Genomic DNA, 57671 nt, shown 5'->3' with positions numbered 1-57671 from the left:
CGTTTGCCTGGCCGCTGTGTTTTTCACTGCGCTGTCGGTATTGCCAATCTCGTAACGGAGGGAGCGAATGCCCCCGCTCCCTCCGGTCAGGGCTTACTGCGCCTGGTTGGACGCTTCGGCGGCCTTGATCAGGTCAGCACCAATTTCGTTCTCGAACTTCTTCCAGACCGGCTTCATGGCTTCGCGCCACTTGGCACGCTCTTCCGGCGTCAGAACCAGGATTTCGGTGGTGCCAGCGGCCAGGATGTCAGCCTTGGCTTTCTGGTTCAGCGCGTCAGCCTGCTTGTTCACTTCGACAGTGACTTCGTCCAGGATGGTTTCCAGTTCGCCACGGACGTCATCCGGCAGACCGTTCCAGAACTTGGTATTGGTGATCAGCATGTAGTCGAGCAAACCATGGTCGGACTCGGTGATGTGCTTCTGCACTTCATGCATCTTCTGCGAGTAGATGTTCGAATACGGGTTCTCGGCACCGTTGACCACGCCGGTCTGCAGACCTTGGTAGACCTCGGCGAAGCTCATCTTGCGCGGGTTGGCGCGCAGGGCCTTGAACTGCTCGTCCAGCACCGCCGACGCCTGTACGCGGAACTTCAGGCCACGGGCGTCTTTTGGCTCGCGCAGTTCCTTGTTGGCGGACAGCTGCTTCATGCCGTTGTGCCAGTAGCCCAGGCCGGTGATGTTTTTGTCTTCCATGGAACTCAGCAGGCTCTGGCCGGCTTCGCTCTGCTGGAAGCGGTCGACCGCCTGGATGTTGTCGAACAGGAACGGCAGGTCGAATACCTGAACGCCCTTGGAGTAGTGCTCGAACTTGGCCAGCGAAGGTGCGATCAGCTGCACGTCGCCCAGCAGCAGCGCTTCCATTTCCTTGCCATCACCGAACAGCGACGAGTTCGGGTAGACCTGAACCTCGACCTTGCCGGGCAGGCGCTCTTCCACCAGCTTCTTGAACAGGTTGGCGCCCTGGCCTTTTGGCGTGTTGTCGGCAACCACGTGGGAGAACTTGATCAGAATTGGATCGGCAGCCTGGGCCAGGCCTGCGATTCCCAGGGACAGGGCGCAGGCAAGCGCGGTGGCGGTCAGTTTGAACATTGTTGTTTTCCTCTTGTTGTGAATTGAGCTACCGCTTGGGAGCGAAAAGCTCGGCTGTAACCAGCAAGACAAGTCTAGAAGCCATCGGGAACATGCGCCCCTAATCGGCTCGGCTTGCCGGTTCATCGTGTTAGCGAGAGCAAGCCCTATGCCAAATGCGCAGGGCGATGCGACTCGTAACGCGGGAGTTTACTCGCATGATGGCAAAATACTGACGAATAATTCTCAGCCGGCCCGTCTGGCTCGCAGGTTTGGCGTATTGTCAGCGGCTCATGGCCATAAGCCGCAAGCGGCGAAATGCTGTGCTGGCGATCGGCTCCGTTCATCTTTCGAGTGATGCACGTTTCGGATGACTCTACTCGGCGCCCTTGGCCGCTGGAAATTCATCATTGAACAAGCCGGGCTTCGCCTTTCGCGAATGCGGGGGCCTGGGAGTGCCGGTTCTCGGGAGGAGGATTCGCGATTGATGAGCGGGTTGGCACTGCGGCTCAGCTGTCAGAGGCGCGATGGCGGCGCTTCGTCTTCTGAGATCCTTGCTCAATGCGTGGCGGAAATCCGCCAGCTAGTCGCCATCATCCGGCGAGGTTCCGCCAGCATCGTTGAAGACCAGGCCATGCTTGCGCAACTTGTCATGAAGGGTCTTGCGTGGCAGGCCAAGAGCTTCGGCCACACTGCGCAACGAGCTGTGGGGACGGGCCAGCTCGGCGGCGATCAGCGCGCGTTCGAAGCCATCGACTTGCTCGTTGAGCGTGCTGGCGGTCGCTGCGGCGATACCGTCTGGGACATGTGCGGGCTCTTCAAGGCCCAGCTCGAGGCCGAGGGCAAAGCGCTCCGCGGTGTTTTGCAGCTCGCGGACGTTACCTGGCCAGGTATGCCTGAGCAGTTGCGCGCGCTGCTCAGGCCGTAGCTCACGGATCGGCAAGTCGTGGCGGCTGGAAGCGGTCTCGGCAAAATGCTGGAACAGGAACAACAGGTCCTCGCTACGCTCGCGCAGCGGTGGGATGCGCAGCGGCGCGACGTTTAGCCGATAGTAAAGGTCGGCCCGGAAACGGCCTTGATCGGCGGCTTGGCGCAGGTCTTCCTTGGTGGCGGCAATGACCCGGATGTCCAGCGCGATCGACTGATTGCCACCAAGGCGCTCGACCACCCGCTCCTGCAGCATGCGAAGCAGCTTGACCTGCACGTCCAGGCTCATGCTCTCGATCTCGTCGAGAAACAGGGTGCCGCCATTAGCGAATTCGAACTTGCCGATGCGGCGCTTCTGCGCACCGGTGAAGGCGCCGGCCTCGTGGCCGAAGAGTTCGCTCTCGACCACCGATTCGGCCAGCGCTCCGGCGTTGATGGCGACGAATGGGCCACTGCGGCGGCTGGACAGATCATGCAGCGCGCGCGCCACCACTTCCTTGCCGGCGCCGGTTTCGCCGAGGATCAGCACATCGGCCTGGGTTCCGGCGAGCGCGCCAATCTGTTCGCGCAGGCGCTGCATGGCCGGCGACTGTCCGAGCAGGCGGGCCGAGAGTTGCTGACGATCGGCCAACGCCAGGCGCAGGCTGCGGTTGTCTAGAACCAGCTGGCGCAAGGCCAACGCACGGCGTACGCCGTCGAGCAGCGCTTCGCTGGGAAAGGGTTTTTCGAGAAAATCGTAGGCACCGGCGCGCATCGCCTGCACCGCCAGCTGAATATCCCCGTGGCCGGTAATCAGCAGCACCGGAAGTTCGCTGTCCAGTGCGTGCAACTGCTGCTGCAGTTCGAGGCCGTCCAGGCCGGGCATGCGGATGTCGCTGACCACCACGCCGGGCCAGTCCACCGGCAACATCGCCGGCAGACCGCGCGCGTCGCCCAGGCTGAGCACCTTGAGCCCGGCGAGATCGAGTGTCTGGCTCAACGCCTTACGCAGGTGCGGATCGTCATCGACCAGGACTACCTGAAACTGCGGGTCGATCTGGCTGGTCATGCTAGTCCTCGCTGGGGAAGGTGACGCCGGGATCGGCGGATCGCAGATAGAGGCTGAGCTGGGCGCCGCCCTCGGGATGATTGGTCATCGTCAGCTCGCCGTCCAGGGCACGCGTCAGGGTATCGCAGATGGCCAAACCGAGCCCCAACCCCTGAGCGCTGGTCTTGGTGGTGAAGAAGGGCTCGCGGGCGCGCTGCAACGCTGCGTCGGAAAACCCGGGGCCATTGTCGCGCAGCGTGAGTAACACCCCATCGTCCTTGCGTTCGGCGCGCAGCCAGATGCGCCGTACCGGCGGCCGCTCATTGAGCGCATCGAGCGCATTGGCCAGCAGGTTGGAGATAATCTGACGCAGACGGGTTTCGCCCGCCTGGACCCACAGCGTCGCGTCCGGAAGATCTCGAATCAGCTCGACGCCCATGGCCTGGCGGCGCTTGGCCAACAGCGCCAGCGCATCATCGAGTGCCGGTTGCAGCGCCACCCGCTCCGGCGCATGCCGATCACGCCGCGCGAACGCGCGCAGATGGGCGATGATCGACGCCATGCGCGCGGTCAGCTCGCTGATCAGCCGGAGGTTGTCGCGGGCTTCCTCATTGCGCTGTTGGTCGAGCAGCACGCCAGCGTTATCGGCATAGCTGCGAATCGCTCCCAGCGGTTGATTGAGTTCGTGGCTGATGCTGGCCGACATGGTGCCCAACGCCGACAGCTTGCCGGCCTGCAGCAGTTCGTCCTGGGCGCGGACCAGTTCCTGCTGGGCCTGCTCGCGTTCCAGCACCTCTTCCTTGAGACGGCTGTTCAACGCTTCGAGGTCCTGCGTGCGTTCCTGTACGCGGCGCTCGAGTTGCTGTCGCGCCTTCGCATCCAGCGCAATGCGCTCCAGATAATGGCGGCGCCGCTGCATCAGCAAACCGAGCAGCAGCAACAGAGCGGCGAGGGTGGCGGCGCCGATGGCCACCACCGTCTGCACCGGCCGCTCGACCAGGCTGATCGGCGCCAGAATACGCACCGTCCAACCGGTTTCCTTGAGCTCGCGGCTTTGGATCAGCCAGGCATCGATGTCGAGCGTCAGCGCCTGAGGGTCGAGCGTCGGATAGGGCCGCTCGGAAGCGATCTGCTCACGCTCGTCGGCATCCAATGCGCGACTGGCGCGAAAACGCCATTCGGGTTTGGAGGTCAGGATCACCACGCCGAAGTAGTCGGTGACCATCAGCTGTTCAGGCGTGCTGCCCCACAGGGTCTCGGTGTGGTCCAGATCCACCTTGACTACCAGTACGCCGAGTGTCTTGTCACCATCGCGTACGGCCGCGCCAAAGTAGTAGCCGCGCTTGCCCGAGGTGGTGCCGAGGCCGAAGAAGCGGCCCAGCTTGCCGGCCATGGCTTCGCGGAAATAGGGCCGAAAGGCGAAGTTGCGGCCGACGAAGCTGTCTTCCTCGTTCCAGTTGGAGGCGGCGAGCGTTTCGCCGTCCGGTGCCATCAGATAAATGACGTCGGCTCCGGTTTCCTTGCGCAGCTGGTCGAGCAGGCGATTGGCCTGATCCTTGACGGCCGGACTGCTTGGCTGGCGCAGCGCAGTGCGCAGCGCCGGTAGGTCGCCGAGAATGCGTGGCAGCACTTCGTAGCGGCGTAGCGAACCGAGCAGGTTGGCCACGTAGAGATCGAGCGTCTGGCGATTCTGCTCGATCAGTTCGTTGCTGTAGTAGCGCTCGGCCAGTTGTTGCAGCGGCCACAGCAGCGGCGCCAGCAGCAAAGCGACCAGGGCCAGATTGCGCCAGCGTGGGCGACGAGGAGATTCGGATGGTGTCATGCGGATGCGCCTGTGAGTCGGGCGACATTATGCACGTTCAGCCCATCGCCGGTGCTCCGGTGCTGGAACCTTGCCGGCTGAGCCGGTCGGGCAAATTCAAACGCTCTGTATGGTCTGGACGCTATGCTCTGCCAGCACCTCGGTGGTACTGCCGAGACACTGATGCAGTGCAGCTTCCCAATCCGGCAGCTCGATATTCCAGTCACGCTGCAGCCGTGCGCAGCTAAGGCGTGAGTTGAGGGGGCGCTGAGCGGCGGTGGGGTAATCCGTGGACAGAATGGGGGCGATGTTGGCGCGCAGCAGGCCCCGCTGCTCCAGGTGTCGGGCGATGCTGCAGGCGAAGCCGTACCAAGACGTCTCGCCAGTGGCGGTCAGATGGTACAAACCGCTGGGCCCGCCGGTTCCGTTTCGCCACTTGCGAATCATCTCCGTCGTGACAGAGGCGATGGTGCCGGCCCAGGTCGGTGCTCCGATCTCATCGTCAACCACTGACAGCGATTCGCGTTCCTGCAGCAGCCGCTGCATGGTCAGCAGGAAGTTGCGCCCTTGCAACGAGTAGACCCAGCTGGTGCGCAGGATCAGATGCTCGCCGCCGACTGCCTGAATCGCCTGTTCGCCGGCCAGCTTGCTGGCCCCGTATACGCTCAAAGGGGCCGGTTGATCCTCCTCGCAATAAGGCTCGGTCTTGTGCCCGTCGAAGACGTAATCGGTGGAGTAGTGAATCAGCGGTACACCCAGCGCTGCGGCTTCTTCGGCCAACACGCCAGGGCCGGTGGCATTCACCGCGAAGGCCTGATCGCGATCGCCCTGCGCCGGGTCGACGGCGGTATAAGCGGCGGCGTTGATGATCAGGTCGGGGCGTAGCAGGCGAACCTGGTGACGAATCTGTGTCGGTTCGGCCAAATCCAGCACCTTGTGACCCAGTGCGAGGACCTTTCCTTCACCGGCGAGTGCCAGCTGCAGCGCCTGAGACAATTGCCCCTTGCTACCGGTGATGAGGATCTTCATGCAAACAGCTCCGCCTCGCTGAGGATCTTGCCCGCGGCGTCCTTCTGTGACAGCTGCGGCAACTCCTGGAACGGCCATTCGATGCCGATCTGTGGGTCGTTCCAGAGCAATGAGCGCTCATGGTCCGGCGCATAGTAATCGGTGGTCTTGTAAAGGAATTCGGCGCTTTCGCTGAGCACCACGAAGCCGTGAGCAAAGCCTTCGGGAATCCACAGCTGGCGCTGGTTCTGCGCGCTCAGACTGACGCCGACCCAACGCCCGAAGGTCGCCGAGCTGCGGCGAAGGTCAACGGCCACGTCGAACACTTCACCGGCCACCACCCGTACCAGCTTTCCCTGCGGCTGCTGGATCTGGTAGTGGAGCCCGCGCAGCACGCCGCGCTGGGACTTCGAATGGTTGTCCTGCACGAAGCTGCGCTTGACCCCTGTCGCGGCCTCGAAAGCCGCGGCGTTGAAGCTCTCGTAGAAGAACCCGCGCTCATCGCCAAATACCTTGGGCTCGATGATCAACACATCGGGGATATCGGTGGCGATGACCTTCATGCGTCTTCACCGGCCAGCTTGAACAGGTACTGGCCATAGCCGGTCTTGCCCAGGGCATCGGCGCGACGCAGCAACTGCTCGCGGTCGATCCATTTGTGCTGATAGGCGATCTCTTCCAGGCAGGCGACTTTCAGGCCTTGGCGATGCTCGATGGTCTGCACGTACTGCGAGGCTTCCAGCAGGCTGTCGTGGGTGCCGGTGTCGAGCCAGGCGAAACCGCGGCCGAAGCGCTCGACGTTGAGGTCGCCGCGCTTGAGATAGGCATTGTTGACGTCGGTGATCTCCAGCTCGCCGCGTGGCGATGGCTTGATCGACTTGGCGATCTCGACCACGTCGTTGTCGTAGAAATACAGACCGGTGACGGCATAGCTGGATTTCGGCTTCGCCGGCTTTTCTTCGATCGACAGCGCCTTGCCGGTCTCGTCGAAATCGATCACGCCGAAGCGTTCCGGGTCCTTGACCCAATAGCCGAACACCGTGGCGCCTTTCTGCTGCGCCGAGGCACGCTGCAGCTTCTCGGTGAAATGCTGACCGTGGAAGATGTTGTCGCCGAGGATCAGGCACACCGAGTCATCACCGATGAATTCCTCACCGATCAGAAAGGCCTGGGCCAGGCCGTCCGGTGACGGCTGTTCGGCGTAGCTGAAGCTCACCCCGAACTGGCTGCCGTCGCCCAGCAAATTTTTGTACTGCGGCAGGTCCTGTGGCGTGGAGATCAGCAGGATGTCGCGGATTCCGGCGAGCATCAGCACCGAGATCGGGTAGTAGGCCATCGGCTTGTCGTAGATCGGCAGCAGCTGCTTGGATACGCCCAGGGTGATGGGGTGCAGCCGGGTACCGGAGCCTCCGGCGAGGATGATTCCTTTCATGCGTTCTCCAGCGCGCCGAGGCGCTCACGTTGATAGCTGCCGTCCTGGACGCGACGACACCATTCGAGATTGTTCAGGTACCACTGCACGGTCTTGCGCAGGCCGGTCTGGAAGGTTTCCTGCGGCACCCAGCCCAGCTCGCGCTCGATCTTGCTGGCGTCGATGGCATAGCGCAGGTCGTGACCGGGGCGATCCTTGACGAAGGTGATCAAGTCTTCAAATCGCTCAATGCCGGCCGGCTTCTGCGGTGCCAGTTCTTCCAGCAGGGCGCAGATGCCGCGTACCACGTCGATGTTCTTCTGCTCGTTGTGGCCGCCGATGTTGTAGGTCTCGCCAACCTTACCTTCGCTGACGACCTTGAACAGGGCGCGCGCGTGGTCCTCGACGAACAGCCAGTCACGAACCTGGGTGCCGTTGCCATACACCGGCAGCGGCTTGCCATCGAGCGCGTTGAGAATCACAAGCGGAATCAGCTTCTCGGGGAAGTGATAAGGCCCATAGTTATTCGAGCAGTTGGTGATCAGCACCGGCAGGCCGTAGGTGCGTTGCCAGGCGCGAACCAGATGGTCCGACGAGGCCTTGCTGGCCGAATAGGGCGAGCTGGGTGCGTAGGGCGTGGTCTCGGTGAACAGATCGTCGACACCGTGCAGGTCGCCATATACCTCATCGGTGGAAATATGGTGGAAGCGGAAGGCTTCACGGCGCTCGGTCGGCAGGGTCTGCCAGTAGGCGCGTGCCGCTTCGAGCAGCTGGTAGGTGCCGACGATGTTGGTCTGGATGAATTCGGCCGGGCCATCGATGGAGCGATCGACATGGGATTCGGCGGCCAGATGCATGATGGCGTCCGGCTGGAATTCCAACAGGGCTTCGCTCACCCGCTCGCGGTCGGCGATATCGGCCTGGAGAAACTGATAGCGGTCACTGTTTTCCACGTCCGCCAGCGACTCGAGATTGCCAGCATAGGTCAGCTTGTCCAGGTTGAGGACGCTGTGCTCGGTGTCTTGGATGAGATGACGGATCAGTGCTGAACCGATGAACCCGGCTCCGCCGGTTACGAGAATGCGCATGATTGATAGGCTTCCTTGGCGCGCTACAGAGCAGCAAGCTCTTCGCATGTCGGCAGGATAGACATGCTGAAAATGTAAAAATTCCCAGCCGTAGCGTAGGAGATGGTAAGGCGGTTGAAAGTTTGAGGCAGCTTCGCTCGGCAGACAATGAAATTGACCGCATGGCGCGGATGGCACTTGTGACATGCGGCGCGGCAAGCGCCTGGAAGTACCTGGTCCCAGTACACAAAAATGGCGTTACGGCGAAAGCGTACGTGGCGCGGCGGGCGCAATTGAGTACTATCGCGTCGACATTCATGACCGGTGCAAAGGAATGCATATCCGTAACGAACAGCTCGCCGAGCTGCTGAGTCTCACCGCACACAATCTGTCGCAGCTGTCCGAGGCGCTGACAACGTTCTCCTTGGAGTTGATGGCCAGCGAGGACCCGGCCGTGCGCATCGCCAGTCGCCGAATGGTGTCTCGTGTCTCGGCGATTCAGGCGGTCTTCGATCAGAAGTCGAGCGTGCTTCTCGCGACGCCATCCGGTCCGTTGGCGTCGCATGCGATCGCCGATTCGGCGCCAAATGACGGTGCTGAAAGCACCGCTGAGCAGCCCCCGCCCCCGGAGCGCTAACGCAACGACTGCCGCAGCCGCGACAACGCACCGAGGAAAAACACCGCGCCAATCCCCAGCAGCGCCAGCAGTTGTGGCCAGATCACCGAGACGCCGGCGCCACGAAACAAAATCGCCTGCGCCAGTTCGACGAAATGGGTGGTCGGCGCCGCCAGCATGATGTGCTGGATCAGTGCGGGCATGCTTTCGCGCGGGGTCACACCGCCGGAGAGGATCTGCAACGGGATCAACGTGAGAATCACCAGCAGACCCAGTTGCGGCATGGAGCGCGCCACCGTGCCGAAGAAAATGCCCATGGACGTGGCGGCGAACAGATGCAGCGCGGCGCCGCCAACGAACAGCAGCAGCGAGCCTTGAATCGGGATATCGAGCCACCCCTCGACCACGAAGCGCAGCGCGAACGCCGCGGCCGCCAACACCACCAATCCCATCGCCCAGACCTTGCCGACCATGATTTCGAACGGCGTCACCGGCATCACCAGCAGGTGCTCGATGGTGCCGTGCTCACGTTCGCGGATCAGGGCGGCGCCGGTGAGGATGATCGCCAGCATGGTGATCTGGTTGATCACCTCGTTCACGGCGCCGAACCAGGCCCGATTCAGGTTGGGGTTGAAGGCCGTGCGCACGACGGCTTCGACCGGCAGCGCATCAACACTGCGGTAGCGCCGGACGAAGTCGGCGGTCTCGCTGGCGATGATCTGCTGGATCTGTCCGGCCCCGGTGAACGCCTGGCTGACCTGGGTGGCGTCGACATTGAGCTGGATCGTCGGCTGGCGACCGGCCAGTAAATCTGCCTGGAAGTTCGGCGGAATGTTCAGGGTGAAGGTATAGAGGCCAGCATCCATGCCGCTGTCCATCTGCTGCAGGGTGATGGCCTTGGGCTCGATGAAGTAGGGCAGCTGGAAGGTGTTGACGATACGCAGCGAGGCCTGCGAGCGATCCTCGTCGACGACGGCGATGCTGGCGCGGTGCGGCGCCTCGGGCACGGCAGTGGCGCCTTCGTAGATGGCCAGGGTGAATGAATAGATGATCAGCACCAACATTGCCGGGTCGCGGTAGAGGCTGCGCAGCTCTTTGAGGCCGAGCTGGATGATATTGCTGAGCTTGCGCCGGACATTGGCCATGTTATTTCTCCTGCTTGCGCAGGCCTGCGACGCTGAGCAGAGTCAGTAGCGGAATCGCCAGGAGCATCGGGATGAAATAGGGGTACAGGTCGGCCAGGCCCAGCGCCTTGGAAAACACCCCGCGGCTGATGATCAGAAAATGGCTGGTGGGATAGAGTTTGCCGATAAAGGCGCCAAACCCTTCCATCGCCGAGGTCGGGTGGATCAGCCCGGAAAACTGGATCGCCGGCAGCAAGGTGACGATGGTGGTGCCGAAAATGGCGGCGATCTGGCTGTTGAGGATCGACGACATCAACAGGCCCAGCCCGGTGGCGCAGGCGACATAGAGCAGGGCGCCGAGGCAGAGGGTCAGAATGCTGCCCTTGATCGGGATGCCGAAGACGAACACCGCCAGCAGTGCCAGGGTGGCGAAGTTGAACATGCCCAGGGCGATGTAGGGCAGCTGCTTGCCGAGTAGGAACTCCAGGCGGGTGGTCGGGGTGACGTAGAAGTTGGTGATCGAGCCCAACTCCTTCTCTCGCACGACACCGAGGGCGGTGAGCATCGCCGGAATCATCATCAAGAGCAGCGGAATCATCGCTGGCGCCATGGCCGGCAGGCTCTGCACGTCGGGGTTGTAGCGATAGCGGATGGTGACGTCCGCCGGTGCCAGTTGCCCGTCAACGCCGGCTTCGCGGGCCAGTTGCTGCAGGTAGGTCAGATGGATGCCCTGTACGTAGCCTTTGATGGTGTCGGCCCGCATCGGCATGGCGCCATCGATCCAGAACGCGACCTGAGGCACGGCCCCGCGTTTGAGGTCGCGGCCGAAACCGGGCGGGATTTCCACCGCCAGGCTGATGTCGCCGCTGCGCAGGCGTGCGTCCAGTTCGGCATGGCTGGCCAGCGCCGGCTTTTCCAAGAAGTAGCGCGAGCCGGCGATGTTCTGCAGGTAATGCTGGCTGGTGGTGGTCCGGTCACCGTCGAGCACGGCATAGGCCAGGTTTTCCACGTCGAAACTGACGCCGTAGCCCATGATGAACATCAGCAGCACGCTGCCGAGCATCGCCAGCGTTGCGCGGATGGGGTCGCGGCGCAGTTCCATCGCCTCGCGGCGGGTATAGCTGAGCAGCCGACGCAGGCTGAAGCGGGGCTGGCGGCCACTGTTGCTTGTCGCTTCGATCGAATCGTGCGTAGCGGTTGAGGCGGCTGCTGGCTGTTCGACGGCGTGCGCCGCGGCGGCTTCCTTCAGATAGGCGATGAAAGTCGCTTCAAGGGTCGGCAGCCCGCGCTTGGCCATCAAGGCTTGCGGCGTGTCGCTGTCCAACACCCGACCGGCGTGCATCAAGGAGATTCGGTCGCAGCGTAGCGCCTCGTTCATAAAGTGGGTCGAGATGAAAATCGTGACGCCGTCTTCTCGTGACAGTTGCACCAGCAGTTCCCAGAAGCCGTCGCGGGCCACCGGATCGACGCCGGATGTGGGCTCGTCGAGAATCAGAATTTCCGGGTTGTGGATCACGGCCACCGCCAACGACAGGCGCTGGCGCACGCCCAACGGCAAGCGACTGGGCAGGCTGCCGGCGTCGTCGCTGAGATCGAAGCGCGTGAGCATCTCCTGCACGCGTGAACCACGCCGTTCGGCCGGTAGGTGGAAGAGCCGGGCGTGCAGGTCGAGGTTCTGCCTTACGGTCAGCTCGCTGTATAGCGAGAAAGCCTGGGACATATAGCCGACCCGCTGGCGGGTCTGCATGTCGTGCGGATCCACCGGCTTGCCGAACAGCAGCGCTTCCCCCTCGCTGGCCGGCAGCAGGCCGGTGAGCATTTTCATGGTGGTGGTCTTGCCGCAGCCGTTGGAGCCGAGAAAGCCGAAGATCTCGCCGCGGGCGATGCGGAAATTGACCTGATCCACCGCGACGAAATCGCCGAAGCGCATGGTCAGCCCATGAGCCTCGATCGCAACACTGTCGCTGGGCGGCTGCGGCGGGATGACCAGCTCGCGGTGCTGGCTGCGTTTGGCTTCCGGTAGCAGGCGGATGAAGGCCTGCTCCAACGAGTCGCTGCCGGTGCGCTCAAGCAGCTCGGCGGGCGTGCCGGTGGCGAGCACCTGGCCGGCATCCATCGCCACCAGATGGTCGAAGCGCTGTGCCTCATCCATGTATGCAGTGGCCACCAGCACGCTCATCTGCGGCCGCTCTCTGCGGATGCGCTCGATCAGCTCCCAGAACTGCGCACGTGACAGCGGATCGACGCCGGTAGTGGGCTCGTCGAGAATCAGCAGGTCGGGGTCATGGATCAGCGCGCAACAGAGGCCGAGTTTCTGTTTCATGCCGCCGGACAGTTTGCCCGCCGGCCGCTCGAGAAAGGACGCGAGACCCGTGCTGCGGGTCAGTTCGGCAATGCGCCAGCGGCGCTCCTCGGCCGCCTGGCCGAACAGGCGGCCGAAGAATTCGAGGTTTTCGAAAACAGTGAGCGTTGGATAGAGGTTCTTGCCCAGCCCTTGGGGCATGTAGGCGATGCGCGGGCAGACCCTGCGCCGGTGGCCGGCTTCCGCGATGTCGCCGCCGAGTACGCGTAGCGTGCCCTGCTGCAGCTTGCGCGCCCCGGAGATCAACGCCAGCAGGCTGGACTTGCCCACTCCATCGGGGCCGATCAGGCCGACCATGCATCGCACGGGCAAGGTTAGCGTCAGCTCGTCCAGCGCACGCGTCTTGCCGTATTGCAGGCTGACCCCGGCAACCTGCACCACCGGATCGAGCGGCTCGCTCATGGCGTCACATTGATCTGCAGATGGGTGGGCCACTCGCCGTCAGCGTCGAGCTTCAGATAGGCCATGCCCGGCAGGCCGGTCTTGACCTGCTCCATGTGGCGCTTGAGCAGTTCGGGATCGATGCGCGCCTTGACCCGAAACATTAGCTTTTCGCGCTCGCTTTCGGTTTCCACGGTCTTCGGTGTGAATTGCGCCACGCTGGCCACATAGCTGACTTTGGCCGGAATTACGTACTGCGGGGCGGCGTCGATCACCAACCGCACCTCGGCGCCGATCGCCACGCGTCCGGCCTGACGTTCGGGCAGAAAGAAGGTCATGTAGACGTCGGCCAGATCGACCAGATTGAGCAGCTTGCCGCCCGCGCCGAGGACTTCGCCGGGCTGCGCCACTCGGTATTGCACACGAGCCACCCGGTGGCTCTTCAGTTCGCTGTCACGAATGTCCGCTTGCAAGCGCTCAACGCCGGCTTGTGCCGCCTCGACAGCCGAACGCGCCTCGATCACCTGGGATTTCGCTGCGGCAATGCCGGCGTCGGCGGAGATCACTTGAGCGCGCGCGGCCGCGAGCGCCGCCTGGGCGCTTTGCATGGCGGCGAGGTCATCGTCGAGTTGCTGGCGCGCCATGGCGTTGCGCGCCACCAGGGTTTCGGTCCGTTGGTGGCGCTTCTGGGCCGCGGTCAGTTCAGCTCGGCGCTGGGTCACCACGGCTTCGGCGGTGGCACGCTCGCTTTCCCGCTGGGCGACCATGGCCTCTGCGGTAAGGATGGCATTCTCGCCTTGACGGACCTGCGCACGCGCTTGGTTCAGTTGTGCCTGAAGCACATCGGTATCCATACGTGCCAGTACCTGGCCCGGCTGGACGAAATCACCCTCGTCCACGAGGATTTCAAGCACTCGGCCCGGGTTCTTGGTGGCGATATCAATCTCGGTCGCTTCGATGCGACCGTTACCGCTGGCGAACCCTTCGCCAAGACCGCTGGGGCGCAATTCGCTCCACAGCAGCGCCCCGATGACGGCAATCACGGCGGCGGCTGCGAGAACCTTGAGTGCGGCTCGGGTGCGTGGCTGACTCATGACTCTGCTCCGGCAATTAAACGTCCGGGGTCATCTTAGGCGCTCTAATACGCTACTTGTGTGTATCTGGATCAATTCCGAGGCGATTAGCGCCTACCGTCCGGCAGTTGCTCAGGGCAGTTGTCGGGCATGGCTCAGCGTCCATTCGAGAATGTCGGCACTGAGCCGGTCACTGGCCTGGCCGAAGGCCTCGACCACGCTTTCCACGCGGGGATCGGCGCTCGGCTGGCGAACTTCAAAGCGACGGTTGGCCAGGGTGCGTTGGTCGTTGCGATTGACCAGCCGCGCGTCGAGGGTGATCACCACGTCCGGCTTGCCGTCAATGTAGACGGTCTGAAAGGCGCGCAGATCGCTGTGCAGGCTGAGGTCGGCGTAGAGATTGACGTCTTCGTTGCTTACCGAAGGCATGCGTCCGTCGCGCTGGAAGGCTTCGATCAGGCGGTCACGCAGCAACACTGGCGCAGCGTCGGCCCAGCGTGCGCCGCCGTAAGCGCTGATCTGGTTGCCCTGCGGCACGACGGCGATGCGCTGCCCGGAGAGAATCCTGCTGGCCTGCGGCGTGTTGATACGCAGCGCCTGCTGGACGGTCGGCTCGCTGGCTTGCTGCGGCGTCGGTGAGCTCGGCAGCAGGAAGATCCGCAGGGTCTCGGATTCCGGCAGAACCGAACAGGCCGTGAGCGCCGTGATCAGTCCGAACAGGATGACGAGGACCACGGAACGGTAGCGAAGGCTCATGGATTGAACTCCTGTAATTTATCTCGGCCGAGCAGGAACCCCCTGGGGTTGTCTTCCAGACGCTGGGTCACCCGGCGCAAGGCGGCGAGGGTAGTGCGCAACTCATTGATCGCCGGTCCCAGTTCGTTGAAGCCCTGCATGCCGTTGTTCAGCGCGCCCTGGTTGTCCTCGAGCAGCGTATCCAGGCGCGCAGTGGCGCGATCCAGGGCTTTCATCGAGTGTGCCGCGCTGGCGAGCACGCTGCGACCCTGATCGTCGAGCAGGCCGTTGGCGTTGCGCGCCAGGCTCGACAGCTCGCTCATCACAGTGTTGGCCTGCTGGCTCAGCTGATTGAACTGCTCGAGCGTCTGCGCCAGGTCGCCGCGCTGTTCGGACAGCACGCTAGTGGCCTGCTCCAGGTGTTCCAGGGTGCGGCTCAAGCGCGTGGTGTTCTCCTCGGAGAAGATCTGATTGGCACTGAGCAAGAGGTTATTGATGTTGCTCAGCAGGTCCTCGCCGTTTTCCAACAGCGCGCTGAGCGGCGAGGGATCGGCGACGATCAACGGCGGGTCGTCGGGATCGCCTGCCAGGCGTGGACTCTGCGGGGTGCCGCCATGCAGCTGGATAACCATGCTGCCGGTGATGTTGGCCAAAGCCAGGCGCGCCTGGGTGTCGGTCTTGATCGGCGTGCCGCCATAGACGCGGATGCGCGCGCGGACCTTGCGCGGGTCATCCGGCTCCAGCCACAGCTGGACGACATCGCCGACCTTGATGCCGCTGTATTCCACCGAGCTGCCGCTCGACAGTCCGCTGACCGTCTGGCTGAAGCCGATGTCGTAGTAGCTGTATTCACGATCGATGCTCGATTTGCCCAGCCACAGCGCGAACAGCAGCGCGCCGCCGACCGCGATCACGGTGAACAGTCCGATCAGGACGTGATGGGCTCGGGTTTCCATTCAGGGCATCTCCAGCTTTGGCGCAGCGTCGTGCGCGGCGCGGCCACGCGGGCCGTGAAAATATTCGCGAATCCAGGCGTCCTCGGTGGCGGCCACGGTTTCGAGGGTATCGACCACCAGCACGCGCTTCTGTGCCAGCACGGCGACGCGGTCGCAGATGGTGTAGAGCGTATCCAGGTCGTGTGTGACCAGGAACACGCTGAAGCCCAGCGCATCACGCAGGGTCAGGATCAACTGATCGAAGGCGGCCGCGCCGATCGGGTCGAGGCCGGCGGTCGGCTCGTCGAGAAACAGCACCTCCGGATCCAGCGCCAGCGCCCGGGCCAGCGCCGCGCGCTTGACCATGCCGCCGGACAACTCGTCGGGGTACTTGCAGGCGGCATCCGGCGGCAGGCCGGCCAGCGCCAGCTTCTGCCGCGCCAGGTGTTCGGCATCGGCCCTTTTAAGGCCGATGTGCTCGATCAGCGGCAGGGCGACGTTTTCCTGCAGGTTGAGCGAGGTGAACAAGGCGCCACGCTGGAACAGTACGCCAAAGCGTCGTTCGATCTCCGAGCGGTGTTGGCCGGACAGCTTCAGCAGGTTCTCGCCGAACACCTTGATGCTGCCGGCGTTGGGCTGACGCAAGCCGACGATGCTGCGCAGCAATACCGACTTGCCGGTGCCGGAGCCGCCGACCACGCCGAGAATCTCGCCGCGGCGGATATCCAGGTCGAGATTGACGTGCACCGCCTGGCTGCCGAAGCGGTTGACCAGGCCTCGCACCTGGATCACAGGCTCGCCAGCCATCACCAGCCCATCTCCATGAAAAACAGCGCGGCGATCGCATCGATCAGGATCACCATGAAGATCGACTGCACCACGCTGGAGGTGGTGTGCTCGCCTACCGACTGCGCGCTGCCGCTGGCTTTGAAACCTTCCAGGCATCCAATCACGGCGATCAGAAAAGCGAATACCGGCGCCTTGCCGAGGCCGACCAGAAAGTGGTTGAGCGGGATGTCGCGCTGCAAGATGGTGAAGAACATCGCCGGCGAGATATCCAGCGCCAGGGCACAGACGGTCAGCCCGCCGACGATGCCGCTGAGCATGCCGATAAAGGTCAGGATCGGCAGGGTGATCAGCATCGCCAGCATGCGCGGCAGTACCAGAAGCTCGATCGGGCTGAGGCCCAGGGTGCGAATGGCGTCGATTTCCTCGTTGGATTTCATTGCTCCGATCTGCGCGGCGAAGGCGCTGGCGGTGCGCCCGGCGAGCAGGATCGCGGCCAGCAGTACGCCGAATTCGCGCAGGAAGGAAAACGCCACCAGGTTGACCGTGTAGATGGTCGCGCCGAAATCGGCCAGCACCGTGGCGCCGAGAAAGGCCACCACGGCGCCGACCAGAAAGGTCAGCAGTGCAACGATGGGTATCGCATCCAGCCCGGTCTGCTCGATATGCGCCACCAGCGAGGTGATCCGCCATCGGCGCGGGCTGAGGCTGACGCTGAACAATGTCTGCAGGGTCAGGCCGATAAAGCCGAGCAGGGTGCGTTGCTGGTTCCAGACACTGGAAACGCTGCGGCCCACGTGAGCCAGAACATCGGCAAACCCGTTGGTTTCAGGCTTCTGTTGTGCTTGCGGCTTATCCAGCGCGGCGGCGACGGTTTTCAGCAGCGCGTGACGTTCCGCGGGCAGTTCCGGCGCCCAATCGCTCAGGCGGGCCACCCGCGCCGGGCCGAGCAGCTCCGCCAGCAGCCCGGCGCCGGCGGTATCCAGTTCGCCGAGCCCATGCAGATCGACCTGATCGGCATCGGTCACCTGACGGCGAGCCCGTTCCACCTGACGCCGGAGGATGGCGTAGTGCGGCAGCGTCCAGTCGCCCTCGACCGCCAGAATGATGGCCTGGGTATCGCTGTTCGGGCGCCGCTGTAGGTTGCCGGGCGGCGAAGTGGGGTGCGTCAAAATGCTATCCCGTCATGCAAGTGGCGATGAAAGGCACGCGCCTGGTCGCCGAGGTATTTTCGCCAGACGCTTATGGTTCGGACCCTACTCGCGCGGTTCCGTTTAGCCGGTTGCCCGTATGGCGGCACTTGGTCGAAAGGGCGCAATTTGTTACAGGAGAGCGCGAACTATCGATGGGTTTAGGCCTCCATAGCGTGCACGCCGACGGCCATGCTCGGTACGCATCGCGTCGAAGGGCTGCTATCTTACGCCGCCTTTGCTGGCGTCAGCATTACGCCCGGTATTCGGGGCCTGCCAATCTTTTCGTCTATTTCCACGATTCCAGCGAGGCTACCGGTTGCCTATGAATTGCTTGCGTTTCCTGCCGTTTCTCGCGGTTCTGGCGGTCATCGTCTTCAGCGGACTCCGCCCGGAACCCATTCCGCAAGTGTTCGATCAGCAGGACAAGCTGCATCACATGCTCGGTTTCGCCGCCCTGATGTTTTCGCTGCGTCTGGCGTTTTCGCAATGGAGCGCCATTTGGTCGGTCGCCGCCAGCGTGGGCGTTTCCGCTCTGATCGAGGTCGCTCAGGGCCTCTTGCCCAATCGCGAGGCGTCGCTCGGCGACATGCTGGCCAATACGCTCGGGGTCCTGCTTGGCTGGGGCTGCTCGTACCTGGCGTATCAGTGGTACCTGCGGCGGATCGGCGTGACCACCGAACCCGAGGTGCCTGATCCGGCAGAGCGTCTCGGCCATCCCGAACGCCCCTGAGCCGGCTTCATGATCGCGCGGCCGATTGGTCGGCCGAGCCGCCGCGCAATGTCTGTCGGGCTGTGCCAGCCAGCACTGCGGTCAGAACCATGGCGACGATCGCACCGGCCGTGGCCAGGGCCATGTCTTTCTGCGGGTCCCAGCGATCCTGCTGGGTGGCGAGAAAGGTTCGGCCCTCCGCTGCGCTGAGTGTCTCTGCACCGAACCATTCGATCAATTCGTAGATCGCCGAGGTCGAGAGCACGATATCCACCGGCAGCAGCAGGCTCCAGAGACCGGGGCGCAGGCCCAGACGGATCAGCACTTCGCGGATCGGGTAGGCCAACAGCAAGCCGTAGCTGAGGTGGGCCAGCCGGTCGAACTGGTTGCGCTCCCAGCCAAATGCCTGGTTCAGGCTGTCTCCCGTCAGCGCTTGCCACCAGTCGTCGTAGGGCACCTTGGCATAGGTGTAGTGTGCGCCCAGCTGATGGATGCACAGATAAATGACGATCAGTGTCGCTGCCAAAGGCGAGGGCAGGTAATGCCGATGACCCAGTAGCAGGGCGACGGCCAGCACGAGCACTAGCTGGTTTTCCAGCAGCCAGTCATGACGATCCACGGGCGCGATGGCCAGCGCGCCCCATATCGCCAGGAACGACAGCAACAGCGTCAGCAGATAGCGTCGGTGACTGCGGTCGGCATCCATGTTCTCTCCTCGAACGTCATGTACCCATCCGTTTGGACCAGCGCAACGACGAGAGAATCCGTTAGCCCTTCTGACGACTCGATGCCAGCGGGAGCGCGCCGCTATCCAACTTTTTGGCGCGCTTGTGGGTCACACGAACGGGACCTTGGACGAGCAGGACCATGTGGCTTCAGCTGTGCGAAAACCTTCTGCGAGCGCGACAGTGGCGGCGCTGCTTCTGCTTGGTGCAGATGGCATTGCTGGCCGCCTGCGACGGTCGGCAATCGGCGCTCGACCCCGCCGGAACCGGTGCCGAAAGCATCGTCGTGCTGTTCTGGTGGATGTGCGGCGGTGCAGCGCTGATCTGGGTCGCGGTGATGGGCATCGCCGTCTATTCCACCCAGGCGCACCCCGAGGCGCACGGCATTCGCAGCGCGCGCTGGCTGATCTTCGGCGGCGGCATCCTCTTTCCCATCGTCGTGCTCACCGCGCTTCTGGTTTACGGACTGATGCTGATGCAGCCACTACGCTCGACCGCCAACATCGCTCTGCGGGTGGATGTATCCGGGGAGCAATGGTGGTGGCGGGTGCGCTACCACACGGATACGGGAGAAGCAGTGGAGTTGGCCAACGAGATCCGCTTGCCGGTCGGCCAGCGGGTGGCCTTCAACCTGACCAGCCCGGACGTCATCCACTCGTTCTGGATTCCCTCGCTGGGCGGTAAGGTGGACATGATCCCCGGCCGCAGCAATCAACTGGCGCTGGAGCCAACCCGTACCGGCACCTTTCGCGGCGTCTGCGCCGAGTTCTGCGGCACGTCCCACGCGCTGATGGCCTTTCCAGTGGTAGTGATGGAGCCGGCGGCTTTCGATGCCTGGCTCGCCGGGCAGGCGAAGCCGGCGCCGGAGCCGCAATCGGCGCTGCAGCGCCAGGGCCAGCGGGCCTTTCTCAGCAATGGCTGCGGCGCCTGCCATCGGGTGCGCGGCACCGAGGCGGACGGCACGGTCGGCCCCGACCTGACCCATGTCGGCAGTCGCCTGAGCCTCGCCGCCGGTACGTTGCCCGCCGATATCGAAGCTTTCCAGCGCTGGATCGGCCATACCGGGCAGATCAAGCCCGACGTCAGGATGCCCACGTTCGGCATGTTGCCCAATGACCAGCTGACGGCCATGGCGCACTACCTGAAGGGGCTGGAATGAGCGAGCCGATCGAATACCGCGACCCGCAGGAGCAAGCCCGCGCCGAAGCGCAGGCCGAGCGCCTCGCCGCGGCCTGGAAGACGCCCACTGGTTGGCGCTACTGGTCGGCGGTGAACAACACCGAGGTCGGGCTCTGGTACACCGGCGTGTCGTTCCTGTTCTTTCTCTTCGCCGGCGTGCTGGCGATGCTGATCCGTGCGCAGCTGGCGGTGCCGGACAACGATCTGCTGTCGGCCGAAACCTATAACCAGGTGTTCACCCTGCACGGCTCGGTGATGATGTTTTTGTTTGGCGTGCCGATCTTCGAGGCTTTCTCGATTCTCATCCTGCCGCAGATGCTCGGGGCGCGGGATCTGCCGTTTCCGCGGCTGTCAGCCTACGGCTTCTGGTGCTTCATCATCGGCGGCGTATTCGTCTGCGGCTCGATCTTCTTCGGTGTTGCGCCCCAGGGCGGCTGGTTCATGTACCCGCCGCTGACCACCACCTACCAGGAAGGCCTCGGTGCGGACATCTGGCTGCTCGGGCTGTCGTTCATCGAAGTGTCGTCGATCGCGGCGGCGGTGGAGCTGATCGTCGGCGTGCTGAAAACGCGGCCGCCGGGCATGCGCATCAACCTGATCCCGCTGTACTCCTGGTACATCCTGGTGGTCGCCGGGATGATCCTGTTTGCATTTCCACCGCTGATCGCGGGCGACCTGCTGTTCGAGCTGGAGCGCGCTTTCGACTGGCCGTTCTTCGATGCCAGCCGCGGCGGTGATCCGCTCTTGTGGCAGCACTTGTTCTGGATCTTCGGCCATCCCGAGGTCTACATCATCTTCCTGCCCGCCGTGGCGCTGGTGGCGACCATCGTGCCCACCGCCTCGGGGCGGCCGATCGTCGGCTATACCTTCATCGTGCTGGCCGCGGTGGGTACCGGCTTCATCAGCTTTGGGCTGTGGGTGCATCACATGTTCACCACCGGCATGCCGGGCATCTCACTGGCGTTCTTCTCGGCGGCGTCCGAGGCGGTGGCGATTCCCACCGGGGTGCAAATCTTCTGCTTTCTGGCGACAGCGCTTGCCGGGCGCTTCGTCAAATCGGTGCCGATGCTGTTCGTCGCCGGCGCGCTGGCGATTTTCGTGCTGGGCGGGCTGACCGGGGTGATGGTGGCGCTGGCGCCGTTCGACTTCCAGGCCCACGACACCTACTTCATCGTCGCCCACCTGCATTACGTGCTGATCGGCGGCATGCTGTTCCCAGTGATCGCCGGGCTCTACTACTTCTTCCCGTTGGCGATGAGCAAGACGCTATCGGATCGCCTCGGGCGGATCGCCTTCTGGCTGATGTTCGTCGGCTTCAACATCGCCTTTCTGCCGATGCACTTCACTGGCCTGCTGGGCATGCCGCGGCGCGTCTATACCTATGCGCCGGACATGGGCTTCGATGTGCTCAACATGGTGTCCACTGTGGGCGCCTTCATCCTCGCCGCCGGCGTCGCGGTGTTGGTCTGGGACGTCATGCGGCCCAAGGGCAAGCAACCCTACAGTGCACGCAATCCGTGGAATGCCGGTACCCTCGAATGGCTGGCGGAGATGCCCGGCAGGCCCTGGGGCTCGCGCTCGATCCCGATCATCAAGAGCCGCTACCCGCTGTGGGACCAACCCAACCTGATGCGCGACGTCGACGCCGGGCGCTTCTATCTGCCGGATGCCGAAGAAGGCAAGCGCGAGACGCTGATCAGCAGCATCATCGATGCCGAGCCAATCCAGTGCCTGCGCGTGCCGGGCCCGACCTTCCTCAGCATGTGGGCGGCGATCTTCACCGGGGGGCTGTTCATCTTCGCCACTTACAGCTGGTACGTCGCGGCGTTGGTCAGCGGTGGCCTGGCGCTGGTCACCATCCTGATATGGCTGTGGACCGGCACCGCGATGATCCCGGAGAAGCCGCGCAAGGACATCGGTCTGGAGGTGTCGCTGCCGCTGTATGCCTCAGGCGCCAAATCGGTGGGCTGGTGGGCCACCTTCATCACCATGATCGGCGACATGAGTGCCTTCGCCAGCCTGGTGTTCGGGTACTTCTTCTTCTGGACCGTGCATGAGGACTTTCCACCGGCCAACGCTGCCGGTCCCGGTGTGTTCTGGCCGATGATCGCGTTGGGGCTGATTCTCTGCGCCTGGGCGCTGACGCTGCTGGCCCGGCGCTGCAACGCTCGGGACCAGGCCGCGGGTTTCTATCTCGCACTGGGGCTGGCGGCGCTGCTCACCCTGGTGGGCGCCTGGTCACTCTGGGCCGGGCCTCATTTCAGCGGGCTCGACCCAACCCGCGATGTCTACCCCGCGACGGTCTGGGTGTTGGTGCTCTGGTGCCTGCTGCACCTGGCGGTCGGGCTGGTCATGCAGCTGTATTGTCTGGCGCGTCGCGCCGCAGGCCGCATGACTGCCGCTTACGACATCGATATCCACAACGTCGCGCTCTATTGGCATTTCATGGCCATTACCCTGGGTGTGACCGTCGCGGTCATCGCCGGATTCCCGGAGCTCGCATGAACGAACAACCTGAACGCACATTCGAGGCCCAGCCCGAACCCGCGCCGCAGCTGCGAGACTCCCTGTGGCTGCTGACCCTCGGGCCGGCGATCTGGGCGGTGCACTTTCTGCTGTGCTACGTGGCGGCGGCGGTCTGGTGCGCCAAGCTGGCGGGGCGCGCCGGCCCGTTGGGTGATCTGCGCACCGCCATTGGCGTGCTGACGCTGGTCGCCCTGGTGGGCATCGCATTGGTCGGCTGGCGTGGCTGGCGCGGACATACCTTCGGCACGGCGACGGCGCCGCATGATTTCGATACCCCGGCCGATCGACATCGCTTCCTGGGCTTCTCGACGCTTCTGCTGAGCGGCCTGAGCTTCGTCGCCACGGTGTTCGTCGCGCTAAGCGTGGTCTTCATCGGGAGCTGCGAATGATCTGGCGTCACCTGTCGCTGATGTTGGGGCTGGTCACGCTGGCGGTGGTCTGGCTCGGTCCGCTGCCGGCCATGGCCGATCAGTTGTTCGTCGGGCATATGTTGATGCACGTGATGGTGGTGGCCGTGGCAGCACCATTGCTGGCGATCGGGCTGGCTGGCGGCCGGCTGGATCTGTCCAGCCGGATCCCGTTCGTTTTCTCACCGATTCTGGCCTCGGTGATCGAGCTGTTCGTGGTGTGGGCCTGGCACATGCCGGTGTTGCACCATGCGGCGCGAACCGCCACGGCCGCGCAACTGCTGGAGCAGGGCAGCTACCTGTTCGTCGGGTTGCTGGTGTGGCTCGCGGCGTTCGGTGGGGTCAGGCATCGCCGTGCCCTGGCCGGCATCGCCGGTCTGCTGCTGACCTCTATGCACATGACGTTGCTCGGCGTGCTGCTGGCGATGTCCAGCCGACCGCTGTTCGACCACACCGGCTCGGCACTGTCGGGTCTGAATCCGCTGGAGGACCAACAGCTGGGCGGCGTGATCATGCTGGTGTTCGGCGGCACCAGTTACCTGATCGGCGGGCTGTGTCTGCTCGGTGGGCTGTTACAGGACAAGCGCGATGTCGTTTCGCTCAGTTAGGTCGTTGTTCCGCCGGGCGGCGATGCCGTTGCGTCGCGGGTTGTGCTGGCTGACGGGTGGCTCCTGGCGGCGCGCGGCGGCGGGCGTCGCGCTGCTGACGGGGCTCGCCGGTGCGACTGCCGTGCTGCTGGCGTCGCTGGGACTGGTGCCGATCAGCGCCAGCTCCGGGCATTGGAAGGCGACCGGCTGGATGCTGCACTACGTGATGCGCCGCGCGGTCAGCACCCAATCGATGGGCATCGAGGTGCCGCCGCTCGACGATCCGGCCTTGGTGCTCAAGGGCGCCGGGCATTATCAAACCGGTTGCCTCGCCTGTCATGGCGCACCGGGACGCAAGCGCTCGCTGATCGTTCGGCAGATGACCCCCGAACCACCATTCCTGCCGTCGCGCATAGCGCATTGGGAGCCCCAGGAGCTGTTCCTTATCGTCAAGCATGGAGTCAAGTTCACCGCCATGCCCGCCTGGCCGGCGCCGCAGCGCGACGATGAAGTCTGGGCAATGGTGGCCTTCCTGCAAGCGCTGCCGGGCATGTCCGAGCAGCGCTATCGCGAGCTTGCGCTGGGGGATCGCACCGAGGACAGCCGCGGATCGAGGGCTGCCGAAAGTGCCAGACCGCGGGATGATGCGCTGGCGCCGGTGCTGGCCGACTGCAGTCGTTGCCACGGCGTCGACGGTAACGGGCGGGGCGGGCTGGTGCCACGCCTGACCGGGCAGAGCCAGGCCTATTTGCATGGCGCGTTGCGGGCCTATGCTCGAGGCCAACGCCACAGCGGCATCATGCAATCGGTGGCTGCGGGGCTCGAACCCTCCGTTCTGAAGGCGCTGGCCAGGCATTACGCCAGGTTGCCGGTGCCTGCCCGAGCGGATGAACCCCAAGCCTCCGCTGAAGCGCTGGAGCGCGGTCGTACCCTGGCCGAACGCGGCGTGCCGGAACGGGGTGTTCCGTCCTGCGTGCATTGTCACGGCCCGAAGCGCTCGCCGCGTAATCCGATGTACCCCGGCATTGCAGGCCAGTACAGCGGTTACCTGAAGCAGCAACTGGAATTGTTCACCGCCGGCCAGCGTGGCGGCAGTGAATACGCCAACGTCATGCATAGCGCCGCGCAGCGCCTCACGCCGGAGCAGATGCAAGCGGTGGCGGATTATTACGCTTCGTTGCCGTCAGACGCGTCAGCTTCCCTGACGGAAGAGGCGCCCAACCCATCCCAGCCACAACAGAGGTAACGATGTTCGACAAAATCGTCGAGGTGGTATCGGCGTTTGGCTATCTCGGCGTGTTCGCGCTGATGTTGCTGGAAAACATATTTCCACCGATCCCCTCGGAGCTGATCATGCCGCTGGCCGGCTTTGTCGCGGCACGTGGCGAGCTCAACTTCATCGGTGTGATCGCTGTCGGCACGACCGGTTCGGTGGTGGGTGCGCTGCCCTGGTACTACGCCGGCGCCAGGCTTGGCCAGGTGAGCATGAGGCGCCTGGCCAAACGCTGGGGGCATTGGTTGACGCTGTCGCCGGAAGATGTCGACAAGGCGAGTGCCTGGTTCGATCGGCATGGCAAAGCGGCGGTGTTTTTTGGCCGCCTGATGCCTGCGGTGCGCACGCTGATCTCGGTGCCGGCCGGTATCGTCGGTATGCCGATGCCCCTGTTTCTGCTCTATTCGAGCCTGGGTTCGCTGATCTGGACGGCCCTGCTGGCGCTGGCGGGTTTTGCGCTCGAATCGCAATACGAGAAGGTCGCGCAATACCTCGACCCGATCTCCACCGGCGTGGTGGTTCTGTTCGTCGTTTACTATCTGTACCGGCTGGTCCGCCAGCGATTTGCCCGGCATGGCTGACAGGTGGGCCGAAGCCCACGCTGCCCTTTCAGTGCCTCACCAGGCCAGTGCCATCAAGCTTCAGGCCGCGCCCACCGCCGCGTGGCGATCGTGGCGGATGCGCTCGCATTGATCGATCACAGCGAAGACCTGCTGCCACATCTGCTCGGACTGCTGCTTGAGCTGATCGGTACGGCTCTGGATCAAGCCCTTGATCCGCTCGGCATCGTCCGTCACCAGATCGATCTTGCGTTTGATTTCAGCCTCGTCGGTGGTGACCTGCACCAGCCCTTCGGGAAATCCGTAGTCCTCGAACAGCATCTGGTACTTGTGGCTCCAACCCGTGGCCAGCGCCGGCACGCCCTGGGACAGCGCACTGACCAGCCCATGGAAACGACTGCCCAGGGTGCCGCTGCAGGCGCCGAGGATGCCCTTGATCTCTAGCGCGCCGCTTTCCTTGACGATCGGGATGCCGCCGACGGCCGCCGACAACTCGTCGGCGAGCCGCTGATCATCCTTGCCTTCATGCACCAGGACGAAGGGCTTGGCGCCCTTCTCCAGCAGGTAGCGTGTGCAACTGATCAGAAACGGCAGGTAGGCATCGCGGGTCTGTTGGTCGGTTTTGTCGAGCATCCGGCAGTTGGGCACGATGCAGAAACGGTTCTGCTCGGTATCGAAATTCGCCGGCAACACGCCTTTGATCAGGTTGGTGAAGTCCGGCGACTGCTTGATCTTGCTCTGCTCGCCGACCAGGCCGGTCAGGTGCTCGTACGACACGCGCTCGCGCGGGAAGATCAGGTCTACATTCTCGACCACCGTCTTCATCGCAGCCTGGTTCTTCTCGGACTCGAACGGGCCCAGCGCCTGGGGCATGAGGATCACGCGGGTGCCGTTTTTCTTCCAGCGCTTGGCCGACTGGGCGAGTTCGGCGCAGGGGCTCTCGCCCCATTGATCGCTGTAGGCGAAGCCGGCCGCGTCGATGACCACATCGACCTCTTTATCCAGCACTACGCCATACATCTCACGAAGCTGGCGCGGCGCGAAATTGGCCAGCGTTCCCCATTGGATGCCATAGCGCCACAGCCAGGCCTTGGGGTAAAAACCCAGCTGGACCAGTTTGCGGAACGGCTGCTCGGCTTTCTTCGGAGTGGGTGCCATGACGAAGGTAGCGTCTGGATACCGGGCCTTCAGCTTCTGCAGCGCTGCATGCAACATCAGCTCAGCGCCTTTATTGACGAAGCCTGCCTTTCTGATCTCGATAATCATCGCTTACCTCAGTTGTATACGATCAAGTCTGTCTCGGTCTTCTTGTCCGAATAAGGAATCCCTCCCGTTGGATCGGCATAGCCCACGGCGAGCAGCATCACGGTGCGCTCGTGGTAGGCCAGGCCCAATATCTTCGCCAGTTGGCGCTCGCGTTCTTCGACGTCCGGCCAGTTGATCGAGCAGCTGGACAGGCCCAGGCTCTCCAGGGCCAGCATCAGCTGCATCGCTGCCAGCGAACCGTCGATATAGACCACGTGGCGGTCGCGCGCCTCGGGATAGCAGCCCAGATCGCCGACCACGGCGATCACGCACGGCAGGTTGTCGTGGAAGCCCGCCGTACCGCCGGCGCACTTGGCGACCTCGGCGGCCTTTTCCTTGCCGTTGCTGATATAGAAGCGGAACGGCTGACGGTTGCAGGCCGAAGGCGCCAGTGCGGCGGCGCGGACCGCCTGCTCCAGCAGTTCGCTGCTGACGGGCTTGTCCTGATACCAGCGCACCGAGCGGCGACGGCGGAACAGCACCATCAGCTCGTCGTAGCTGACCGGGCATTCCGGCAGCTGGCTGTGCGGGTAGGGCACGCAGCGGTTGTCGTCGTCGCGCTGCGTACCGGCGAACGCCTGCCTGGCCGAGTCGATGCGCGGCGTATTGCCGACCGCTGAGAAGTAGTCGGTGAGCACATCGTTGGCCCAGCGTTGCTGGCCGTTGACGATGCCTGCCTGGGCCGCGTCGGCAAAGCAGCGCACGGTGGGGCCGATGTAATCCTCCGCGAAGGTGGGGCGGCGCGGGCGCATGATCAAGCCTTTTTCCAGGCGGTGAACATTGCGCCGCAGAAAGGCGTCGTTCTCGCCCTTGCTCTGCATTCGCCGGGCGAAATTCAGACGTCCGAGCAGCACTGCACGGTGCTCGCGGTCGAACTCACGGCTGACGAAGCAGTAATACAGCGAGGCGAGAAAGCCGGTGCTGGAAAACAGCCGGACCAGAGCCAGGCCGGTGGTGCTCCGGGTCGCCTTGATCGCGTTCTTGACGGGATCAGGCAAGGCTCTGGCGATGGACATGAGGCTCATCGGGCGGCTCCTACGGCTTTGAATGCATAGCGAATGGGACTGACCATCGACTTGGTCATCATGAGAAAGACCGGGCGCGTTTTGCTGTGCACCAGCAGCGCAGCGTACGAAGCGACGGCATAAGAAATGAGGGTTGCCATAGCGGCGCCTTCACCGCCGTAGTGCGGGATCAGCAGCGCGTTCAGGCCAACATTGGCCAGCGCGCCGAGGCCTTGGGTGATCAGGGAAAACATCAGCGCCCCCTCGATCAGGATCCAGCGGCTGAACGCCGCGCGCATGAAGATGAATACGCCTGCCCAGATATGGATGGTGAGGATCGAGGCAGAGTTCTGGTACTCGGCGCCGAACAGCAGGGAAATCAGTGGCCCGGCGACGAGTGACACCAGCAGCGCAACGGCGATGGCCAGGATGAACAGCAGATCGAACAGCTGCTGGAAGCGCTGGTTGAAGCGGGCCGGGTCGGCCTCGTGCAGTTTGATCAGCTTGGGGAAGAAGGACGCGACGATGGCCGTTGGCAAGAAGTACCAGGCCTCCGACAGCTGTGCGGCCACGGCATAGACGCCCACTTCCTCGGCGCCGACCATCCACTTGAGCATCACCTGGTCGATCTTCATATAGACCACCGCGAAGATCGAGCCGAGATAGATGATCCAGCCCTGGCTGAGTAGCTCGCGCGCCCGTGCGAAGCTGGCTTTCCAGCTCATCAGTGAGACGCGCGTGGTGCCCTTGTAGAGCAGCGCGAGGATCAGCGCCGCCATGACGAACTGCGCCGTATGGGCAAAGGCGAAGGCCACCACGCCGGCACCGCTGACCACCATCAGCAGCTTCAGCCCGGCCGAGAGCAGGATCGCGCTGGACTTCGCAATGGCCGGGTATTTGGCCTGGACCTGCGACTGGAACCAGTATTCGACCACATCGAAGGTCTGGAAGAAGATTGCCGAGGCGACGATCAGCAGCATCCAGAACTCGGTGCCGCCTACCTTCTCGAAAAGCGAGGCATAGATCAGGATCAGCAGAAAGCCGAGGGTCATGCCGCTCAGCTTAAGCATGAAGGTGGTGCCCAGGGTTTCCGGAACCGCCGCCGGCTGCTTCACCACCTCACGCACCACCAGGCCCGCCAGGCCCATATGGCCGGCCGAGGCGAAGATGGCCGTCATCGAAATCGCGTAGGCGAGGATGCCGAACTGCTCAGGCCCCAGATAGCGGGCCAGCACGATCGCCATGACAAAGCCCACGCCGATGTTCAGCAGCCGCTCCGCCATCATCCACGAGGCGTTGAAAAAATAGAGTTTGAGTTTGTCGAAGATGCTTCTGATCGCTGTCATCAAGTGGCCTGGCTCCTCAAGGCGGGCTCCGTGGTGGCAGGCATTGCCTTTCAGTTGCGCTGGAGTGGCGACGCACAGCAGACCGCGTTTTGCCCCTCATGTTCCGGCACCAAGCAAACGCGCAGACGTAACGGTTGATTGCGCGCAGGCCCTGGCGAAAGGCCAGCGGTGGCTCGATACCCGACTGCACGCTGGGGGGCGGTACGAGCGATACGCGATCGTTCAACCCTGCGAATACCGCGCCCGCAATTTCCGCTCCGACCAGCTGCATCGGATGGCACGGGCGCCACGGCTACGGCGTTCGGCAGCGATCCGCTTAATCTGATGGCCTTTTCATTTCAAAAGTGGAACTTTTGCCATCACTGCATCTCTTAACCCTGCTGCCGTTGCTGGCCGCTCCGTGACCCGTTTCGACGCGTCATGAAGCGCCTAGCGCGGTGCCCAGCCTGCAACGTTTGGGTTGGGGTGAGCTGCCGCGAAGGATCTCGCAAGCGCCAGGTTCGGCGTAAGGAATTGCCGCAAGGAGCGGCCGAAAGGACAGGACACAGCCCTAAAAAAGCCCCACCTCTCTGGAGGTGGGGCTTTTTGTTTGTAGCGTCAGAAGTCGTAACTGGCGTGGCTAGAGGGTACGCAGTGCAAGCGCATCGCGACCGAAGCATCTCGTTGATGTGCCATGAACCAGCGGTGAGTTCTGCGAGATCGAAAGCTTCGGCCAAGGCATGCTCCTGTCACCTCGCACGGCGCCTTCTCACCGGCATACCTCTACTCCTCAGCACGGCCCGTCCCTTCACGATCATGCTCGTATCGCCTCGTGAGCGGGAACGGCGGCAACCAGGACTCGCGACGGACGACCCAGCTTTCATAACTTGGCATCAGTTGATCCGGGGCATCCAACGAGCCCAAGTTCACTTCGATTTCGTCTGCGGTGCGGGCGAAGACCGACGAGCCGCAGCGCGGACAGAAAAACCGCCCAGCGTAATCACGTGTTTCGCCTTCGATTACCACCGCGTCCTCAGGGAACACCGCAGCGGCGTAAAAAAGAGCCCCGTGATGCTTGCGGCAATCGAGGCAATGACAAAGGCCGACCCGGTACGGCGCGCCCGATGCCACAATTCGGACACCGCCGCAAAGGCAGCCACCTTTGTATTGGACCATGCTGCGCCTCCTCTTCAATCAGTCGCTCGGATTGTTTACCGCGACTTTTGCCGGACGTCCACGAACGGCGCCCGGCTTACGCGGTTATCGGCTTTACAGCATCGCCAGGCTGCAAGGAAAAGACCCCCGTCGTTTTTGATTGGCGACATCCGTGATTGTTCATCGGCATGCGGCGAGAGAACAGGCAGCGATGCTGCGAGAAGGCGGGGCGCTGGTTCCGAGCCGGTCGGTTCGTTTCGACCAAAGGGAATCGAAGTGACAAATCCCTTCCGGGAAACGTTCAGCCAACAAAAAAGGGCTACGCTTCCGCGTAACCCTTTGATTTGTATGGTGCCGGCACCAAGAGTCGAACTCGGGACCTACTGATTACAAGTCAGTTGCTCTACCAGCTGAGCTATACCGGCTAAAAGATGGGCGCCATTATAGCCATTGCTCGCGGCGAGTAAACTGTTTGTTGCCAGTTGTTTGCATGACGTCCTTCATGTGTTTGCGCGGTGGTCGTCGAGTTCGGCGATCAGCATTAAATTGCGTGGGGTCAGTTCGGCTGGACAGAAGGTGCCCAGCCTTACCGCGTAGCCATTTTCGGCCAGCAGCAAGGCGCGGTCGAGCAGCAGCCAGATCTCCAGCGGACGACGGAATAGGCCGCGCAACAGCTCTAGATTGCGCACTTCGGCAAGGCGCTGCCAGCCGCCTCGTTCGAGGGCGGCCCAGTCCCGCGGGGGCGGTTCGGGCAGCTTCTTCATCGTGGCCAGGTCGCGGCAGTAGGTTTCGAAGCTCTTTTTCAGCCAGCTGCACGGTAGAGAAGGTGTCGGCAGGTAGACGTCCTCGCCGCGTAGCTCACGTTGGAGCAGGTCGAAGCCCAAGCGCCAGGCCATGGACTGATCGCGTTGTCGCCTTTCGCGCGCGCCAGCGGTGACCGTTTCGCTGAGTGGCAGGCCGAGATCGTCGCGGGACAGCAGAAGCTTCGAGCGTGCGGCCTGCTTCGACAGGGGTTGATAGTGAGCGGCCTGGATGCGGTTGTAGCAGCAGGGCGCGATCGCCAGGCGGCGGCAGCGCTGCGCGATGCTCAGATCGATCAGGCGGACATGCAGATCGCCGCAGGCGTGCAACGCCACCGGCGTCACTGTCGGGCTGAGTTGCGTGGTAGCGCTTTCATCCATCACGTCCTGCTGGTGATGTGTCGCGGCGATGCCAAGCCGCTCGCTGAGACGGCTGCCCTCCGCGACCAGCGCCGAATCCCATTCCAGGCAGGTCAATGTGCCGCCACGAGCGGCCAGTTGACGTCCGAGATGGCCCTTGCCTGCACACCAGTCGAGCCAGTGCCGCGGGGCTTCGTCGAACGCCAGCGCCGAGTCGAATGCCCGGATTTGCAGCCATTTGCGCCCAGGCACGTCGACAGCCTGCCGGGCATCAGCACGGGTGGGTGGTGACCGGGGCAACTCATCGATGACGCTCAAGGCCGTGGCTTGTTCAGCCAGTAGGGGAAATGGCGTGGGCGCCATGAGGTCGACGGGATGGTTGTGTGCCGCCTCGGCTTCTGCCAGCGAGCGGCTGCGCAGCCATCGGGCAAGCTCGGGGTGGTCCGCTTCCCAGAGCAGGTTTCGCTGAGTGAACGGGCGCGGTCGCCATAACGCCTGATGCCGCAGCAGAAAGGTGTCGAGCTGCTGAAAGCGCTCAGCCAGTTGTGCGTGGCGGATTGATTCTGGGGGCATGAGGGCTCGGCGATGGTGGCTCGGCCCCTATGATCGCGCCGAAACCGGTTGCCGAAAAGCCAGACGCCCGTCGAACCGGGCGTCTGCATGGGACTATTTGCCGTAAACCTGCTCGGGCAGCCAAGTGACCAGGCCAGGGAACTGATAGGCGATCACCAGCAGCAGAATCTGGATCAGGATGAACGGCAGCACGCCTTTGTAGATTGTGCTGGTGGGCACGGATTTCGGCGTCACGCCGCGCAGGTAGAAGAGGGCGAAACCGAAGGGCGGCGTGAGGAACGAGGTCTGCAGGTTAAGTGCGATCATCACCCCGAGCCACACCGGGTCCAAACCCATGGCCAGCAGCACCGGGCCGACGATCGGCACCACCACGAAGGTGATTTCGATGAAGTCCAGGATGAAGCCCAGCAGGAAGATCACCACCATCACCAGGAAGAACGCACCGAGCACGCCGCCTGGCAACTGCGCGAAGACGTCCTCAATCAGCGCTTCGCCGCCGAAACCGCGGAAAACCAGGGAGAACAGCGAGGCGCCGATCAGGATCAGGAACACCATGGCACTGATCTCGGTGGTGCCGTAGGCCACGTCGCGCAGCTGGCCAAAATTCAGCTTGCCCTTGTAGAAGGCCAGGATCATCGCGCCCAGTGCGCCCAGCGCAGCGGCCTCGGTGGGCGTCGCGTAGCCGGCCAGGATCGAGCCGAGCACGGCGCTGATCAGCAGCAGCGGTGGTACCAGCGCATTGATCAGCTTGCCCCACTCGATCGGGCCGAGCTCTTCTTGTGGCAGCGCCGGTAGCTTCTTCGGCTGAAAGACCGCCACGGCGATGATGTAGAGAATGTACAGGCCGACCAATAGCAGGCCGGGAAGAAGCGCGCCGACAAACAGGTCACCGACCGAAACGGTCTTTGGCGAGAAGATGCCCATCTTCAGCTGGGCTTGCTGATAGGCGCTGGACATCACGTCGCCCAACAGCACCAACACGATCGAAGGGGGGATGATCTGGCCCAGAGTGCCGGTAGCGGCCAGGGTGCCGGTGGAGATGGCCGGGTCATAGCCACGGCGCAACATGGTCGGCAATGCCAGCAGGCCCATGGTCACCACCGTGGCGCCGACGATGCCGGTGCTGGCCGCAAGCAGCGCGCCCACTACGCATACGGAAATCGCCAGGCCGCCGCGCAGGGTGCCGAACAATCGCGACATGGATTCGAGGAGGTCCTCAGCCACGCGGCTCTTTTCCAGCATCACGCCCATGAACACGAATAATGGCACTGCCAGCATCGTCTGGTTGTTCATGATGCCGAACAGGCGATTCGGCAGCGCGCTCAGGTAGCCGCCATCGAAGGTGCCGGTGAGCATGCCGATGCCGGCAAACAGCAGCGAGACGCCGCCCAGGGTGAAGGCCACGGGGTAGCCGGCCATCAAGGCCGCGCAGATGCTGATGAACAGCAGTATCGCCATCATCTCAGCCATGCTTCACCTCCGATGCGGGCATGCGACCGGCGACGATGTACGCGGCCTTGATGATTTCGGAAAGGCCTTGCAGGCTCAGAGAGACAACCAGGACGAGAATGATGCTTTTCTGCAGAAAGACGAACTTCAGGCCGCCTGACTCGCTGGAGCCCTCGAGGGTCGCCCAGGAGTTGCTGACGTAATCCCAGCTGGCCCAGCCGAGAAACAGGCAGACCGGCAGAAGAAACAGCAGGGTGCCGAGCACTTCGACCAAGGCCTGGTAGCGAGGGTTGAAGCGCTGATAGAAGATGTCGACGCGGACATGGCCGTTGCGCTGTAGAACCCAGGCGGCGGCACCCATGAAAACCAATGCATGTGCGTAAAGGACGGCTTCCTGCAAGGCGGTTGCGCCGATGCCGAAACCGTAGCGCAACACCACGACCACGGCGGTGCCGAGGACGAGGAATAGGGTGAGCCAGGCGCAGGCCTGTCCGAAGCGGGCGTTCACGGCGTCGATCATCCTGGAGAGACCGAGCAGTGGAGGGGCGTGTTTCGACATGGCAGATCCTTTATTGTTATGGCCCAGAAGGCCGGCGATTCTAGGCGGCTGCGCGCTGGAGCCGCAACCGGCAGTACTACGTACGTAGTCCTTGTACGTAGTCGCGGTGCTTGAGCGAGAGATAGCCATATGATAGCTAGAACCACCTGAGTTCGGGGGTTCCGATCTTCAGCATTACAACAACAAGGAGTGACTCATGAAACGTCGTCAAATTCTGGCCGCCGCTGGTGTCGGCCTGGCTGCAACCGCGCTGGCGGGTTGCAACAAGGAAACCGAGAAAACCGCAGCCAAAACCGAAGGCAGTGCAAGCACCGAGAAATTCAATTGGAAGATGGTTACTTCCTGGCCGAAGAATTTCCCTGGCGTGGGCGTCGGTGCGGAGAACTTCGCCAAGCTGGTCAATGAAATGAGCGACGGGCGCCTGACGGTCAAGGTGTATGCCGCTGGCGAGCTGGTGCCAGCGCTGGAAGTCTTCGACGCCGTCTCGCGCGGCACCGCCGAAATGGGCCATGGCGCTCCTTACTACTGGAAGGGTAAGGTCCCGGCCGCGCAATTTTTCTGCGCTTTGCCGTTCGGGCCCAACGCTCAGGAAATGAACGCCTGGTTGCACCGCGGCGGCGGCATGGAGCTGTGGGAGGAGGTGTACAAGCCTTACGGCGTACTGCCAATGGCTTGCGGCGCCACTGGCGTACAGACCGCGGGCTGGTTCAACAAAGAAATCAATTCGGTCAACGATTTCAACGGGCTCAAGATGCGTACCCCGGGCCTGGGCGGCGAAGTGCTGACCAAGATGGGCGGGACCGTGGTCAACATGCCGGCCGGTGAGATCTTCACCGCGCTGCAGACCGGTGCCATCGACGCCACTGAGTGGATCGGCCCGTACAACGACCTCGCCTTGGGCCTGCACAAGGCATCGAAGTACTACTACACCCCGGGCTGGCAGGAGCCGAACGTGACCTTCGAGCTGGACGTCAACCTGAAGGCCTGGGACACCCTGCCGGACGACCTCAAGGCCATCGTTCGTGCCGCTGCCCGTGCGGTCAACGGCGACATGCTCGACGACTACAACGCCAAGAACATGGAAGCACTGGAGCAACTGCGCGAGCAGGGCGTCGAAGTACGTCGTCTGCCCGACGACGTGCTGGCGCGCCTGAAGGAAGTCGCGGCCGAAGTGGTCGACGCTTCTGCCGCGGCCGACCCGGTTGCGAAGAAAGTCTGGGATCAGCAGAGCGCCTATCTCAAGCGTCTGTACGAATACGCCGAGCTGAACGAAAAGGACATCTACAACATTCGCGGCTGATCGTCGCAAGTCGTCCGAAACGAAAGCGCCGCCCAGTTGGGCGGCGTTTTTTTTTGCCTTCCGAATCAGCTCTCCAGGGTGGCGTTCAGGCTGATCTGCGCGTTGAGGACCTTGGAGACCGGGCAGCCTTCCTTCGCCTGATTGGCGATCTGCTGGAATTGGTTTTCGTCAGCCCCTGGAACCTTAGCCTTGAGGGTCAAGGCGATGGCAGTGATCGAGAAACCCTCGCCGACCTTGTCCAAGGTAACTTCCGCCGAGGTCTCGATGCGCTCGGCCGTAAGTCCGGCCTGCCCGAGCATCATCGATAATGCCATGGAGAAACAGCCCGCATGGGCGGCACCGATCAGCTCCTCGGGATTGGTGCCGGGTGCTTCTTCAAAGCGGGTATTGAAGCCGTAGGGATTGTCTTTCAGCGCGCCGCTCTGGGTGCTGATGGTGCCTTTGCCGCTTTTCAAATCACCTTGCCAGACGGCGGATGCGGTTTTTTTCATGTCTCCTCCTGCGAGTGGAACGGATACCGCCACGTGGCTGCACACGGAGCAATAGGCCGACCTCGTACCGGTCGGCCTGCTTCGTGACCTACTGCTGTTCGGCGGCGAGAATGGCGTTGGCCAGCTGCATGTCACTGGCCTGCAACTGTGGCTGCTCGCTGCGTAGCTTCATCAGCATCGCTTCGAGATAGGGGCCTCGAATGGCGCCATCGCTGGCGACGAAGCTACCGGCGTCCTCCCGGGCGGCAGCGACTCGCTTGTCATCCTTGAAGGTCATATAGGTGGAGGCGGTGGTCGCGCCCGAGGACAGGACCTGCCGGACGAAATCGCCGTCCGCCATCGCCGCGCCAAAGGGAATACAGCTCAGGGTGATTGCCGCCAGTATTGTTCTGCGCATGATTGATGCCTCCGCTTGATCCTTTTCTAGAGAGTACGCAGCGGTCGGCAGAGTTCCTTGCTGCGACTATCCGCTGCGTTCGATCAACTGACGAACCTTGGCCCCGAGCATGTCGATGCTGAAGGGTTTGGCCAGCATGTCCATGCCGGGTGCGAGGAACTCTCCGCGAACCTCGGCGTTCGGTGCGTAGCCGGTGATGAACAACACGCGTAGATCCGGCCGGTGCTGGCGGGCGACTTCAGCCAATTGTCGACCGTTGAGACCCGGCAGGCCGAAATCGCTGACCAGCAGATCGATGCGCTGATCGCTCTGTAGATGGGGCAGCGCGCTGGCGCCGTCCACGGCCTCGAGAACCTTGTAGCCCAGTTCCTGAAGCACCTCGACCACCAGCATGCGCACGGCGGCTTCGTCTTCCACAACCAGCACCGTTTCATTGGTCCGGGCGCCCTGGATCGCCATGGGCGTACTGCGAAGGTCCTCCTGCTGTTGCGTATGGATTCGATTGCGCGGCAGGAACAGGGTGATCAGCGTGCCCTGACCGGGCGTGCTGTCGATGCGTACATGGCCGCCGGTCTGCTTGACGAAGCCATAGACCATCGACAAACCGAGGCCAGTACCCTGGCCGATGGGCTTGGTGGTGAAGAACGGATCGAAGGCCTTGGCAACCACGTCAGCCGGCATGCCGCAACCATTGTCGGCCACACTGAGGGTGACGTAGTCGCCGGGTTCGGGACCGTCGGGTTGCGCACTGCTGATCTGTACGCAGCCGGTTTGAATGACCAGCCTGCCGCCGTCGCCCATGGCGTCGCGGGCATTGATTACCAGGTTGAGCAGGGCGTTTTCCAGTTGGTGCGCATCGGTGTAGGCCTGCCAGGGGTCCGACTGCAGATGGGTGTCGAACTGGATGTGTTCGGCCATGGTTCGGCGCAGCATGTCCTCCATCGACCGCACCAGCTGGTTGACGTCCACCGGTTGCGGATCGAGTGACTGGCGACGGGCGAATGCCAGCAAACGGTGGGTCAGGGCCGCGGCTCGGTTGGCCGAACTGGTCGCCGCATCGACATAGCGGTTGAGGTCGGTCAGCCGTCCGCTGGCGACCCGGCGCTGGATTAGGTCCAGCGCGCCCAGCACACCCGTCAGCATGTTATTGAAGTCGTGAGCGAGGCCGCCGGTGAGCTGGCCGATGGCTTCCATCTTCTGCGCGTGGCGCAGGGTTTCCTCGGCGCGCGCGCGCTCGCCCATTTCCAAGTGCAGCAGGTGGTTGATCTCCGCCAGCTCGCGGGTGCGCTCGGCAACGCGCCGTTCGAGGTTGTCGTTGAGCTCGCGCAGCGCTTCTTCGGCCGCCACCTGTGCGGTGATGTCGGTATTGGTGCCGAACCAGTGCGTGACCTGACCGAAGTCGTCGCGAATGGGCACGGCACGTGCGAGAAACCAGCGGTACTGACCGTCCTTGCCCCGCATCGGGAAGGTTTCCTCCCAAATCGAGCCAATGGCGACGGCGCGCTTCATCGAGGCGCTGACGCGTACGTGGTGATCGGGGTGATGCACCGACCGCCAGCCCAGCGCGCGCATGGCTTCCAGGGTGGTGCCGGTGTAGTCGTACCAGCGCTTGTTGTACCAGTAGATGCGTCCTGCCGGGTCCGCCATCCAGGCGAACTGGCTCATGTTGTCGGCGAGGGTGCGGAACTGCTCCTCACTGGCGCGCAAGGCGCGTTCGGCGCGCATCCGCTCGTCGGCGGTCCAGGCGCGGTCGGCGACTTCGCGGATAAAGGAAATGTCGTCTTCGGCCCACTGGCGCGGACGGTCCTGCAACAAGATCAACGCGGCGCTCAGGCGCCCCTGTTCGTGCAGCGGCACGCAGACCAGACTTTGTATGCGTCGCAGCCTCAGGCTTGCGGCCTGCGCGGCGGTGCGGGTGTCGTGCAGGACGTCATCCACAACCACCAGCTCGTCATTCTGCAGGTCATAGATGAAGTCACCGTAGTCAGCGAAGCACATATGCTCGCTATAGTCGCCCAACGCACCGTCGCTCCAGTAACGTTCGACGGTGGCGTACTGACCGCCGGGATCGACACTCAGGAAGGCGGCGCGGGTTACGTTGAGGGTCATACCCAAGGCGCGTACAGCCGCCGCGACGATAGTGGCGCTGTCTGGCTGTCCGCGTAGCAGGTCGCCCAGCTCCATCAGCACCGATTGCCGCTGCCCGGTTATCTGACGCTCCTGTATCTGTTCCTCGAGCAAGGCGTTCATGCGCAGCAACTTCAATTCTGCGTTGCGTTCGTCGGTGATTTCCCGGGCGGTACCGAGCAGGCGAATCCTGCCGTCGGCATCGAACAGCCGACGGCCGCGGTTGGTCAGCCAGCGGAATCGATCGCTGGCCTCGTCATAGACGCGGTAGTCGAGGTTCAACTCGCCGTCCCCGACGCCTTCCAGGGCGCTGCGGAAGGCATCGAGCAGGACGCGCCGATCGTCGGCATGGACCCGTGCGAGGAACTCGTCGACCGACAGTGCCGGCTCATGCGGGGCGATCCCGGCGAGCGCCTTGAGCTGCGCATCCCAATGCAACGTGTTGCGCTCGAAGTCGTACTCCCAGACACCGATCGAGGCGATCTCGTTGGCCAGGCTGACCCGCTGCTCGGCCTCGAGCAAGGCTTTGCGCGCCCTCGTACGATCGGCCGCCGCACGGACGCGCTCGGCCACTTCGCGCACCAGCGAAATGTCGGCCTGGCTCCAGGGTCTGGGTTGGCGACTGGCGAACAGCAGGAAGGCGCAATTGGCGGGCAATCCCAACAATGGTGCCAGCAACAGGCTGCGGTAGCCGAGATGTTCATGCAGGGCGTCGCACTTGTCGCGGCAGCCGGCTTCGTCCAGCAGGTCTTCGAACGGCACGATAAGGCCCTGCGATAATCTCAGCCGCAGAATGTTTGCGCAGTCGCCAAGCGGATACGGCTCGGCGCGATTGCTGGTGTCCGGCGGCCAGTAGTGGTCGATGACCAGGCCGCCGTGCTCGTCGAGATGACCACTGGCGATGCACTCCACCGACATCAGTGGAGCCAGTTGCTCGGCCATGATGTCGGTCAGCTCGATACGGCCATCGGTGTCCTGAAGGTGGTCGCTGAGGTCCAGCAGATAAGCCTGCTGCGCCTCGCCGCGTGCACGCTCGCTGATGTCGGTGAAGGTGCAGATGGCGCCTTGCAGGATCCCGTCGCGGTAGAGCGGTGCGACCCGGTACTCCACCGGCAGGCTGCTGCCGTCCTGTCGGAAGAACAGTTCATATTCGACATGCGCAGGCTCGCCGGTACTGGCGGTACGCTGGATGGGGCAATCTTCGACGGCGTAGGGCAAACCGTCCGGGTGGCTGTGGTGGATCACCTGATGCAGCTGCTGGCCAAGCACCTGATCCTTGCTGGCGAAGCCGAGCAACCTGACGAAGGCCTCGTTGCACAGGGTGACGAAGCCGCGGGTATCGACGGAATAGAAGCCCTCGCTGGCCGAGTCCAGCAGGCTGCGAGTAAACGCCTCGCTTTCCAGCCGCTCGGTCTCGGCGCGGCGCCGTTCGTGTATGTCTTGGGCCACCAGCACCCAATGCAACAGGCGACCGTCCTGGTCGTAGACTGGCGCGCCGGAGCCCTGGAACCAGCGCGGGCAACCGTCAGCAGCGAGCAGGGGCACTTCGAAGCTGCCCGACTTGCCGCTTTTCAACGCTGAGCTCCACTGCTGCAGCACTGCTTCCCGGTGGTCCGACGCGACGGCGCTGAGCCAGCCCCAGCCAGCCGACTCTTCGGTCGATAGCCCGGTGAAGTCGCACCAATAGCGGTTGCAGAAAATCAGCGAGCCGCTGGCATCGCACTGCCAGATCACCTGGGGACTGAGATCGACCAGTGCGCGGTAGCGTTTCTCAGCCTCGCGTACCGAGGCCGCGTAACCCGGCGAGCCCTCGTCTCGCGGGTCGTTCTCGCTTGTTGAGAGGGCATGGCGCGGCTCCAGCAGCGCCATCACCTGACGGGCCAAGGTTTGCAGGTACGCCAGTTGCCGCTCCGACAGCTGCTGCGGTTGGCTGTGCATCACGCACAGCGCGCCGAGCGACAGGCCTTGCGGGCTTTCCAGTGGCACGGCGGCGAAGAAGCCGGAGAGGCCTTCGGCGAGCGGCTCATCGGCGAGACTGGGGATCACCAATGGCTGTGAACGGCCGACTGCGCGGGCACATAGCGTCCGGCTCGGCTCGTGGGGGTTGTCCTCGTTGCTGATGAAGCTTTTCAGCCACTGACGTTCACCGTCGATGAGTACGATGGCCGCGCTGGAGCAGCCGCACAGCTCCACCGCGAGCAGCGCCAGATCGTCGAACGCTGCTTCTGACGGACTGCCGATAATACGGTAACGGCCCAGCGTGGCCAGTCGGTCGGCCCCGCTCCCCGTGTTGTCTAGGTTCTCCAGGTTCACAATTTCTGCTCGGCTATCCATGGCGTCGAGAATGACATGCTCAGCCGTACGGCCCGAGCAATTGCGTGTAGCGGTGCTGCTTGTTCATCTGTTGGTGATTGCGGCTGCGAAAGATACTCTGGGTGGAATTTGTGGCAAGTAGACCTTGGCCTGCGGACAGTCTGCCAGTGCCGCCGGTCCGGTCGCAGGCCTGCGAACGCTCGGTCAGCCATCGCGTCGCGGCTATTGTTTGCCTGCGTCGGGCTGCGGTCCCTCGAGCAACCGTAGTCGGTCGGCAGCGAGCAGTGCGGCCAGCAAGTCGGGGTCGCGGTGATAGATATCCGGCCGGTAGCTTGCTTGTCCCGCGCTGTCCGCTTCGGCTGTCCAGTAGGCCAGAAGGATCGGAGTGGGTTTGGCCAGACCGAACTCGTGCGTCTGGCCCGTCGCGAGCAGCCGAGAGAAGCGCTCGTGTTCGCCATCGGCCAGCAGTAGATCGACCAATTGCATCACCGACTCGACGCGGACGCAGCCGGAACTGAACGCGCGTTGTGAACGGGCGAACAAGCCTTGGCTCGGCGTGTCGTGCAGATAGATCGAAAAGGGATTGGCAAAGCGAATCACCAGACGTCCGAGCGGGTTGTCGGGGCCCGCCGCCTGACGCAGCAGGATCCTGCCGGGACTGTTCCAGTCAACTTGCTCCGGATCCAGCGTGTTGCCCTGATAATCGAGTACTTGCAGGCCCTGCCGGGCGAGGTAGCCCAGATCCTCGCGGATCTTGGGCAGTTTGTCTTCGCGCAAGATGGTCGGTGGCACGGTCCAGGTCGGATTCAGGGTGAGGCGGGTGACAGTCGACTTGATCGCGGGGGTCTGCCGGGTGTCGCGACCGACCTGGCTACGGGCCTCCCAGCGTGGACGCTTGTCGCGGAAATAGATGACCCGTCCGCCCGCAATGTCGACCAGCAGCGAGCGTGCTTCGATGTCGCGAGACAGCCAACGGAACCGTTCCAGGTTGATCTTCAGCTGATTCAGCCGGTCGCTCGGCGATGTGTTCAATGCGGCCAGCGTATCAGCGCCCAGCACACCGTCGTCCTGCAGTCCGTGGCGGGTTTGGAAGGCCTTGAGTGCCTGCTCGATGGGCGGGCTATAGCGTGTTTCGAGCGCTCCCGTAGCGACCACGTCGACGAGATAGCCATCGCTGGCCAAGCGCTGGCGCAGCAGCGGAACCCGAGGATCCGACATGCCGGGGCGCAAGGTCGGCCCCGGTGGGATCGGCAGCCAACGCTGCGCAGGTTCGGCGCGCAGGCGGGCATGCGCTTTGCGCAGATTGTGGTACTGCTCGAGCGCTGGGCGCGCCTTGTCGAAGGCCTGCTCGAGATGCGTCAGGCCGTCGTCGGCGATTGCCAGTAAGCGGGTGTCCGCTTCTTGTTGGGCCGCGGCGCTGGGGCTGCGCCAGACCGGCTCGAGACGATCCTGCGGCAAACGCCCTTGAGTCAGGTGCCGCAGCGCCAGCAGATAGGCGTGCGTGGCGAGAATGTCGCTGCACTCGCGATGCAACGGTTCGGTCGTGGCCGTCTGCAGGGCATGACGAATGGCTTCGGGATGGTAAGCCGCGGGGTTCAAGCCGTCATCAACCAGTTCATGGAGCTGCCCCAGCAGTTCGTCGAGTTGCGCGTAGGAGGTCCACAGCGCAGCGAACTGGTGCCGGCGATAAAGCTCGGTCAGCGGTGGCAGAGCGCTTTGGTCGATCTGGGCGAGGGGACCCTCGCAGACGCTGGGCAGCACCTGCAGGGCGTTACGGATGGGGTTGTATGGCTCGCTGGTCGGTTGCGCCGACGCCAGAAAGGGTACGAACAACAGAGCGATAACCAGACGAAATGCATGTTTTTTGTACAACGCTTCACTCCCGGTCATCCCACCGACTGCTAGACTCCGCCGCAGATCCGCTGCGGTTTTGGGAAAACCAGACCCTTTCGGGCCACTACAAAATGATCTGTCAGACGAAGTGGGAGCCTGTCCGCTCCTGTCTGACCTGTTTCGCTGTCGCCTCCCGGGCCGCAGTGTGTGAGGCGCCTGTCAAAAGGGACGTTTGGCCTTGGCGTCGGTGAGGTAGTTCAACACATGATGGTTTCGTTCCGACGCCTTTGTCTTATGGCAGGCCTGCTCCTGTCGACGCCGCTGCTGGCGGCCAGCCCTTCCTACCAGCCGATCGTGGACAGCTTGGTCCCACTGGCGCCCTCGCTCAACCCCAAAGTGCTTACGCACGCCGTCGCGGCCATGCAGTGCGCGGTCAACAATGGCGCTAACCCCGCGCAGCGACTGGCGGTGATCGATTTCTCGCTGCCGTCGTCGGAGCGCCGACTGTGGATCTTTGACCTGCAACAGCGCCGATTGTTGCTGGAAGATTATGTCGCTCATGGGAAGAAGTCTGGCGAAAACCTCGCCACGCGCTTCTCCAATGTGCTCGGCAGCCACCAGTCGAGTATCGGTCTGTTCCGCACGGCCGAGAGCTACAGCGGCAAGCACGGCTACTCGCTGCGCATGGACGGTCTTGAGCCTGGCGTGAACGATCTGGCGCGTGAGCGGGCCATCGTGATCCACCCGGCCGACTACGTGAATCCTACCTGGATCGTTACTCAGGGCCGCATCGGCCGCAGCCAGGGCTGCCCGGCGGTGCGCCCGGAAGTGGCGCGCATGGTGGTCGATAGCCTGAAGGGTGGGCAGTTCATGTTTTCCTGGTATCCCGATCAGGACTGGCTGCAGTCCTCGGCTTATCTGAATTGCGAGCCTGCGCGCGTGGCGGGGATACTGGCGGCGCGGCAGGGCTGACTTTACGGTAAGCAGGTGGCGGCGCGGACAAAGCATCGTCTGGCGTAGGGTGGATCACGCTTTATCGATCCACCGGGCGGTGTCTGTTGGATGCAAAAAGCGACATCCACCCTACGAGCGTCCAGCCCGGCCTATTTCTGCTCGCTCTGCGGCGTCACTCGCAGCACTTCCTCCAGCGTGGTCAGTCCCGCGGCGATCTTCTGCGCGCCGGACAGGCGCAAGCTGTGCATGCCGTCCTTGAAGGCCTGGCGGCGCAAGGCGATGAGGTCGGTATCGGCGGTGATCAGTGGCTTGATGGCGTCATTGAGCAGCATGATTTCGTAGACCCCAGCGCGGCCGCGATAGCCGGTGTCGCGGCATTCGATGCAGCCCACCGCCTGTTGTGCATTGCTCGGCAGCGGCGCGTTCCAGGGTTTGGTCAGGGCCTGCCAGTCATCGGCATCCAGCTGAACCGGCGCCTTGCAGTGCGGGCAGAGCGTTCGCACCAGGCGCTGAGCCATGACTCCGAGCAATGTGGCGCGCAGCAGATAGTGCGGCACGCCAAGCTCGAGCAGACGGGTAATTGCTGACGGTGCGTCGTTGGTATGCAGCGTGGACAGCACCAGATGCCCGGTGAGCGCCGCCTGGATCGCCATTTCTGCGGTTTCCAGGTCACGGATCTCGCCGACCATGATGATGTCCGGGTCCTGACGCATCAGTGCGCGCACGCCGCTGGCGAAGGTCAGGTCTATGTTGTGCTGTACCTGCATCTGGTTGAAGGCGCCCTCGATCATCTCGATCGGGTCCTCGATGGTGCAGACGTTCACCTCGGGCGTCGCCAGTTGCTTGAGCGTGGTGTAAAGCGTGGTGGTCTTGCCCGAGCCGGTGGGACCGGTGACCAGGATGATGCCGTTGGGCTGGCCGGTCATGCTCTGCCAGCGGCGCAGGTCCTCGGCAGAGAAGCCCAGCTGATCGAACCCCTTGAGCAAGACCTCCGGGTCGAAGATCCGCATCACCATCTTTTCGCCGAAGGCGGTTGGCAGGGTCGACAGGCGCAGCTCGACCTCGCCGCCGTCCGGGGTCTTGGTCTTGACCCGGCCGTCCTGCGGTTTGCGCTTCTCGGCTACGTTCATCCGACCCAAGGTCTTCAGGCGGCTGACCACCGCCATCGCCACCTGTGGCGGGAACTGGTAGACGTTGTGCAGCACGCCGTCGATGCGAAAGCGCACCGTACCCTGTTCACGCCGTGGCTCGATGTGAATATCGCTGGCACGTTGATCGAAGGCGTACTGGAACAACCAGTCGACGATATTGATGATGTGCGAGTCGTTGGCATCCGGCTCCTGATCGCTGGCGCCGAGATTGAGCAGCTGCTCGAAGTTGCCGGCACCGCTGACCTTCTGATCGGTCGCGGTGGCGCCGCTGACCGACTTGGCCAGGCGGTAAAACTCCACGGTGAAGCGCTGCAGGTCGACCGGATTGGCAACGACCCGCTTGATTGGCCGTTTGAGCACGTGGATGAGGTTGGCTTCCCAGCTCTTCACGAACGGCTGGCTGCTGGCGATGGTCACCGCCGAACTGTCCACCGCCACGGCAAGAATCTTGTGGCGCTGCGCAAAGGCGTAGGACATCAACGGTGTGACCGCGGCGACGTTGATCTTCAGGGGGTCGATGCGCAAATAGGGCTGTCCGGCCTGCTCGGCGAGCCAGACGGTGAGAGTCTCGAGGTCGAGTTTCTTGCCGGGCCGCGTCAGGTCGTCGAGTTGCTGGGCGCCCAGAAATTCCAGCGGATGCTGCTGAGCGTTCGCCGCGCTGCGCCGCAACGTCATGCATTGCTCGGCGGTTTCCTGTTGCAGCCGGCCCTGAGCGACGAGATCACGTAACAGGTCGTTGAGGTCGAGAAAGCGGTCCTGGGCGGGGGAATTCAACACGGACATGGGGCCCTTCGAGCAGGATGGAGACGAGGGCCAAGCTTGCCGTTAAACGCGCGTCCTGTCTGCCACGACGGTTCAACTTTGCGCAGTGTCGGCGCTTGACGAAAGATCGTTACGCAGCGTCCTATCACCCGATCGGCCCACGGTGGATCGGTAACTCGATCCACCGTGGGCTTGGCTCTGGCTTACTTCTGCAGCATCTTCCAGGCTTTTAGCGTCCAGACCGTATGCGTCTGGGCTACGCGGGCGTCGAGCAATTCGTCGTCCAGCGGTTGCTGCGCCAACGCATAGAGCTTGGCCAGCTCACCGTAGAGGCGATCGACTTCCGGCAGGTCCAGGGTGGTACGGGCCAGATGCAACCAGACGAGCAGCCGCTCCATGCGTGGGCGCTGTTCGGCGAGGTCTTCGGGTTGCTGCTGATAGCGTTGCAGCTGCAGCGCTGCGGCTTCTTCGGCCAGCTGGCGTGGCAGCCAATTGCCCAGCTCGGCTGCGCCCTGGCGGTTGCCACGGTTATTGCGGCCAACTGTCCAGCCCCGTTGCAGCAACCACAGCGAGGCCTTCAGCGAGAACAGGCCCCAGCGCGGCTGCGCCAGTTCTGCGGCGAAGGCCTCGGGTGCGCTTTTGCGTGCGCTTTCGTCATCCTGCCCGGCTTCGACCCTCGGGCGCCATTCCTGGACGAGCGCGTCGAGCTGCTCGCGCAGCTCACGGCTGGTGGCACGCGGTGCGGCCTGGCCGAGGCTGCCGAGCAGGGCGCGTAGCTCGACCAATTGTTGCAGCCACTCGCCGAGCAGCTTCCAGTGGCCGTTGAAGCGGTATTGCTCGGCCAGCCGCTGGCTGTTGCCCAGCAGATGCCAGGCCAGCGCGGCGAAGGCGTCATCCAGCGGCATTGTCGCCTCGAGAGGCGGCACCGGAAGGCTCAGTGAGTAGCTGTCGGTGTCGTACAAGCGGTAGCCCCGCTCGGCCTTGCTGATATCGCAGGGCATCAGCGCCAGATCGGCCGCGAGCTCGGCGGCCAACTCCAGCAAGGCTTCAGGCTCGCCTTGGCGCAGCTCAAGCTCCAGCTCGCAGATCTCTTCGCTCTGCTTGCCAACGATGACCTTGCCCAAGTCCAGCGCCGCTTCGATGACCACCTTGGTCTTGCCGCGCCCCCAGGCGATTTCGGCTTTCTCGCGCACGAAATCGGTGGTGAAGATCGGCTTCAAGCTCTTCTTGTCCAGCTCGGCGAGGCTGGTGGGCCAGCAATCGTCGGTGAGCTTTTTGGTATCCAGCTTGGCCTTGTCCAGGTACCAGTCCCACTCGTTGCGTTCGGACAGCCCGGCCACGCTCTGGCCGCGGCTTTTCAACGTCTGGATGAACTGCTCGCCGTCGCGACGCAGGCGCAGCGCGACTTTGGCCTGAGCAAGCTCGCGCGTGGGGGTGTCGAAGTATTGGTTGAACAGCTCATGCCGCTGCCAGCCGCTCTTGTTGCGCTTTTTCAGCAGCGGGTGATCGCGTAGCGCCAACAGGGTTTCGCGACTGGCGCGCAGTTTGATTTCGGTTTCTTTCTGCATGGTGCCGAGATGATGCCTATGTTTGAGTGTGACCTACGTCACTTGGTAGCGGCCCTTTGAGGTCATCCGTATACTTGCCGCCTTCTGAAGCCGGGGTGCTCCCTATGCCAATCAATCCTTTCGTCAGCCTGTTCGGACGCTCGCCCATCGGTCCGATGCAACAGCATATGGCCAAGTCCCACGAATGTGCCGCCAACTTGGTACCGCTGTTCCAGGCGATCACGGCCGAAGACTGGGAACGAGTCGAACAGATCCAGAAAGAGATGGCCCGACTGGAAAACGAGGCCGACAAGCTCAAGAAAAGCGTTCGTCAGCACCTACCCAAAAGCCTGTTTCTGCCGGTTCCGCGTTCGGATCTGCTGGAGCTGCTGAGTGTACAGGACAAAATTGCCAACCGTGCCAAGGACATCGCCGGGCTGATGCTGGGCCGTTGCATGACCATTCCGCCGGCCTTGCAGCCGGAGATGATGGCCTTCGTGCAGCGCAGCGTCGACGCCAGCTGCCAGGCACTAAAGGCACTCAAGGAGCTGGATTCGTTGCTGGAAACCGGCTTTGCCGGCCGTGAAGCCACACTGGTAGAAAAAATGGTCGAGGAGCTCGAGGAAATCGAGCGCGAAACCGACCGCATGCAGATCACGGTGCGCCGTGCCCTGTTCAAGCTGGAAAAGGAATTGCCTCCAGTCGACGTGATGTTCCTCTACAAGATCATCGAATGGATCGGTGACGTAGCTGACCGTGCCGAGCGAGTCGGCAACCGTCTGGAACAATTGCTGGCGCGCTGAGGCGCCAGCGTCTTTTCTGGTTCAACAGGTAATTCCTTATGTCCTTTATCGCGGAATACGGCTTCGTACTGCTGGTGCTCGCCTGCGCTTTCGGTTTCTTCATGGCCTGGGGCGTGGGCGCCAACGACGTGGCCAACGCCATGGGAACCTCGGTGGGTTCCAGGGCGCTGACCATCAGGCAGGCCATCATCGTCGCGATGATCTTTGAGTTCTGCGGTGCCTACCTGGCGGGCGGCGAAGTCACCGAAACCATCAAGAACGGCATCGTCGATGCGGAAGTCATTTCGCCGGATCTGATGGTGCTGGGCATGATGTCAGCGCTGTTGGCGGCCGGCACCTGGTTGATGATTGCCACTATGAAAGGTTGGCCGGTTTCCACAACGCACTCGATCATCGGTGCGGTGATCGGCTTTGCCGCGGTCGGCGTGTCCACCGATGCGGTGCACTGGGACGCCATCGGCCCCATCGTGGCGAGCTGGGTGGTGACGCCGATGCTGTCCGGCATCGTCGCTTTTGGCCTGTTCATGAGCGTACAGAAGCTGATCATCAACACCGATGATCCCTTCATCAACGCCAAGCGCTTCGTGCCGCTGTACATGTTCCTGACCGGTTTCATGGTTGCGTTGATGACGGTCACCAAGGGCCTCAAGCACGTCGGCCTGACGCTGAACGGTGGTCAGGGCATCCTCTTGGCGTTCGCCATCGGCGTGCTGGTGATGCTGGTCGGGATCGCACTGCTGTCGCGCATCAAGGTCGACGTCGAGGCTGATCGCACCTTTCACTACGCCAGCGTGGAAAAGGTCTTTGCCGTTCTGATGATCTTTACCGCATGTTCCATGGCCTTCGCCCACGGCGCCAATGACGTGGCTAACGCGGTGGGTCCGCTGGCCGCCGTGGTGGGTGTTATTCAGTCGGGCGGCGCGGCGGAGATTGCCGCCAAGTCGGCGGTGCCGGGCTGGGTGCTGCTGCTGGGCGCGGTCGGTATCGTCATCGGTCTGGCTACCTACGGTTACAAGGTGATCGCCACCATCGGCAAGGAAATCACAGAGCTGACCCCTAGTCGCGGGTTCGCCGCGGAACTGGCGACCGCCACTACGGTAGTTGGTGCCTCCGCCATCGGCCTGCCGGTTTCCACCACCCATACCCTGGTCGGCGCCGTCCTCGGTATCGGCATCGCGCGTGGTATCGGCGCACTGAACCTCGGCGTGGTCGGTTCGATCTTCATGTCCTGGCTGATCACCCTGCCTGCCGGCGCGATCCTCTCGATCATCTTCTTCACCATCCTGCAGGCGATCTTCGTCTGATCCGGCCCGTCGCCGCAGTTTTTGCTTCTTAGGTAAGGCTGCGGCGGCACGTTTCATGTTTCACTGGGTGCCTTCTCAACTGTCTTTCAGGAGGTCGCCCGTGCCCATCCCCTCGCTCAAAGACCAGTTCGCCGCTCTGATTGCCGCGCCTTCGGTGAGCTGCACCCAGGCGCATTGGGACCAGACCAATCGTCCGGTCATCGACCTGCTCGCCGGTTGGCTGGGCGACCTCGGTTTCACCTGTGAAACGCAGGAAATCTCGCCCGGAAAATTCAATCTGCTCGCCAGCTACGGCACCGGGCCGGGCGGACTGGTGCTGGCCGGGCACAGCGATACCGTGCCCTTCGACGATGAACTGTGGACGACCGATCCGCTGCGGCTACGCGAAGCCGACGACCGCTGGTACGGCCTCGGCAGTTGCGACATGAAAGGTTTCTTCGCGCTGATCATCGAAGCCGTGCTGCCATTGCTCGATCAACCATTCAGGCGACCGTTGCTGATCCTGGCGACCTGCGACGAGGAGAGCTCCATGGCTGGTGCCCGCGCGCTGGTAGCGGCCGGCCGGCCGCTGGGGCGGGCCGCAGTGATCGGCGAGCCGACAGGACTGCGCCCTGTGCGCCTGCACAAGGGAATCATGATGGAGAGCATCGAGATTCACGGGCAGAGCGGTCATTCCTCCAACCCGGCCTACGGCCATAGCGCGTTGGAGGCCATGCACGATGCCATGGGCGAATTGCTGACGCTGCGCCGCGAGTGGCAGGGCGAATATGACAACCCATTGTTCGACGTGCCGCAGCCGACGCTCAATCTGGGATGCATCCACGGCGGTGACAACCCCAACCGGATCTGTGGCCAGTGCTCGCTGGAATATGACCTGCGCCCGCTGCCGGGCATGCAGCCGGAGCAGCTGCGCGAGGCGATTGCGCAGCGCTTGCGCCCGGTGGCCGAACGACACCAGGTCAAGATAGACCTGATGCCGCTGTTCCCCAGTGTGCCGGCCTTCGACCAGCCCGCCGAGGGGGAGCTGGTCAGGCTGGCCGAGCGGCTGACTGGCCATGCCGCCGAGGCAGTGGCCTTCTCCACCGAAGCGCCTTATCTTCAGCAGCTTGGCTGCGAAACGCTGGTGCTCGGCCCAGGCGATATCGCCTGTGCACACCAGCCAGACGAATACCTGGATCTCGACAGAGTCGAACCCACCGTGAGGTTGTTGCGCGCAATGATCGAGCACTACTGCCTGCAACCGGCGAGCCGAGGATAGGAGCAGGTTCGGCGATCCTAGAATCGCAGCATGGATCTGCTCCCTTCTTCCCATCACTCGACCCGGCATTCCGGACTGAACAAGCGGTTACCTAAGGCTTCTGCAATGCACAATTACGTCACCTGGCTTCGCGACTCATCGCCCTATATCAACGCGCACCGCGACCGTACTTTCGTGGTCATGCTGCCGGGCGATGCCCTGGAACATCCTAATTTCGCCAACATCGTCCACGACCTGGTACTGCTGCACAGTCTCGGCGTGCGCCTGGTGCTGGTGTTCGGTTCGCGCCCTCAGATCGAGGCGCGACTGGCCGCGCGGGGCATTGAGCCGCGTTTCCACCGCGACCTGCGCATCACCGATTCGGCGACGCTGGAATGCGTGATCGACGCGGTCGGCCATATGCGCATCGCGCTGGAGGCACGGTTGTCGATGGACATGGCCTCCTCGCCAATGCAGGGTGCTCGGTTGCGCGTCGCCAGCGGCAATTTCGTCACCGCGCGCCCGATAGGCGTGCTCGACGGCGTCGATTTCCACCACACCGGCGAGGTGCGTCGGGTCGATCGCAAGGGCATCGGCCGGCTACTGGACGAACGCACCATCGTGCTGCTCTCGCCGCTGGGCTATTCGCCGACAGGGGAAATCTTCAACATCGCCTGCGAAGACATCGCGACCCGCGCGGCTATTGACCTGCAGGCCGACAAGCTGGTGCTCTACGGTGCCGAGCGCGGACTGCGCGACGAGCTGGGCAAGCTGGTGCGCGAGCTGCGCCCGCAGCAGATCCCGGCCTATGTGGAGCGGCTAGGCAGCAGCTACCAGGGCGAGCTGCTCGACGCGGCGGCGCAAGCCTGCAAGGGCGGCGTGCGGCGCAGCCATGTGATCAGCTATGCCGAGGACGGCTCGCTGCTCAACGAACTGTTCACCCGCGATGGCGGTGACGGCACGCTGGTGACGCAGGAGCAGTTCGAGCAGTTGCGTGAGGCGACCATCGAGGACGTTGGCGGGCTGATCGATCTGATCACACCGCTCGAGGAGCAGGGCATTCTGGTGCGGCGTTCACGCGAAGTACTGGAACGCGAGGTGGAGCAATTCACCATTGTCGAGCGCGATGGACTGATCATCGCCTGCGCCGCGCTGTATCCGATCGCCGACTCCGATTCCGGCGAGCTGGCCTGCCTGGCGGTGAACCCCGAGTACCGCCACGGGGGGCGCGGCGACGAGTTGCTCGAGCGCATCGAGGCGCGGGCGCGCAAGCTGGGGCTGAAGACTCTGTTCGTGCTCACCACCCGCACGGCGCATTGGTTCCGCGAACGGGGCTTCGAACCCAGCGGGGTGGAGCGATTGCCAGCGGCGCGGGCTTCGCTCTACAACTTCCAGCGCAACTCGAAAATCTTCGAAAAGACGCTGTAGACCCTTGGTGGCATCCATCACCCAGATGGGTGCCGCTCTGGCTGGCGCTGGTTCTGACCTACGGCCGCTCGCGAACGGCCGTGGGGGCTCTGCGCACTTGCGCTATGCCGGCGTCAAGCAGGTCAGGCTGCACTGGTAGTCCTCGACGAAACTGTCGAAGTCCTGGGTGTCACTGGCTTCCATCTCGGCCTGTTGAGCCAGTGAATCCTGTGCCGTTGTGTCGAACCACGTCATGTCGGCTTCGGGCAAGGCGTTACTGCGGAAGTAATCGGCGTGCTGGCGCGTCTGGCGCAGGGCGAACTGGCTGAAGCTTTCTCCATTACGCTGCAGCGCTTCGAGGACTCGCGCCGAGGGCGTCAGGCTGCTGTCGACGACCTTCGCCTGTTGCTCGGCCACCGCGTGGGCATGCTCGACGCCTCCATGGCTGCGATCCAATAGCGCGGCGACTTGACCGATCTCGGCGATCAGCTCGCTGGCCCAGCTATGCAGGGTGACGTTCTCGCCGCGCCGCTGCAGTTCCAGCCCGGGCTTGCGGCCTTCCTTGACCACCTTCAGGAAATTGTCATTGCTGGCACTGCACTCGCCGTCGACCAGGCAGGGGCTCTGCTGCAATGCGCAGAACAGCAGGAAGGCATCGAGGAAGCGCGCTTCAACGACGTCGATGCCCAGCGGCAGGAAGGGGTTGATGTCCAGACAGCGCACTTCGATGTACTGAATGCCCCGTGCTCGTAACGCATGCAGCGGGCGTTCGCCGGTGGCGGTGACCCGCTTGGGGCGGATGTTGGAGTAGTACTCGTTTTCGATTTGCAGCACGTTGGTGTTGAGCTGCTGCCAGTTGCCCTGGGCGTCCTTGGTGCCCAGTGCCGCATAGGCCGGGTAGGGCGTGGAAACCGCCTTGTGCAGACTGCTGGTGTAGCTGGGCAGGTCATCGTAGCAGGGCGTCAGACCGGCCTGGGCGTTGCTCTGGTAGCCCAGGTCGCTCATGCGCAGGCTGGTTGCCCAAGGCAGGTACAGGGTGTCTTCGTCGAGCTGATCGAGCTGGTGTGACCGACCGCGCATGAAGCTCGCGTCCAGTGTCGGCGAGGCGCCGAACAGGTACATCAACAGCCAGCTGTAGCGGCGGAAATTGCGGATCAGCGCGATATAGCGCCAGGATTGATAGTCCTGCTGCGGGCGGTCGTCGCCCTCGTCGGCCTGGAGTACCGACCACAACGACTCGGGCAGCGAGAAGTTGTAGTGAATGCCGGCGATGCACTGCATGGTCTTGCCATAACGCAGCGCGAGGCCTTGCCGGTAGACATACTTGAGCCGGCCGATGTTGGAGCTGCCGTATTCGGCGATGGGAATCAGCGGCTCTTCCGGCAGGCGGCCGGGCATCGACGGGCTCCAGAGAAACTCGTCATCGAGCTTGCTGTAGGTGTAGCGATGGATCGCGTCCAACTCGGCCAGTGTCCGCTCCGGATCGGTCTCGGTGGCCGTGATGAACTCCAGCAGCGCCTCGGAGTAATCGGTGGTGATCTTCGGATGCGTCAGCGCCGAGCCCAGCGCGCGGGGATGCGGCGTCATCGCCAGCTCGCCATGAGCGTCAACGCGCAGGCACTCGCGCTCGATCCCATGCAGGCATTGCGAAAGCAGCGGAAGGTTAGTGTGCTCGGCCAACAATGCCAGGCGGTGGGAGAGGAGGTCGCTCAAGTTTGGATTCCTTCACGCATCAGTCGGCACAATATGGGGCGGTGAGCGACAAGCTTCAAGCCACAAGAGAGGGCTCGGTGTGCTTACTTGGCGCTCGTAGCGTGTTGCTTGCCGCTTTTAGAGGCAGGCGAAGGTTGATTGCGCCTTGGCCACCAGCTTCTCGCCCTGATGTACTTCGGCTTCCAGCACCTGGGTGCGTCGCCCGCCATGCACCACCCAGGCGCGACAAAGCAGCTCGCCGTCCGTCACCGGGCGGATGTAGTTGACCTTGCATTCCAGGGTCACGCTGTTCGGCGAGCCATCGCCCAGGCTGTGGCTGGCCTGGCCCATAGCGGTGTCGATCAGCGAGAACAGCGCACCGCCGTGCAGCTTGCCGTGCAGGTTGCGCAGGCCGTCATGCATCTTCAGGCTGAGAAGGGCTTCGCCGCCTTCCGCCTTGAGAATCTCCAGGCCTAGCAAGCGCCCGAAGGCGCTGCTGCTGCCGATCGCCTCGGCTTTTGCGGTCATCGCTTATTTCCTAAGGTTCTTGGCGTTGGCGAACAGCGCGGCCATGGCGTTGTTGGCCGGTGCCGGCTTGGTCTCCGGCTTGCGCTCGCCACGTGCGTGGCCGCCACGGTTGTTGCCACCGCCGCGCATGCTGTCCGCTTTCTCGCCGGGCGTGTCGCTCATTCGCATGGACAGGCCGACGCGCTGGCGCGGGATGTCCACCTCCATGACCTTCACCTTGACGATGTCGCCGGCCTTGACCACTTCGTAGGGATCCTTGACGAACTTCTCCGATAGCGCGGAGATGTGCACCAATCCGTCCTGATGCACGCCGATGTCGACGAAGGCACCGAAGTTGGTCACGTTGGTCACCACGCCCTCGAGCATCATGCCCGGTTGCAGGTCGCTGAGCTTTTCCACGCCTTCCTGGAACTCAGCGGTCTTGAACTCGGGTCGCGGGTCGCGGCCGGGCTTTTCCAGCTCCTGCAGGATGTCGCTGACGGTGACCAGGCCGAAGCTTTCATCGGTGAACTGCTTGGGGTCGAGACGCTTGAGGAAGGCCGAGTCGCCGATCAGCGAGCGGATGTCGCGACCGGTGTCCTGGGCGATGCGCTTGACCAGCGGATAGGTCTCCGGGTGCACAGCCGAGGCGTCCAGCGGGTTCTCGCCGTTCATTACGCGCAGGAAGCCGGCCGCCTGCTCGAAGGTCTTGTCGCCCAGGCGCGGGACTTTCTTCAGCTCGCTGCGGGATCTGAACGCGCCATTGGCGTCGCGGTAGGCGACGATGTTCTGCGCCAGGGTGGCGTTCAGGCCGGAAATCCGCGCCAGCAGCGCCACCGAGGCGGTGTTGACGTCGACGCCGACAGCGTTCACGCAGTCCTCGACCACCGCATCCAGCGAGCGCGCCAGCTTGAGCTGGGACACGTCGTGCTGGTACTGACCGACACCGATGGCCTTGGGCTCGATCTTCACCAGCTCGGCCAGCGGGTCTTGCAGGCGGCGCGCGATGGATACGGCGCCGCGGATCGAGACGTCCAGGTCGGGGAATTCCTTGGCGGCCAGTTCCGAGGCCGAATACACCGAAGCGCCGGCTTCGGAGACCATTACCTTGGTCAGCTTGAGCCCCGGCACCTGCTTGATCAGGTCGGCGGCAAGCTTGTCGGTTTCGCGGCTGGCAGTGCCGTTGCCGATGGCGATCAGGTCGACGGCATGCTTGGCGCAGAGCTTGGCCAGCACCGCCAGGGTGCCGTCCCAATCGTTGCGCGGGGCGTGCGGATAGACCGTGGCGGTGTCCAGCAGCTTGCCGGTGGCATCGACGACGGCCACCTTGCAGCCGGTACGCAGGCCCGGATCGAGGCCCAGGGTTGCGCGCGGGCCGGCCGGTGCGGCCAGCAGCAGGTCATGCATGTTGCGCGCGAAGACACCGATGGCGTCGTCCTCGGCCTTGTCGCGCAGTTCGCCGAGCAGGTCGGTCTCCAGATGCGTATAGAGCTTGACCTTCCAGGTCCAGCGCACCACTTCGGCCAACCACTTGTCCGCCGCGCGGCCACGGTTGGCGATGCCGAAACGCTCGCCGATCATCACTTCGCCCGGGTGCATGGTGCCCGGCGCCTCGTCACCCACTTTCAGGCTGACGCTGAGCACGCCTTCGTTGCGACCACGGAAGATCGCCAGCGCACGATGCGACGGCGCGCTCTTGAGTGGTTCGTCATGTTCGAAGTAATCGCTGAACTTAGCGCCTTCGTTCTCTTTTCCCGGCACCACGCGCGCGCTGAGGGTGGCGTTGTGGGTGAGAAAGTCACGCAGCTTGGCCAGGAGGTTGGCGTCTTCGGCGAAGCGCTCCATGAGGATGTACTTGGCGCCTTCGAGCACCGCCTTGACGTCGGCAAAGCCTTTCTCTGCGTCGACGAAACGGCCGGCCTCGCTTTCCGGGTCGAGCTCCGGATCGGCAAAGATCGCATCGGCTAGCTCGCCGAGGCCGGCTTCCAGGGCGATCTGGCCCTTGGTGCGGCGCTTCTGCTTGTAGGGCAGGTAGAGGTCTTCGAGGCGGGTCTTGGTGTCGGCGAGGTCGATCTCGCGCTTCAGTTCGGGTGTCAGCTTGCCCTGCTCTTCGATGCTGGCGAGGATCGAAGCGCGGCGGTCATCCAGCTCGCGCATGTAGCGCAGACGCTCTTCGAGCAGGCGCAGCTGGGTGTCGTCCAGGCTGCCGGTGACTTCCTTGCGGTAACGGGCGATGAAGGGCACGGTGGAACCTTCGTCGAGCAGCGCCACGGTGGCGGCAACCTGTTGCGGGCGCACGCCCAGTTCTGCGGCGAGGCGGGAATTGATGCTGTCCATTGAATGTCCTGCGGGCGGAAATGACGGCCGACCGGCCAGAAAAGCCGGCAAGTATAACTGCCGGCGCTCTGGCTGGGTCGGTTACCGCGTCGTCATCTGAAGTCAGCGTAGGGCAGCAATGGCTCGACGGGCAGGGCAAGATCGCCTCGCCATGGCGCGAAGCTGTAGCGCAGATAGAGCATGGCGCGGCTGGGTGCGTATTCGTCGCTCTGCAACAGGCTGAGCCCACCGCCCAGCACGAAATGATCGCTGAGCCGCCGTTCGAACAGCCCCTGCAGGCGATAGCTGAGTCCACGGCTGGTCGACCCTTCGCTGGTCTGGGTGGCCACCTCTGAATCGATCGCGGCCACCTTGTCCCGCAGCGCCGCCAGCGGATAGTCACGGCTGCCGCTCGATTGCGATACGGACCAACCGACGCTGCTTTCCAGCAGCACGGACCAGTCCTGGTTGCGCCAGGCGTAGCTGATCGGCACGCTGATGGAATTGTAGTTCTGCGGACTCCAGTAGCCGCCCTGGCCGAGAGTATGGCCGCTCAGGTCCTTGTCGTAGCCGAAGTGGATGAAGGTCAGGCCCGTGCGGACGCGCTCGTCGGGGCGGTCGACCAGTTTGTAGTAGTAGCCGGCCATGGCCGTGAGACGGTTGTTGCTGGCGACGTTGTCGCCGAGCAGCCAGTGGTAACCCAGCGACGACCACAGACCATGCGCGCCGCCCTCGTCCCAGCTCGTGCCCAGGCTCATGCCGTTGGCGGTGACCGAGCCCCAGCGGGTTCCGATTACCGGATCGCGAGCGCCGCCGTAGGACAGCAGCGAGTTGCTCATTGGCCGCCGTGACGCACTGAGTGACATGCCGATGGGGCCGATATCTCTTCTACCGGTTACGCCGCCGTAGAAATTGTCGATTTCGAACCCTTCGGTCAGGCCCAGATCCGCCTCCAGTCGCTCATCGCGCCAGCCCCCGGCCAGCAGCGTTGCCGTGCCGCGCTGGCTCTGGCCCGCGCAATCGTCGCGTGCCCTACAAGCGCCAAAGAAAGCATCTTCTTCCAGCTTGCCGGCATCCAGCGCCAGGCGTTCGGCGCGCAGGAAGCTGCGGCCGTTGGCTACTGGGGTTTCCAGGTGCAACAGGGTGGTGTCGGTGAGCAGCTCGGAAATGCCCGGGGTGCCATCATCGTTACGCCAGCCGTGGTCGTGCTGCAGCGTTAGGGTGGTGTCTTGCTGCTGGTGGAGGGCGGCGGTGTCACTGCGAAGGCTGCGGATCAGCCAGTCATCTGCGGCGTTCTGCCGGGTGGCCTGGGTCAGTTCGGCGGTGCTGGCGGATTCTGCCAGCAGGTCGGCATCAATCAGTGCCTGCCGGTAGTAAGCCATCGCCGCGCTCGGATCGATCCCGGCAACAAGCCGCGCGGTGTCGCGCCGGATCAGCGGATCGGGGCGCTGCAGGCCTGCCTCCAGCTGTTGAAGCATCTGCCGCGCCTTGTCCAGCTCACCGACCTCGGCCCAGCTGTT

The 57671-nt window shown here is 63.4% G+C and carries 46 protein-coding genes and 1 tRNA gene (1 of these 47 only partly in view); 14 read left to right on the top strand and 33 right to left on the bottom strand.

Annotation, left to right across the window (positions count from 1 at the left end; all coding sequences use genetic code 11):
- Positions 1 to 93: 93 nt before the first annotated feature.
- The 7 genes from dctP to rfbB all read right to left on the bottom strand — a co-directional run bounded on the left by dctP (position 94) and on the right by rfbB (position 8330).
- Positions 94 to 1089 (bottom strand): C4-dicarboxylate TRAP substrate-binding protein DctP, encoded by a 996-nt coding sequence (gene dctP / locus UF78_RS21425; RefSeq protein ID WP_045164225.1) that lies wholly within the window; start codon positions 1087 to 1089, stop codon positions 94 to 96.
- 562 nt (positions 1090 to 1651) lie between these two features.
- Entirely contained in the window at positions 1652 to 3043 is a 1392-nt protein-coding gene (locus UF78_RS21420; RefSeq protein WP_045164224.1) for a sigma-54-dependent transcriptional regulator, read from the bottom strand.
- A gap of 1 nt (position 3044) precedes the next feature.
- Positions 3045 to 4844: a sensor histidine kinase gene (locus UF78_RS21415; RefSeq protein WP_045164223.1), complete on the bottom strand. Its 1800-nt coding sequence runs from the start codon at positions 4842 to 4844 to the stop codon at positions 3045 to 3047.
- Between the two features lie 96 nt (positions 4845 to 4940).
- A complete protein-coding gene (gene rfbD / locus UF78_RS21410) occupies positions 4941 to 5852 on the bottom strand; it encodes a dTDP-4-dehydrorhamnose reductase (protein ID WP_045164222.1) in 912 nt (303 codons plus the stop codon).
- A complete protein-coding gene (rfbC, locus tag UF78_RS21405; protein WP_045164221.1) occupies positions 5849 to 6394 on the bottom strand; it encodes a dTDP-4-dehydrorhamnose 3,5-epimerase in 546 nt (181 codons plus the stop codon). Before rfbC ends, rfbD begins: the two co-directional genes overlap by 4 nt.
- Entirely contained in the window at positions 6391 to 7263 is an 873-nt protein-coding gene (gene rfbA / locus UF78_RS21400) for a glucose-1-phosphate thymidylyltransferase RfbA (RefSeq protein ID WP_045164220.1), read from the bottom strand. Before rfbA ends, rfbC begins: the two co-directional genes overlap by 4 nt.
- Positions 7260 to 8330, bottom strand: coding sequence for a dTDP-glucose 4,6-dehydratase (gene rfbB / locus UF78_RS21395; protein WP_045164219.1), 1071 nt, complete (start codon positions 8328 to 8330; stop codon positions 7260 to 7262). The genes rfbA and rfbB overlap by 4 nt, the downstream gene beginning before the upstream one ends.
- A gap of 184 nt (positions 8331 to 8514) precedes the next feature.
- Between rfbB and UF78_RS22480 the strand changes: the two genes are divergently transcribed.
- Positions 8515 to 8946: a hypothetical protein gene (locus tag UF78_RS22480; protein WP_052679351.1), complete on the top strand. Its 432-nt coding sequence runs from the start codon at positions 8515 to 8517 to the stop codon at positions 8944 to 8946.
- Here UF78_RS22480 and UF78_RS21385 read toward each other — a convergent pair.
- The 7 genes from UF78_RS21385 to UF78_RS21355 form a co-directional block, all read right to left on the bottom strand.
- Positions 8943 to 10070: an ABC transporter permease gene (locus tag UF78_RS21385; protein WP_045164218.1), complete on the bottom strand. Its 1128-nt coding sequence runs from the start codon at positions 10068 to 10070 to the stop codon at positions 8943 to 8945. The genes UF78_RS22480 and UF78_RS21385 overlap by 4 nt on opposite strands.
- A 1-nt stretch (position 10071) precedes the next feature.
- Entirely contained in the window at positions 10072 to 12813 is a 2742-nt protein-coding gene (rbbA, locus tag UF78_RS21380; protein WP_045164217.1) for a ribosome-associated ATPase/putative transporter RbbA, read from the bottom strand.
- Positions 12810 to 13886, bottom strand: a complete 1077-nt coding sequence (locus UF78_RS21375; RefSeq protein WP_045164216.1) for an HlyD family secretion protein — start codon at positions 13884 to 13886, stop codon at positions 12810 to 12812. Before UF78_RS21375 ends, rbbA begins: the two co-directional genes overlap by 4 nt.
- A 111-nt stretch (positions 13887 to 13997) precedes the next feature.
- Positions 13998 to 14621 (bottom strand): ABC-type transport auxiliary lipoprotein family protein, encoded by a 624-nt coding sequence (locus UF78_RS21370; RefSeq protein ID WP_045164215.1) that lies wholly within the window; start codon positions 14619 to 14621, stop codon positions 13998 to 14000.
- Positions 14618 to 15556: an MlaD family protein gene (locus UF78_RS21365; protein WP_045164214.1), complete on the bottom strand. Its 939-nt coding sequence runs from the start codon at positions 15554 to 15556 to the stop codon at positions 14618 to 14620. Before UF78_RS21365 ends, UF78_RS21370 begins: the two co-directional genes overlap by 4 nt.
- A complete protein-coding gene (locus UF78_RS21360; protein ID WP_045164213.1) occupies positions 15557 to 16342 on the bottom strand; it encodes an ABC transporter ATP-binding protein in 786 nt (261 codons plus the stop codon).
- Positions 16342 to 17493 (bottom strand): MlaE family ABC transporter permease, encoded by a 1152-nt coding sequence (locus tag UF78_RS21355; RefSeq protein ID WP_045164212.1) that lies wholly within the window; start codon positions 17491 to 17493, stop codon positions 16342 to 16344. The genes UF78_RS21360 and UF78_RS21355 overlap by 1 nt, the downstream gene beginning before the upstream one ends.
- A 343-nt stretch (positions 17494 to 17836) precedes the next feature.
- Here UF78_RS21355 and UF78_RS21350 point away from each other — a divergent pair, with 343 nt between their 5' ends.
- Positions 17837 to 18244 carry a VanZ family protein gene (locus UF78_RS21350; RefSeq protein ID WP_045164211.1) on the top strand — a complete coding sequence of 136 codons (408 nt, stop codon included), beginning with the start codon at positions 17837 to 17839 and terminating at the stop codon, positions 18242 to 18244.
- A gap of 7 nt (positions 18245 to 18251) precedes the next feature.
- On the opposite strand, the gene UF78_RS21345 is transcribed toward UF78_RS21350, so the two are convergent.
- Positions 18252 to 18929 carry a DUF2238 domain-containing protein gene (locus UF78_RS21345; protein ID WP_045164210.1) on the bottom strand — a complete coding sequence of 226 codons (678 nt, stop codon included), beginning with the start codon at positions 18927 to 18929 and terminating at the stop codon, positions 18252 to 18254.
- Positions 18930 to 19090: 161 nt separating this feature from the next.
- Here UF78_RS21345 and coxB point away from each other — a divergent pair, with 161 nt between their 5' ends.
- Genes coxB through UF78_RS21315 form a run of 6 tightly spaced genes read left to right on the top strand, consistent with a single transcriptional unit; the run spans position 19091 to position 25501 of the window.
- Positions 19091 to 20107, top strand: a complete 1017-nt coding sequence (gene coxB, locus UF78_RS21340; RefSeq protein ID WP_080890673.1) for a cytochrome c oxidase subunit II — start codon at positions 19091 to 19093, stop codon at positions 20105 to 20107.
- A complete protein-coding gene (ctaD, locus tag UF78_RS21335; protein WP_045164209.1) occupies positions 20104 to 22632 on the top strand; it encodes a cytochrome c oxidase subunit I in 2529 nt (842 codons plus the stop codon). The genes coxB and ctaD overlap by 4 nt, the downstream gene beginning before the upstream one ends.
- The gene (locus UF78_RS21330) at positions 22629 to 23042 is read left to right on the top strand and encodes a hypothetical protein (RefSeq protein WP_045164208.1); all 414 of its coding nucleotides are present in this window, start codon (positions 22629 to 22631) and stop codon (positions 23040 to 23042) included. The genes ctaD and UF78_RS21330 overlap by 4 nt, the downstream gene beginning before the upstream one ends.
- The gene (locus UF78_RS21325; RefSeq protein WP_045164207.1) at positions 23039 to 23668 is read left to right on the top strand and encodes a cytochrome c oxidase assembly protein; all 630 of its coding nucleotides are present in this window, start codon (positions 23039 to 23041) and stop codon (positions 23666 to 23668) included. The genes UF78_RS21330 and UF78_RS21325 overlap by 4 nt, the downstream gene beginning before the upstream one ends.
- A complete protein-coding gene (locus UF78_RS21320; RefSeq protein WP_230623715.1) occupies positions 23649 to 24893 on the top strand; it encodes a c-type cytochrome in 1245 nt (414 codons plus the stop codon). The genes UF78_RS21325 and UF78_RS21320 overlap by 20 nt, the downstream gene beginning before the upstream one ends.
- Before the next feature lie 2 nt (positions 24894 to 24895).
- A complete protein-coding gene (locus tag UF78_RS21315; protein ID WP_045164206.1) occupies positions 24896 to 25501 on the top strand; it encodes a DedA family protein in 606 nt (201 codons plus the stop codon).
- 60 nt (positions 25502 to 25561) lie between these two features.
- Here the strand turns inward: UF78_RS21315 and UF78_RS21310 are convergent, their stop codons facing one another.
- The 8 genes from UF78_RS21310 to UF78_RS21275 form a co-directional block, all read right to left on the bottom strand.
- A complete protein-coding gene (locus tag UF78_RS21310) occupies positions 25562 to 26746 on the bottom strand; it encodes a polysaccharide pyruvyl transferase family protein (protein WP_045164205.1) in 1185 nt (394 codons plus the stop codon).
- A gap of 8 nt (positions 26747 to 26754) precedes the next feature.
- Positions 26755 to 27810 carry a nitroreductase family protein gene (locus UF78_RS21305; protein ID WP_045164204.1) on the bottom strand — a complete coding sequence of 352 codons (1056 nt, stop codon included), beginning with the start codon at positions 27808 to 27810 and terminating at the stop codon, positions 26755 to 26757.
- Positions 27807 to 29135, bottom strand: coding sequence for a flippase (locus UF78_RS21300; protein WP_045164203.1), 1329 nt, complete (start codon positions 29133 to 29135; stop codon positions 27807 to 27809). The genes UF78_RS21305 and UF78_RS21300 overlap by 4 nt, the downstream gene beginning before the upstream one ends.
- Before the next feature lie 762 nt (positions 29136 to 29897).
- Positions 29898 to 30290 carry a GFA family protein gene (locus UF78_RS21295; RefSeq protein WP_045164202.1) on the bottom strand — a complete coding sequence of 131 codons (393 nt, stop codon included), beginning with the start codon at positions 30288 to 30290 and terminating at the stop codon, positions 29898 to 29900.
- Between the two features lie 328 nt (positions 30291 to 30618).
- Positions 30619 to 30694 (bottom strand) — tRNA-Thr (locus UF78_RS21290).
- A 75-nt stretch (positions 30695 to 30769) separates the two neighbouring features.
- Positions 30770 to 32002 (bottom strand): methyltransferase, encoded by a 1233-nt coding sequence (locus UF78_RS21285; protein ID WP_045164201.1) that lies wholly within the window; start codon positions 32000 to 32002, stop codon positions 30770 to 30772.
- A 93-nt stretch (positions 32003 to 32095) separates the two neighbouring features.
- Positions 32096 to 33472 carry a TRAP transporter large permease gene (locus tag UF78_RS21280; protein ID WP_045164200.1) on the bottom strand — a complete coding sequence of 459 codons (1377 nt, stop codon included), beginning with the start codon at positions 33470 to 33472 and terminating at the stop codon, positions 32096 to 32098.
- On the bottom strand, positions 33465 to 34010 hold the full coding sequence (locus UF78_RS21275; RefSeq protein WP_045164199.1) for a TRAP transporter small permease subunit: 546 nt from the start codon (positions 34008 to 34010) through the stop codon (positions 33465 to 33467). Before UF78_RS21275 ends, UF78_RS21280 begins: the two co-directional genes overlap by 8 nt.
- Positions 34011 to 34206: 196 nt before the next feature.
- Between UF78_RS21275 and UF78_RS21270 the strand changes: the two genes are divergently transcribed.
- Positions 34207 to 35310 (top strand): TRAP transporter substrate-binding protein, encoded by a 1104-nt coding sequence (locus UF78_RS21270; RefSeq protein WP_045164198.1) that lies wholly within the window; start codon positions 34207 to 34209, stop codon positions 35308 to 35310.
- Positions 35311 to 35375: 65 nt separating this feature from the next.
- Here UF78_RS21270 and UF78_RS21265 read toward each other — a convergent pair whose 3' ends face one another.
- The 4 genes from UF78_RS21265 to UF78_RS21250 all read right to left on the bottom strand — a co-directional run bounded on the left by UF78_RS21265 (position 35376) and on the right by UF78_RS21250 (position 42510).
- Positions 35376 to 35801, bottom strand: a complete 426-nt coding sequence (locus UF78_RS21265; protein ID WP_045164197.1) for an OsmC family protein — start codon at positions 35799 to 35801, stop codon at positions 35376 to 35378.
- Between the two features lie 88 nt (positions 35802 to 35889).
- Positions 35890 to 36198: a DUF2388 domain-containing protein gene (locus UF78_RS21260; RefSeq protein ID WP_045164196.1), complete on the bottom strand. Its 309-nt coding sequence runs from the start codon at positions 36196 to 36198 to the stop codon at positions 35890 to 35892.
- 66 nt (positions 36199 to 36264) lie between these two features.
- Entirely contained in the window at positions 36265 to 40638 is a 4374-nt protein-coding gene (locus UF78_RS21255; RefSeq protein WP_052679350.1) for a PAS domain S-box protein, read from the bottom strand.
- Between the two features lie 222 nt (positions 40639 to 40860).
- A complete protein-coding gene (locus tag UF78_RS21250) occupies positions 40861 to 42510 on the bottom strand; it encodes a L,D-transpeptidase family protein (RefSeq protein WP_230623712.1) in 1650 nt (549 codons plus the stop codon).
- 225 nt (positions 42511 to 42735) lie between these two features.
- Here UF78_RS21250 and UF78_RS21245 point away from each other — a divergent pair, with 225 nt between their 5' ends.
- Positions 42736 to 43443, top strand: a complete 708-nt coding sequence (locus UF78_RS21245) for a murein L,D-transpeptidase catalytic domain family protein (RefSeq protein WP_045164194.1) — start codon at positions 42736 to 42738, stop codon at positions 43441 to 43443.
- Between the two features lie 131 nt (positions 43444 to 43574).
- Here the strand turns inward: UF78_RS21245 and UF78_RS21240 are convergent, their stop codons facing one another.
- Positions 43575 to 45359 (bottom strand): GspE/PulE family protein, encoded by a 1785-nt coding sequence (locus tag UF78_RS21240; RefSeq protein ID WP_045164193.1) that lies wholly within the window; start codon positions 45357 to 45359, stop codon positions 43575 to 43577.
- Between the two features lie 182 nt (positions 45360 to 45541).
- The gene (locus UF78_RS21235) at positions 45542 to 46906 is read right to left on the bottom strand and encodes an inorganic triphosphatase (protein ID WP_045164192.1); all 1365 of its coding nucleotides are present in this window, start codon (positions 46904 to 46906) and stop codon (positions 45542 to 45544) included.
- Between the two features lie 104 nt (positions 46907 to 47010).
- On the opposite strand from UF78_RS21235, the gene UF78_RS21230 reads away from it, so the two are divergent.
- The 4 genes from UF78_RS21230 to argA all read left to right on the top strand — a co-directional run bounded on the left by UF78_RS21230 (position 47011) and on the right by argA (position 51657).
- Positions 47011 to 47688: a TIGR00153 family protein gene (locus tag UF78_RS21230; protein WP_045164191.1), complete on the top strand. Its 678-nt coding sequence runs from the start codon at positions 47011 to 47013 to the stop codon at positions 47686 to 47688.
- 38 nt (positions 47689 to 47726) lie between these two features.
- Entirely contained in the window at positions 47727 to 48992 is a 1266-nt protein-coding gene (locus UF78_RS21225; RefSeq protein WP_045164190.1) for an inorganic phosphate transporter, read from the top strand.
- Between the two features lie 100 nt (positions 48993 to 49092).
- Positions 49093 to 50250 (top strand): acetylornithine deacetylase, encoded by a 1158-nt coding sequence (argE, locus tag UF78_RS21220; protein ID WP_045164189.1) that lies wholly within the window; start codon positions 49093 to 49095, stop codon positions 50248 to 50250.
- A gap of 105 nt (positions 50251 to 50355) precedes the next feature.
- Positions 50356 to 51657, top strand: coding sequence for an amino-acid N-acetyltransferase (argA, locus tag UF78_RS21215; protein WP_045164188.1), 1302 nt, complete (start codon positions 50356 to 50358; stop codon positions 51655 to 51657).
- A 102-nt stretch (positions 51658 to 51759) separates the two neighbouring features.
- Here the strand turns inward: argA and gshA are convergent, their stop codons facing one another.
- The 4 genes from gshA to bcsC form a co-directional block, all read right to left on the bottom strand.
- Positions 51760 to 53349, bottom strand: coding sequence for a glutamate--cysteine ligase (gene gshA / locus UF78_RS21210; protein WP_045164186.1), 1590 nt, complete (start codon positions 53347 to 53349; stop codon positions 51760 to 51762).
- A 117-nt stretch (positions 53350 to 53466) separates the two neighbouring features.
- Positions 53467 to 53856, bottom strand: coding sequence for a PaaI family thioesterase (locus tag UF78_RS21205; protein ID WP_045164185.1), 390 nt, complete (start codon positions 53854 to 53856; stop codon positions 53467 to 53469).
- A 3-nt stretch (positions 53857 to 53859) separates the two neighbouring features.
- The gene (locus tag UF78_RS21200) at positions 53860 to 56172 is read right to left on the bottom strand and encodes a Tex family protein (protein WP_045164184.1); all 2313 of its coding nucleotides are present in this window, start codon (positions 56170 to 56172) and stop codon (positions 53860 to 53862) included.
- A gap of 92 nt (positions 56173 to 56264) precedes the next feature.
- Positions 56265 to 57671, bottom strand: partial view of a cellulose synthase complex outer membrane protein BcsC gene (gene bcsC / locus UF78_RS21195; protein ID WP_045164183.1) — the final stretch only. The gene runs 2052 nt beyond the window's last position; 1407 of the gene's 3459 nt are visible here — the last part of the coding sequence; its start codon lies beyond the right edge, outside the window; its stop codon occupies positions 56265 to 56267.

Origin of the sequence: Stutzerimonas stutzeri, assembly GCF_000952685.1 — a bacterium.
Taxonomy (GTDB): Bacteria; Pseudomonadota; Gammaproteobacteria; order Pseudomonadales; family Pseudomonadaceae; genus Stutzerimonas; species Stutzerimonas stutzeri_E.
Note: the sequence above shows the minus strand (reverse complement) of the source record. Positions and strands in the feature narration are given on the sequence as shown.

Excerpts from the sequence above, each read along its gene's own strand:
- UF78_RS21310 (WP_045164205.1), bottom strand. The coding sequence starts at position 26,746 with ATGATTATCGAGATCAGAAAGGCAGGCTTCGTCAATAAAGGCGCTGAG.
- UF78_RS21385 (WP_045164218.1), bottom strand. The coding sequence starts at position 10,070 with ATGGCCAATGTCCGGCGCAAGCTCAGCAATATCATCCAGCTCGGCCTC.
- coxB (WP_080890673.1), top strand. The coding sequence starts at position 19,091 with ATGTGGCTTCAGCTGTGCGAAAACCTTCTGCGAGCGCGACAGTGGCGG.
- UF78_RS21420 (WP_045164224.1), bottom strand. The coding sequence starts at position 3,043 with ATGACCAGCCAGATCGACCCGCAGTTTCAGGTAGTCCTGGTCGATGAC.
- UF78_RS21230 (WP_045164191.1), top strand. The coding sequence starts at position 47,011 with ATGCCAATCAATCCTTTCGTCAGCCTGTTCGGACGCTCGCCCATCGGT.
- UF78_RS21285 (WP_045164201.1), bottom strand. The coding sequence starts at position 32,002 with ATGCCCCCAGAATCAATCCGCCACGCACAACTGGCTGAGCGCTTTCAG.
- UF78_RS21240 (WP_045164193.1), bottom strand. The coding sequence starts at position 45,359 with ATGTCCGTGTTGAATTCCCCCGCCCAGGACCGCTTTCTCGACCTCAAC.
- UF78_RS21300 (WP_045164203.1), bottom strand. The coding sequence starts at position 29,135 with ATGACAGCGATCAGAAGCATCTTCGACAAACTCAAACTCTATTTTTTC.
- UF78_RS21280 (WP_045164200.1), bottom strand. The coding sequence starts at position 33,472 with ATGGCTGAGATGATGGCGATACTGCTGTTCATCAGCATCTGCGCGGCC.
- UF78_RS21235 (WP_045164192.1), bottom strand. The coding sequence starts at position 46,906 with ATGCAGAAAGAAACCGAAATCAAACTGCGCGCCAGTCGCGAAACCCTG.
- UF78_RS21200 (WP_045164184.1), bottom strand. The coding sequence starts at position 56,172 with ATGGACAGCATCAATTCCCGCCTCGCCGCAGAACTGGGCGTGCGCCCG.
- UF78_RS21370 (WP_045164215.1), bottom strand. The coding sequence starts at position 14,621 with ATGAGCCTTCGCTACCGTTCCGTGGTCCTCGTCATCCTGTTCGGACTG.
- UF78_RS21225 (WP_045164190.1), top strand. The coding sequence starts at position 47,727 with ATGTCCTTTATCGCGGAATACGGCTTCGTACTGCTGGTGCTCGCCTGC.
- UF78_RS21205 (WP_045164185.1), bottom strand. The coding sequence starts at position 53,856 with ATGACCGCAAAAGCCGAGGCGATCGGCAGCAGCAGCGCCTTCGGGCGC.
- UF78_RS21350 (WP_045164211.1), top strand. The coding sequence starts at position 17,837 with ATGAATTGCTTGCGTTTCCTGCCGTTTCTCGCGGTTCTGGCGGTCATC.
- UF78_RS21415 (WP_045164223.1), bottom strand. The coding sequence starts at position 4,844 with ATGACACCATCCGAATCTCCTCGTCGCCCACGCTGGCGCAATCTGGCC.
- rfbD (WP_045164222.1), bottom strand. The coding sequence starts at position 5,852 with ATGAAGATCCTCATCACCGGTAGCAAGGGGCAATTGTCTCAGGCGCTG.
- dctP (WP_045164225.1), bottom strand. The coding sequence starts at position 1,089 with ATGTTCAAACTGACCGCCACCGCGCTTGCCTGCGCCCTGTCCCTGGGA.
- UF78_RS21345 (WP_045164210.1), bottom strand. The coding sequence starts at position 18,929 with ATGGATGCCGACCGCAGTCACCGACGCTATCTGCTGACGCTGTTGCTG.
- rbbA (WP_045164217.1), bottom strand. The coding sequence starts at position 12,813 with ATGAGCGAGCCGCTCGATCCGGTGGTGCAGGTTGCCGGGGTCAGCCTG.
- UF78_RS21245 (WP_045164194.1), top strand. The coding sequence starts at position 42,736 with ATGATGGTTTCGTTCCGACGCCTTTGTCTTATGGCAGGCCTGCTCCTG.
- UF78_RS21305 (WP_045164204.1), bottom strand. The coding sequence starts at position 27,810 with ATGAGCCTCATGTCCATCGCCAGAGCCTTGCCTGATCCCGTCAAGAAC.
- UF78_RS22480 (WP_052679351.1), top strand. The coding sequence starts at position 8,515 with ATGCGGCGCGGCAAGCGCCTGGAAGTACCTGGTCCCAGTACACAAAAA.
- UF78_RS21270 (WP_045164198.1), top strand. The coding sequence starts at position 34,207 with ATGAAACGTCGTCAAATTCTGGCCGCCGCTGGTGTCGGCCTGGCTGCA.
- UF78_RS21365 (WP_045164214.1), bottom strand. The coding sequence starts at position 15,556 with ATGGAAACCCGAGCCCATCACGTCCTGATCGGACTGTTCACCGTGATC.
- UF78_RS21260 (WP_045164196.1), bottom strand. The coding sequence starts at position 36,198 with ATGCGCAGAACAATACTGGCGGCAATCACCCTGAGCTGTATTCCCTTT.
- UF78_RS21320 (WP_230623715.1), top strand. The coding sequence starts at position 23,649 with ATGTCGTTTCGCTCAGTTAGGTCGTTGTTCCGCCGGGCGGCGATGCCG.
- UF78_RS21330 (WP_045164208.1), top strand. The coding sequence starts at position 22,629 with ATGAACGAACAACCTGAACGCACATTCGAGGCCCAGCCCGAACCCGCG.
- UF78_RS21295 (WP_045164202.1), bottom strand. The coding sequence starts at position 30,290 with ATGGTCCAATACAAAGGTGGCTGCCTTTGCGGCGGTGTCCGAATTGTG.
- rfbB (WP_045164219.1), bottom strand. The coding sequence starts at position 8,330 with ATGCGCATTCTCGTAACCGGCGGAGCCGGGTTCATCGGTTCAGCACTG.
- UF78_RS21265 (WP_045164197.1), bottom strand. The coding sequence starts at position 35,801 with ATGAAAAAAACCGCATCCGCCGTCTGGCAAGGTGATTTGAAAAGCGGC.
- UF78_RS21275 (WP_045164199.1), bottom strand. The coding sequence starts at position 34,010 with ATGTCGAAACACGCCCCTCCACTGCTCGGTCTCTCCAGGATGATCGAC.
- UF78_RS21360 (WP_045164213.1), bottom strand. The coding sequence starts at position 16,342 with ATGGCTGGCGAGCCTGTGATCCAGGTGCGAGGCCTGGTCAACCGCTTC.
- UF78_RS21315 (WP_045164206.1), top strand. The coding sequence starts at position 24,896 with ATGTTCGACAAAATCGTCGAGGTGGTATCGGCGTTTGGCTATCTCGGC.
- ctaD (WP_045164209.1), top strand. The coding sequence starts at position 20,104 with ATGAGCGAGCCGATCGAATACCGCGACCCGCAGGAGCAAGCCCGCGCC.
- UF78_RS21325 (WP_045164207.1), top strand. The coding sequence starts at position 23,039 with ATGATCTGGCGTCACCTGTCGCTGATGTTGGGGCTGGTCACGCTGGCG.
- rfbA (WP_045164220.1), bottom strand. The coding sequence starts at position 7,263 with ATGAAAGGAATCATCCTCGCCGGAGGCTCCGGTACCCGGCTGCACCCC.
- argA (WP_045164188.1), top strand. The coding sequence starts at position 50,356 with ATGCACAATTACGTCACCTGGCTTCGCGACTCATCGCCCTATATCAAC.
- UF78_RS21375 (WP_045164216.1), bottom strand. The coding sequence starts at position 13,886 with ATGAGTCAGCCACGCACCCGAGCCGCACTCAAGGTTCTCGCAGCCGCC.
- rfbC (WP_045164221.1), bottom strand. The coding sequence starts at position 6,394 with ATGAAGGTCATCGCCACCGATATCCCCGATGTGTTGATCATCGAGCCC.